Source organism: Aquibacillus halophilus, assembly GCF_009649745.1.
Lineage (GTDB): Bacteria > Bacillota > Bacilli > Bacillales > Amphibacillaceae > Aquibacillus > Aquibacillus halophilus.
In genome coordinates, this window is sequence record NZ_WJNG01000019.1 from 1 (window position 1) to 57160 (window position 57160).

Genomic DNA, 57160 nt, shown 5'->3' on the forward strand with positions numbered 1-57160 from the left:
TATATATCTTCATTTCTTTAGGTCTAGTGACAATAGCGGAGAGGTCACACCTGTTCCCATGCCGAACACAGTAGTTAAGCTCTCCAGCGCCCATGGTAGTTGGGGCTTTGCCCCTGCAAGAGTAGGACGTTGCTAGGCAATTGAAAGCCTCTAAAAGATTTATTCTTTTAGAGGCTTTTTTTTTGTTATAATTAATTTTAATACCTCTAATTTTTAAATGGTTTCATACATAGTTATAAAAGAACTAACTACATAGGGAGAGGAACAAAATGCAATTGGCTATGGATTACCTTTTCAAAAGTGAATTTATTCTAATGGCAATTCGAATTTTTATTGCACTACTATTATCTGGTCTTATTGGATTCGAAAGAGAATTAAAAAATCAATCTGCGGGATTTCGCACCCATATTCTCGTAGGGGTAAGTTCTTGTTTGATGATGTTATTATCATTATATGGTTTTGAAGATTATATAGAGAGGTACGAGAATGTAAGGTTTGATCCTGCTCGGATTCCCTCCTACGTAATTAGTGGTATAGGCTTTCTTGGAGCTGGGACCATCATTGTTAATGGGATGACAATAAGGGGACTAACTACTGCAGCATCTATCTGGGCAGTTGCTGGCATTGGTTTAGTTGTTGGCGCTGGTATGTATGGTGAAGCAATTCTTACTACAGTAGTTATCCTGTTAAGTTTAATGTTCCTAAGTAACTTCGAAAGATATTTTAGAAAAGATAGAAATAAACTCTCTCTTCAAATTGTGATTGGCTCAAAAATGAGTTTGGAAAACATACTAAAAGTATTTGAAGATTATAGCCTAAAGATTGATAATTTAAGAATTGAAAATGCAGTGGATATGGATAGAAGCGTGTTGATAGTAATAAATAGTATTAAAAAGTCTGATAAGTATCAACTATACGATCAGATATCAAGAATGGATTATGTCAAACAAGTGAATGAGCGTTAGTAAGTGTACACCTAATTTTCAATAAATTCAAAAATCCTTGTCTGAAATAGCAGGGATTTTTTTCATATTTATCGGCAAGAATAATAAATAAACATTTCATTTGCATCAAATAAAAAGAGGAGTATAATAATAATAAAGTCAAAGATAGTCAAAGTCAGAACTGAGGAGGGGAAAATGAGTAATATTTCAGATGTTATTGAAGCCTACCTAAAAAATATTATTCAAGGAAACAACAAAAACACGATTGAAATTAAGCGAAGTGAAGTAGCTGATCGATTTGAATGTGTTCCTTCTCAAATAAACTATGTGATAAATACCCGTTTCACCATCGAAAGAGGATATATCGTTGAAAGTAAACGTGGTGGCGGAGGTTATATTCGTATTATTAGAATTACCAATGAGGACAAAGCAAAGCTTATTGATGAAATTATTGAAATGATTCAACCAAGAGTAACTCAACAAGCTGCGATTGATATTTATGAAAGAATGCTGGAAGAAGAGTTAATAACAAAACGTGAGGCAAAAATTATGTTAAGTGCGGTTAGTAGAGCAACACTTGCATTTCAATTACCTCTTCGAGATGAAATAAGGTCCAGAATCATGACAGCAATGCTATCGTCACTTAAATACTAAGACTGTTTTGAAGGAGATGATGGTATGGAGTGCCAAGAATGCCATGAACGCCCAGCGACATTACATTTTACTAAAGTGATAAATGGGAGTAAGACAGAGAACCACGTCTGTGAACATTGTGCTAAAGAAAAAGGCTATGTTTCTTATGGGGAAGAAGCTTATTCGCTACATGATCTGCTTTCTGGTCTTTTTAACTTCGAACCCTCTTCTTTAAATGAACAAACATCTAAAGATATTACGAGTCAACATCATTTAAAATGTTTAAAATGTGGTATGACTTACCAAGAGTTTACTAAAGTTGGTAAGTTTGGATGTGCATCCTGTTACGATGCCTTTTCAGAGCGTCTAAATCCTATATTCCGTCGTGTGCATAGTGGCAATATAGTCCATGATGGTAAGATTCCCAAAAGAATAGGAAGTAACATCCATCAAAAGAAACAATTAAATGAACATAAAGAAAAACTTCAAGAATTAATTCAAAGTGAAGAATTTGAACAGGCAGCACAAGTACGGGATCAAATAAAAGAGATAGAAAAAGGCATTAAGCCTAATGGGGAAGGAGAGGTTTAATGTCACTACAGCAATTTATAAATGAAGCGATAAGTCCATGGATGAAAGAAGAAGGTCCAGATAGTGATATTGTTATGAGCACTAGGATTAGATTAGCTAGGAATTTTGATCAGACACCTTTCCCCATTATTGCTAAAAGTCAAAACTTGGAGAAAATTCTAGATTTTTTTCAACAAGAATATCACCATCAATCGTTTAATAATTACCATGATTTAGAATTTGTTAAAATGAGTGACCTGCAACCAATAGAAAAGCGTGTACTTGTTGAAAAACACTTAATAAGTCCCCACTTGGCTGAAAACGCGGAATTAGGGGGCGCTTTAATCTCAAAAAACGAACAGGTTTCGGTTATGGTTAATGAAGAAGATCATATACGTGTTCAATTGTATTTTCCGGGTTTTCAACTAGAGGAAGCACTTGATCAGGCATTTGAGTTAGATGATTGGCTAGAAGAAAAAATTAACTATGCATTTGATGAAAAAAAAGGCTATCTAACTAGCTGCCCAACTAATGTCGGAACAGGAATGCGCGCTTCAGTAATGATGCACTTACCCGCTTTAACCTTAACTCAGAAGGTCAATCGCATGATTCCTGCAATTAATCAATTGGGCCTTGTGGTAAGAGGTATTTACGGTGAGGGTAGTGAAGCGTTAGGAAATATTTTTCAAATATCGAATCAGATCACACTTGGTAGATCTGAAAGGGATATTGTTGAGGACTTGCAGAGTGTTGTTAACAAATTAGTTGAACAAGAACGAAAGGCACGTCATATTCTTGTTGAACAATCAGAACTCCAATTAGAGGATCGTATTTTTAGATCCTGTGGTGTATTACAGTATAGTCGTATCATAGAATCTAAAGAGACAGCAAAATGTTTATCTGATGTAAGGTTGGGTATTGATATTGGATATATTGAAAATATCCCTAAAACAATCCTAAATGAATTAATGGTATTAACCCAGCCGGGCTTTTTGCAACAATATGCAAAAAAAACACTGTCACCACATGAGAGAGACATATTAAGAGCCTCTTTAATTAGAGAAAGATTAAAATTAGAAAAATAAACGGCAGGAGGAATAATTTATGATGTTTGGACGTTTTACTGAAAGAGCACAAAAAGTGTTAGCACTCTCTCAAGAAGAGGCTGTAAGACTTGGTCATAATAATATAGGTACAGAACATATCTTACTAGGATTAGTGAGCGAAGGGGAAGGGATAGCTGCCAAATCACTTTCTTCATTAGGTCTTGAAACAGAAAAAATTCAAGAGGAAGTAGAAAAACTGATAGGCAGGGGACAAAAAGTATCCCAAACGATTCATTACACACCACGAGCTAAAAAGGTCATTGAGTTGTCGATGGATGAAGCTAGAAAGTTAGGTCACTCTTATGTCGGAACAGAACATATTTTACTTGGCTTGATCCGAGAGGGTGAAGGTGTAGCCGCTCGTGTACTTAATAATTTAGGTGTAAGCTTAAATAAGGCACGTCAACAAGTACTACAATTACTAGGGAGTAACGAATCAACATCTAGTCAACACGGCCGTGGGGGTCAGTTAGCTACAGCTAACACACCTACTTTAGATTCGCTAGCTAGAGATCTAACTTCTATTGCTAAAGAGGGAAATATAGACCCAGTTATAGGTCGTGAAAAGGAAATTGAACGAGTTATTCAAATATTAAGCCGTCGGACAAAAAACAACCCTGTATTAATAGGTGAGCCAGGTGTTGGTAAAACAGCAGTAGCTGAAGGCTTGGCACAACAAATTGTGAACAATGAAATTCCAGAAACACTCCGTGACAAACGGGTGATGACATTGGATATGGGTACGGTAGTTGCAGGTACAAAATACCGTGGTGAATTCGAAGATCGTCTAAAAAAGGTGATGGAAGAAATCCGTCAAGCAGGGAATATTATTTTATTTATAGATGAACTGCACACATTAATAGGTGCAGGTGGTGCTGAAGGTGCTATTGATGCTTCAAACATATTAAAGCCTTCCCTTGCACGTGGTGAATTACAGTGTATTGGTGCAACTACATTGGATGAATACCGTAAATATATAGAAAAAGATGCTGCACTTGAGCGACGTTTTCAACCTATCCGGGTTGAAGAACCAACTTTAGATGAATCTATTCTAATTTTAAAAGGGTTGCGTGATCGCTATGAAGCGCATCACCGTGTGACTATTACAGATGAGGCAATTGAAGCCTCTGTAAGATTTTCCGATAGATATATAACTGATCGTTTCTTGCCTGATAAAGCAATAGATCTAATTGATGAATCTGCTTCTAAAGTTCGTCTTCGCTCTTACACAGCTCCACCTAACTTAAAGGAGTTGGAACAAAATCTTGAAGAAGTTAGAAAAGAGAAGGATGCAGCTGTTCAAAGTCAGGAATTTGAGAAAGCTGCATCATTAAGAGATAATGAACAGCGGTTAAGAGAAGAATTAGATAAAACGAAAGAAGAATGGAAAGAAAAACAAGGTCAAGAAAGCTCAGAAGTAACTGTAGAAGACATAGCGGGCGTTGTTTCAACGTGGACTGGTGTGCCTGTATCTAAACTAACCAAAGATGAAACGGAACGACTATTAAATATGGAGTCTGTATTACACAATCGTTTAATTGGTCAAGAAGAGGCAGTTAAAGCGGTATCGAAGGCTATTCGACGTGCAAGAGCAGGACTTAAGGACCCGAAGCGGCCGATTGGCTCATTCATCTTTCTAGGGCCTACAGGTGTAGGTAAAACTGAGTTGGCACGTGCATTAGCAGATGTAATGTTTGGTGATGAAGAGTCCATGATTCGGATTGATATGTCAGAGTATATGGAGAAACACTCCACATCTCGGTTAGTTGGGTCACCTCCAGGATATGTAGGTTATGAAGAAGGTGGACAATTGACTGAAAAGGTGCGCAGAAAACCATACTCTGTTGTTCTACTGGATGAAGTAGAAAAGGCTCATCCAGAAGTGTTTAACATTCTGCTGCAGGTATTAGAGGATGGGCGTTTAACTGATTCTAAAGGCAGAGTAGTTGATTTTAGAAATACAGTATTAATCATGACTTCCAATGTAGGGGCAAGTGAACTTAAACGCAACAAATATGTTGGATTTAACTTTGGTGATGAGCAAGAGGACTACAAAGGTATGAAATCAAAAGTGGTAGAAGAATTGAAAAAAGCATTCCGTCCTGAATTTCTAAATAGAATCGACGAAACCATAGTTTTCCATTCTTTAGAAAGAAAGCATATGAAACACATTGTAACACTTATGGTAGAGCAACTTCAGAAACGTTTATTAGATCAGGATATAAACTTTGTCTTAACTGATGAGGCAATTGAAAAGATAGCAAAAGAAGGGTTTGATCCTGAGTATGGTGCGCGTCCTCTACGAAGATCAATTCAAAAAAATGTAGAAGACTTGCTATCAGAGGAATTACTAAAGGAAACAATCAAAAAAGGTCAAAAGATTCAAATTGATATAGATAAAGAAAATCAGTTTGTTGTTTCAACAGACTAACAATGTCTATAGTTAGGCATTGCTTGTGTAAGTCGGAAGGCCACCACCTTCCGACTTTTTATACTATCAGAATTTTTTCTTGATTACGCATAATGATGTTTATCGGAAATTAAACTTGTATGGGTGCTCTGTAAATTTTGAAAACTCTTAAATAAAGAGTCAATGGTCGAGTTTTTTTGATAGTTTCGATATGATAGTTATATAAACGTTACTAAATTGATAGAACAATGTAACTTGAAATCAACGTTACTCGTTTATAATTGATATAGGTATGAGGAGCGATTGCTTTGGCAAAAAGAAAAACAAAATATACTTGTCAAGAATGTGGATATGAATCAGCAAAATGGATGGGGAAATGCCCTGGCTGTAATAACTGGAATACATTAGTTGAAGAAGTGGTAGCAATACAAAATCCCTCAAGACATACAACAACAGCTCAAACTTCCAAAGCAAAAGCAGAAAGAATCACCGCAATTCAATCCCAAAAGGAACCAAGAATTACAACGGATATGGCCGAGTTCAATCGAGTATTAGGAGGAGGTATTGTCCTAGGCTCCCTGGTGCTTATTGGTGGAGACCCTGGGATAGGAAAATCAACGTTACTATTGCAAGTATCAGCTCAACTCGCCGACAAGGACATAAAGGTCTTGTATATTTCAGGGGAGGAATCGGCTCAGCAAACCAAACTTCGAGCCGACCGACTTGGAGTTAAGTCAGATCAACTTTATGTATTAGCAGAAACTAACCTCATAGATATTGCAAATCAAATTGAACAATTGGCACCCTCCTTTGTTGTTATCGATTCTATTCAGACTATCTTTCGCGAAGAAGTATCAAGTGCACCTGGTAGCGTTTCCCAAGTGCGTGAATGTACAAGTGAATTAATGCGAATAGCTAAGGGTAACAACATCCCAATCTTTATTGTAGGGCATGTCACTAAAGAAGGAGCAATTGCTGGCCCGCGACTCTTAGAGCATATGGTAGATGCGGTTTTATATTTTGAAGGAGAGCGGCATCATACTTTTCGAATTCTACGGGGAGTAAAAAATCGTTTTGGAAGTACAAATGAAATGGGAATTTTTGAAATGAAAGAAGAAGGTTTAAGAGAAGTACTGAACCCTTCTGAAATATTTCTGGAAGAAAGATCTCAGGGCGCAGCAGGTTCAACGGTTGTAGCATCAATGGAAGGAAGTAGACCGGTATTAGTTGAAATCCAATCCCTTATTTCCCCAACGAGTTTTGGTAATCCTAGAAGAATGGCAACTGGAATTGACCATAACCGAGTGCCATTACTAATGGCTGTATTAGAAAAAAGAGTTGGTTTAATGCTACAAAACCAGGATGCGTATGTAAAAGTAGCTGGTGGGGTAAAATTAGATGAACCTGCTATTGACTTGGCTATTGCTGTCAGTATAGCTTCTAGTTTTAAAGATCAACCCTCTAAACCGAATGATGTGTTAATAGGAGAGGTCGGCCTGACAGGAGAGATTCGAAGAGTGTCTAGAATTGAACAAAGAGTTCAAGAAGCGGCAAAGTTAGGATTCAAACGTGCAATTGTACCAAATAAAAATATGGATGGATGGACCCCACCATCAGATATTGAGGTTATAGGTGTTAATTCAGTTCATGAAGCATTGAAGGCTACATTAGGAGGAAGATAAATGGAATGGCAGGACAGGAAATATACTGCCATTGGTGAGATGTTAAAGTTAGTAGCACCAGGAACCCCCATACGAGCAGGGATTGAAAATGTATTGCGTGCTAAAACTGGCGGTCTTATCGTGGTAGGTTACAGTGACAAAATGAAGCGCATCGTTGATGGAGGATTTGCTATTCATACCCAGCTAACATCGGCAAACCTTTATGAATTAGCAAAAATGGATGGAGCAATAATTTTAAATGGTGAAGGAACTTCTATTTTATATGCAAACGTACAATTGATGCCGGAACCATCAATTATATCTAAGGAAACCGGTATGCGTCATCGAACAGCAGAGCGTGTAGCAAAACAAACAGAAAATCTAGTAATCGCTATTTCAGAGAGAAGAAATGTAATAACCCTTTATAAGGGAAACATCCGATATGCTCTGAAACAGATAGGGGTAATTTTAACAAAAGCAAATCAAGCCATGCAGACTTTGGAGAAATATAAAATAGTTTTGGATCAAGGGATTACAAACCTTGGTGCCCTTGAATTTGAAGATTTGGTCACTCTAACTGAAGTGGTTCAAGTTATCCATCGAATCGAAATGGTCTTAAGAATTAAGACTGAAATTTTGAACTATATTAATGAGCTAGGTACTGAAGGAAGACTGATTGAATTACAGCTCGATGAACTAGTTTCAAATATAGAGGATGAGGCTCTTCTCCTTATCAAAGACTATTGTATTAAAGGCGAGAATAGTCCTGAGTATATTTTAAATAAGATTCAAGAAGCATCGCGTACTGAATTAATGGAAGATATGCAGATTATTAAACTTTTAGGGTACCCTGCAAATGCGAAATCGGATGAGGTCATTTTTCCAAGAGGTTATCGAATACTAAACAGAATCCCTAGACTACCAATGATCATCATTGAATATCTAACAGATAACTTCAGTAATTTAAATGAAATTGTCATGGCCACAACCACTGAATTGGTAAGAGTGAATGGGGTTGGTGAGGTTAGAGCAGAAAAGATAAAAGAAGGCTTAAGTAGAATTCAAGAACAATTATTCATCGACAGACATATCTAAAACTCAACAAAAATTGACTTATGATATTGTGTGTGGTAGAATCTAATGTTTGGTGTTTGACTGTTTTTGTCAATTGTGTTATTTTATATGAATAGAATTTATAAACATATTAGATTATTTTTTATAATATTGGGGATACTGTTTAATAGGAGGTGATTATGGTGCTAAAAAGAATCGTACAGTTATTTATTATTGTTGCGGGTGGTACCATTGGCTATTTATACGTGCCGGATTTGATTGTCTTAATGGATTTATCTAGTAATAATTGGATAGAGTCTCCCTATGTAGGCTTAGTTCTAGGTGCTATTATTTTATTTTTATTAACGTTTTGGGCGGTCGATTATATTGTTGAATTTTTCCGTATAGTGGAAGAAACGTTGGTTAAAGCTCCGGTAGCAGACCTTTTATTTGGTAGTTTGGGAATAATTATCGGTTTGGTCATTGCATTTTTAATTAATATTCCAATTCAAGATATGGAAATTCAAGTAGTTTCGCAGGTCGTACCGATCTTTCTAACGGTACTCTTAGGTTACTTTGGCTTCCAGGTTGGTTTTAAACGAAGAGATGAGTTCCTAGGGTTGTTAACGTTGGCTAAGAAGGAAAAGAAAAAATCCGACGAAATTGATGAAAATGACAGTATTATACCTAAAGTGAAGATATTGGATACTAGCGTAATTATTGATGGAAGAATTGCTGATATTTGCCAAACTAGCTTTCTAGAAGGTACGATTATAATTCCACAATTCGTGTTAGAAGAGTTGCAGCATATTGCTGACTCATCTGATGTATTAAAAAGAAATCGTGGACGTCGTGGCCTGGACGTTTTAAATAGAATGCAAAAGGATTTGCAGGTGAACGTGGAAATCTATGAAGGTGACTTTGAGGAAATTCAAGAAGTAGATAGCAAGCTAGTTAAACTAGCAAAGGTAATAAACGGAATTGTAGTCACTAATGATTTTAATCTTAATAAAGTGTGTGAATTTCAGAATGTTCAAGTGCTTAATATTAATGACCTTGCAAATGCTGTTAAGCCAATCGTATTACCTGGTGAAGAGCTAACGGTACAGGTAATTAAAGACGGGAAAGAACAGAATCAAGGTGTAGCATATTTAGATGATGGAACAATGATTGTTGTGGAAGAGGGAAAAAATTATATTGGTAGGACGATAGAAGTCTTAATTACCAGTGTATTGCAAACCTCCGCAGGTCGTATGATATTTGCGAAACCAAAATTGCTTGAAAAAGCTCTCTGAAAAGGGTATAACATATAGTGGGAAAACAAAAGTGATAACTTATGTTATCGCTTTTGTTATACTATCAGAACTTTTATGTTAAATAGACCGAAGTATATAGTTAAAAAATTAGTGCTTTCAATCGATAATTGTAGTTAAGTCAGATTAATGGTGTTAACATTGCTTGTAGTTATCAGAGAAATTAGTACTAGATAACTAGTGGACAAGTCCCTTACTATATACAACTAATAAGGCGGATAAATATGATTGAATATTATGCAATAGTTCTAGCTGCTGGGGAAGGCAAGCGAATGAATGCTGGTAAAAATAAACAGTTTATTCAGGTCGGCAAGAAACCTTTAGTTATACATACCCTTAATGTGTTTGCTCAAGATGATTGGTGCAAATCCATTATATTAGTTATAAATAGTAATGAAAAAAAACGAATGAAAGAATTAATTGACAATCATCCTGTCGGAAAATCAGTTATACTGGTTGAAGGTGGAAAAGAACGTCAAGATAGTGTGTTTCATGGTTTGAATTGTATAGATGACCCAGAAGGAATTGTCTTTATACACGATGGTGCGAGACCATTTGTTAGTAGAGAGAATCTTCATCAGTTAGCTACGATAACGAAAGAAAAGAAGGCAGCTATATTGGCTGTCCCTGTAACGGATACAATCAAGCAGTTAAAAGGTGAAAACTTAACTACGTTAAAGAGAGAGACATTATGGGCGGCTCAAACTCCACAGGCTTTTCGTGTTGATGCTATTCGCGCGGCTCATGAAAAAGCGGCAATTGAAAACTATCTAGGGACTGATGATTCATCGTTAGTTGAACGGCTGGGTTATCCGGTAGAAATAGTTAAAGGCAGCTATGACAATATAAAATTAACAACCCCAGAGGATTTGCAACGTGCCCAGGCATTTCTAAAAGAAAAAAGTGATGAAAGGGAGAAAGCATAATGTTTCGTATAGGGCAAGGTTTTGATGTTCATGAATTTGCTGAAAACCGTCCTTGTATTATCGGCGGGATAACAATCCCGTACGAGAGAGGGTTGTTGGGGCACTCTGATGCCGATGTTTTATTACATACTATTGCTGATGCTTGTTTAGGTGCTATTGGTGAAGGTGATATTGGAAAGCATTTTCCTGATACTGATCCAGCGTTTAAAGATGCAGATTCCGAAAAATTACTCAACCATGTCTGGAAGATTGTCAATGGTAAAGGGTATCAGTTAGGAAATTTGGATTGTACCATTATTGCCCAAGCACCAAAAATGGCACCATATATTGATCAAATTAGAGGTAATATTGCTCGAATATTAGAAGTGGATGTCGAGCAAATTAATGTTAAAGCTACGACCACTGAAAAATTAGGATTTACCGGTCGTGGAGAAGGAATCGCTTCACAGGCTGTAGTCTTGTTAAGTTCTGGCCGAAAGTAACGATAGTACATATTACAATGAACATTGTATGAAGGGAGTACATTATTATGACAACTGAAGTAAGAGTACGATACGCACCTAGTCCAACAGGACATTTACATATTGGTAATGCGCGTACCGCATTATTTAATTACTTATATGCTCGCCACTTAGGTGGAAAGTTTATAATACGAACTGAAGATACAGATGAAAAAAGAAACGTTGAAGGTGGCGAAGAAAGTCAACTGAATTACTTGAAATGGTTAGGGATAGAATGGGATGAGGGTGCTGATATTGGAGGTAACTTTGGTCCGTATCGCCAAACAGAACGTTTAGATATTTATCAAAAATATGTAGACGATTTACTTGAAAGAGGTCTAGCTTATAAATGCTATATGACAGAAGATGAGTTGGATCAGGAGCGTGAAGAACAAAGAGCGAACGGACAAGTTCCTAAATATTCGGGTGCCCATCGCGACTTAAGCCAGGATCAAGTTAAGAGTTTTGAGGCGGAAGGGCGAAAACCAAGCATTCGGTTCCGCGTTCCAGAAAACAAGACATATTCATTTAATGATATTGTAAGAGACAATATTACATTTGAATCTAGTGATTTTGGTGATTGGGTGATTGTTAAGAAAAATGGAATTCCTACTTACAATTTCGCAGTTGCACTTGATGATCATTTAATGGAAATATCCCATGTTCTAAGAGGGGAAGAACACATTTCTAATACGCCAAAGCAAATGATGGTCTATGATGCATTTGATTGGACTCCTCCAAAGTTTGGTCATATGACATTAATTTTGAATGAGAACCGCAAGAAATTGAGTAAACGCGATGAACATATTTTACAGTTTATTGAACAATATAAAAATCTTGGTTATTTACCAGAAGCTTTATTAAACTTTATTTCACTATTAGGTTGGTCGCCAGTAGGAGAAGAAGAAATTTTTAGTAAGGAACAGTTTATTGAAATGTTCGATGCTGAACGTTTATCTACATCGCCGGCAATTTTCGATCCACAGAAATTAAAGTGGGTAAACAATCAATATATTAAAGCTGCAGACTTTGATCGTGTTGTTGAGTTAAGCTTACCTCACTTAATAGATGCAGGAAAGTTACCCGAGAACATGGATGAGGAACAACAAAAGTGGGCTCTGGAATTAATCGGTTTGTATAAAGATCAGCTTAGCTATGGAGCTGAGATTGTAGAATTAACAGACCTTTTCTTTAAAAAAGATATTGAGTTTACCGAAGATGCAATGGAGGTACTTCAAGGCGAACAGGTACCTGAAGTACTAGAAGTTTTTGCTCAGAAGATAAAAGAGCTTGAAAATTTCACACCAGAAGCAATCAAGGCAGAAATAAAAGCTACGCAAAAAGATACGAAACATAAGGGAAAGAAATTATTTATGCCAATCCGTGTAGCTACTACTGGTCAAGTACATGGACCGGAGCTTCCTGATGCGATTCATCTGTTAGGAAAAGACGTTATTGAAGCTAGACTATCATCAGCATTACAAAAAATTTAAGCGTGATGGTTCACATTTGCAGTGTAATATAATATAGTAATATACAAATATGAACGTTGATGAGGAGAAGTAAAAAGTTAGCGAGCTTAGTTAGAGAGAATCACCATTGGCTGAAAGTGATTTTAAGTTTGCTCTTTTGAAATGCACCTCTGAGTCCTTTATTGAAATTCAAGTAAATAAGGGCGGCTCTCTACCGTTACGAAGAGACTAAGTTGAGGGAATAACTTCCCTAAACAGAGTGGAACCGCGCATAAAAGCGTCTCTGTGTTTTGATAAAACACGGAGACGCTTTTTTATATTCAGGCGAGCCTAGGATGATCAAAATAAAGGAGTTGATTGGTGTGAGTTTTTTTAAAATGTTAAAACAGGATATCGAAGTGGTATTTGATCAGGACCCTGCAGCTCGCACCTATTTCGAAGTGTTACTTACTTATTCAGGGCTACATGCTATATGGGCTCATCGAATAGCCCATGCTTTTTATAATAAGAAATTTTTCTTTATTGCTCGTTTTATTTCACAGGTTAGTCGTTTCATCACTGGAATAGAGATTCACCCGGGCGCAAAAATTGGTAGACGCTTTTTTATCGACCACGGAATGGGAGTAGTTATTGGAGAAACGTGCGAAATAGGCGACAATGTTACTATTTTTCAAGGTGTAACATTGGGTGGGACTGGAAAAGAAAAGGGAAAGCGCCACCCTACAATTAAGGACAACGCTTTAATTGCAACGGGTGCAAAAGTATTAGGGTCTATTACTATCGGTGAAAGCTCTAAGGTTGGAGCGGGTTCGGTCGTATTGGATAATGTTCCTGATCACTCTACTGTTGTAGGTATTCCCGGACGTGTGGTCATTCAAAATGGTGAGAAGGTTAGAAAGGACCTTGATCATCATAAATTACCTGATCCAGTATCAGAAATGCTAAAGGATTTAAAAAGCGAAATAAAAAGTTTAAGGGAAGAATTAGATGAATTGAAAGGTGGGAAATAAAAAATGGCTATTCAAATTTATAATACCCTAACTAGGCAAAAGGAAGCATTTGAAACAATTGAAGAAGGTAAGGTTAGAATGTATGTCTGTGGTCCAACTGTATATAATTACATCCACATTGGAAATGCTAGACCTGCTATTGTCTTTGATACTGTAAGAAGATATTTGGAGTACCGAGGCTATGAAGTAAAATATGTATTAAATTTTACAGATGTAGATGACAAAATTATTAAAGCAGCTAGGGACCTTGGTGATGATGTCTCAGTTGTGACAGAACAATTTATCAATGCCTACATGGAAGATGTTAAAGCCTTGGGTGTAAAAGAGGCAGTTCATCATCCCCGCGTAACCGAAACAATGGATGATATAATCGAATTTATTACCAGTCTAATCGATAAAGGGTATGCCTATGAAGCCGAAGGAGACGTATATTTTAAAACACGCTCGTTTGATGGCTATGGAAAGCTTTCTCACCAATCGATTGATGAGTTGCGTTCTGGAGCCCGGATTCAAATCGGAGAAAAGAAGGAAGATCCATTGGATTTTGCTTTATGGAAGAATGTTAAATCAGGAGAGATTGCTTGGGAATCTCCTTGGGGATCTGGTAGACCAGGTTGGCATATCGAATGTTCAGCTATGGCTAATAAATACTTGGGAGAAACAATTGACATTCATGCTGGGGGGCAGGACTTAACTTTTCCTCACCATGAAAATGAAATAGCGCAGTCAGAGGCAGGTACTGGTCATACTTTTGCAAATTACTGGATGCACAATGGGTATATTAATATTGATAATGAAAAAATGTCTAAGTCCCTAGGGAATTTTGTCTTGGTTCATGATCTAATAAAACAGCATGATCCTCAAGTAGTACGCTTCTTCATGTTAAGTGTTCACTATCGTAATCCGATAAACTTTAGCGAGGCCCTACTAGAAGGTGCGAAAAATAGTTTAGATCGAATTAAAAATGCTTATCAAAATCTAGACCATCGGAAGAAATCAAGTACGAATTTAGCTAATGCAAGTGAGGAATGGAAAGAAAAAGTAGAAGCATATAAACAACGCTTCAAGGATGAAATGGATGACGATTTTAATACAGCAAATGCTATTTCGGTACTTTTTGATCTAACTAAAGACGCTAATCTTTATCTGCAGTCTAAGCAAACGTCAGAAGATGTAATTGATGCCTTCCAAGAGGCTTTGCTATACCTTTCAAATATATTGGGAATAAAATTAAAAGTAGAAGAAGAACTGTTGGATGAAGAAGTTGAACTGTTAATTCAGAAAAGAATAGAAGCAAGGAAAAATAGAGATTTCTCATTAGCTGATAAAATAAGAGATGACTTAAAGGGTAGTAACATTATCCTTGAGGATACCCCGCAAGGAACAAGATGGAAGCGGGGCTAACGATGAGAATAGATAATGTAAAGCTGATGAAAAGTTTAACTCTTGCATATATGGGAGATGCTGTTCACGAAATCTACGTTAGAGAGCACCTAATTAAACAAGGTAGTGTTAAACCAAATCAATTACACCAAGCAGCGATTAAGTTCGTTTCAGCGAGATCACAAGCAAAAGTGATTTTACATTGGTTAGATTTAGGGTTATTAAATGAAGATGAGCAAGGTGTTGTTCGTAGGGGCAGGAATGCTAAATCTGGTACTGTCCCTAAAAACACCGATGTGCTAACATACCGATATGGCACAGCATTTGAGGCTTTAATTGGATTTTTATACTTAGATGAACAAGAGGATAGGTTGAAGGAGTTAATAAATATGTCTATTCAATTCGTTGAAGGAAGGTGATGAGGTCATGGCAGAGGAATGGATTATTGGAAAAAACCCGGTGATAGAAGCACTAAGGTCAGGCCGATCGATTAATAAATTAATGGTATCTGATCATCTACACCCACAATCCTTTAAAAAGGTACAAGATCTTGCAAAAGAAACTGGTACTATTATTCAACGAGTACCAAGGAAGAAGATTGATCAGTTGGTTGAGGGTAATCATCAAGGTGTGATAGCATCCGTGGCTGCTTATGATTACAGCACATTAGATGATTTGTTTGCTGTTGCAGCAGCAAAAAATGAAGCGCCCTTTTTTATGATTTTGGATGAAATAGAGGATCCGCACAATTTAGGTTCAATCTTACGCACAGCCGATGCAACTGGGGTTCATGGGGTAATTATTCCGAAGCGTCGTTCAGTTGGACTAACTGCTGTTGTTGGTAAAACTTCTGCAGGTGCTATTGAATATGTACCTGTAGCGCGTGTTACGAACATAGTAAACACAATTGAAGAATTGAAGGAAAAGCATGTTTGGGTTGTAGGAACAGAAGCAGATGGATCAGAAGATTATCGGCAATTAGATGGAAATATTCCCATTGCTTTGGTTATAGGGAATGAAGGGAAAGGGATGAGTCGTCTCGTTAAGGAAAAATGCGACTGGACGGTAAAGTTAGCTATGCAAGGAAAGGTTACTTCATTAAACGCCTCTGTCGCAGCGAGTTTGCTTATGTATGAAGTATATCGAAAACGACATCCAATCGGTAAATAAGTCATGGTTGTATTAGTTGTTGATGGGTACAATATCATTGGTGCCTGGGAAGAATTAAAAGTATTGAAAGATCACGACTTAGCCCAAGCTAGAAAAATGCTAATAGAAAAAATGGCAGAGTACCAGGCATATAAAGGCGAACGAGTTATTATCGTCTTCGATGCCTATTACGTTCGGGGAGTCGAGACTAAACAGAAAAATTATAAAGTTGAAGTTATCTATACTAAGGAAAATGAAACTGCCGATGAGTGTATCGAACGGCTCGTAAAGCAAATTAAGAATGTAAAAACTCAAGTTTATGTTGCAACGTCAGATTATACTGAACAACGAACTATCTTTGCTCAAGGTGCTCTAAGGAAATCTGCGCGGGAGTTATTCATTGAAATGAAAAATATTCAGCAAGAAATTGAAGAGGAATTAGCTACGCACAAAAGATCGCAAATTTCCACGAAAATACCAATTGATAAAGATATACTGGAAGTTTTTGAAAAATGGCGTCGGGGTAAACACTGATGCCTTGTTGACGATTGGGAAGCGCTTCCTGTATAATATTGCTATATATTCACGACATTTAGTCGGGGGGAGTCCGGGTGAGCATCATGCACAAGGATACAGACAATCAGGATCTAGATTTAGCAATTCTTGAAGATGATGAGCTTATTGAATTAGTTCATTGTGGGCATAGTCAAGCATTGGACTACTTAATTACCAAGTATAGAAATTTTGTTCGTGCAAAAGCCAGAACATACTTCTTAATTGGCGCAGATCGTGAAGATATTGTACAAGAAGGTATGATTGGATTATATAAAGCGATTCGAGATTTCAAGGGAGACAAGCTATCCTCATTCAAGGCATTTGCGGAATTGTGTGTTACTAGGCAAATTATTACAGCAATTAAAACTGCTACAAGACAGAAGCACATTCCTTTAAATTCTTATGTATCACTGGACAAGCCTATTTATGATGAAGAATCTGATCGGACTTTATTGGATGTTATTGCCGGATCGAGAACAATAGACCCCCAAGAATTAATAGTCAACAGAGAAAAATTTGATGATATGGAAGGTAAAATGTCGGAATTATTAAGCGATTTAGAAAGACAGGTGCTTTCTTTATATTTAGATGGGCAATCCTATCAAGAGATTTCTGTAGAATTAAGAAGACATGTAAAATCAATTGATAATGCCCTGCAACGGGTAAAACGTAAATTAGAGCGCTACCTAGAGGTTAGTGAAATTAGCTTTTAAACAAGCGTTGACAGGTATTTACAACCATGCTACATTAATAGGAGTGAAAACCCTTATTTGGGGTGAAAAAATGTCAAAAAAAGTAGTACTAGCATGCACAGAATGTTTAAGTAGAAATTATACGACTAATAAGAATATAGCAGCATCTGAGAGGTTAGAGGCTCGGAAGTTTTGTAAAAGATGTGGAAAGCATACCATACATCGTGAGACAAAATAAGAAGTGGTCTTAGAAGTCAAAGTTTGGGGGTACAAGCATGAATCTTATTAAGTTCTTCAAAAATGTATCTAGAGAAATGAAAAAAGTTAGCTGGCCTAGAGGACGAGAATTAACTCGTTATACAATAATAGTTGTTAGTACTGTTGCGTTTGTGGCGGTTTATTTTGCGGTTGTTGATTTAGGAATTACTCAATTTCTTAACGTATTCTTTGAATAATAGTTTGGATTTTATGCTATAATGACTAATAATAATATTTTTCCGCAAAAAACCCGTTCTACGGGTTTTTTAAATTGGAATAAAATGGACAAGATCATTTGTCATCCATAAATTGGATTAGACATGATTACCAGTATTATAAGGGAGGGAAGGGCAAGATCGTTTGTCCTATATTATGGAAAAACAATGGTTTGTGGTTCACACCTATTCAGGGTATGAAAACAAAGTAAAAATGAACTTAGAGAAACGTTTAGAAACAATGGGTCTTCAAGACAAAATCTTTCGAGTACTAGTACCTGAAGACGAAGAAACAGAGATCAAAAATGGAAAGAAAAAGACTTCAAAAAAGAAGGTATTTCCAGGTTATGTATTAACAGAAATGATTATGACAGATGACTCATGGTATGTAGTTAGAAATACCCCAGGTGTAACGGGCTTTATCGGTTCAACTGGAGCCGGGTCAAAACCCATCCCTCTCTTAGACGAAGAAGTTGAAGTTATACTTAAACGGATGGGAATGCATGAGCCAACTACAGAGGTCGATTTCGAAATTAAAGAAAGTGTTCGAGTAACAGAAGGACCTTTTACTAACTTTACAGGCTCCATTGAACATATTGATATTGATAAGCAGAAAGTAAAAGTGCATGTAAATATGTTTGGAAGAGAAACACCAGTAGAATTAGAATTTTCTCAAATCGAGAAACTGTAAAGAATCCCGTCATAACCATCTATCAAGAAGATTCTGACCAGTACTTGCTTATGGGTTGCGCATAAGCAATAAGCGGTACTTAATTATTACCGTATGGAACATCTGTTAGATGGGGTACAGTTTCAAACTTTTGTTTTTGAAAAAACAAGCTCTTGCATTTTTTGTTTAAAGATGCTAGAATTTTTATGTTCTTTATGCCTCGAGTATAAGGTTTAATTTGCATATGAAATGAGTGGGAGGGTATAAACCCTATTACCACATCACGGACTTAAGGAGGTGTGTTTCGTGGCTAAAAAAGTTATAAAAGTAGTAAAACTTCAAATCCCAGCAGGGAAAGCAAATCCAGCACCGCCAGTTGGACCGGCGTTAGGTCAAGCAGGTGTGAATATCATGGGATTTTGTAAGGAATTTAATGCTCGTACCGCGGATGAAGCAGGTATGATTATTCCAGTAGAAATCACGGTGTTTGAAGACCGTTCATTTACATTTATTACCAAAACTCCGCCTGCAGCTGTTCTTTTAAAGAAAGCGGCTGGAATCGAGAGTGGATCAGGTGAACCAAACAGCAAAAAAGTTGCGACTCTAAAGCGTGACAAAGTAAAAGAGATTGCTGAAACAAAAATGCCTGATCTAAACGCTGCTAACGTTGAAGCGGCTATGCGTATGGTCGAAGGAACTGCGCGTAGTATGGGTATTGTTATCGAAGACTAATCCCACAGCAGTGCTCTTTTTAGAGTGGAAGGTTGCGATGATGGAATGAAAACCATTTCGCAACCTTTGTTGTTGGACAGTCTAGCTATGCGGGCTAGTCATTTGCTCATGCTATATGACTATCAAGTCCGTTCCGCTTTATTAAGTGGGAGGTATAACCGTTAAAACCACATTCTAGGAGGAATTTATAATGGCTAAAAAAACAAAAAAGCAACAAGAAGCACTTAAGCTTGTTGATCGTATGAAGACATATGAAGTGAAGGAAGCTTTGGAATTAGTTAAGCAATCAGCTAAAGCTAACTTTGATGAAACAGTTGAAGCGGCATTTCGTTTGGGGGTAGACCCTAAGAAAGCTGACCAACAAATCCGTGGAGCAATGGTTCTTCCACACGGTACTGGTAAAACTCAAACTGTATTAGTTTTTGCGAAAGGCGAAAAAGCAAAAGAAGCAGAAGCTGCTGGAGCAGATTTCGTTGGAGAAGCAGATCTTATCGCGAAAATCAACCAAGGTTGGTTTGATTTTGATGTTATTGTTGCTACACCAGATATGATGGCTGAGGTTGGTAAACTTGGTCGTGTGTTAGGACCTAAAGGCTTAATGCCGAATCCTAAAACTGGAACAGTAACTTTTGATGTTGAAAAAGCTGTTAATGAAATTAAAGCTGGTAAAGTTGAATACCGTGTAGATAGACAATCAAACATTCATGTCCCTATCGGAAAAGCATCTTTTGATATTGAAAAACTTGTTGAGAACTTTGAAGCACTTGTTGATACATTAGTTAAAGTGAAACCACAAGCTGCAAAAGGTACCTACATGCGTAACGTTGCTGTTACATCTACAATGGGACCTGGTGTTAAAGTTGATGTTTCAGGTATGATTAAATAACTATTGACTTAGTTGAGATAGTTAGATATAATAAGCGATGTTGTTAAAAGATTGTACTAAATAAATTAAATACGTTATACCGTAGACAGTAGGAGCTTAACTGCTTAATTACCTACCGAGGTGTGTGAATAAATAAGATATATCTATCTGTTAAGATTATTCTTTTTAAATTCTACAAGCCTCCACGTCTACATGACATGGGGGCTTTTTTTGAGGCACTCGAACCTGTCGGTATGATGATAAGTCAATAGGAGGTGGAACAATGTCAAAAATTATCGAGCGCAAAAAACAGATTGTAACAGAAATTACTGATAAATTCCGCGAAAGTAAATCTACAATAATTGTTGATTACCGTGGACTTGATGTTTCAGAAGTTACAGAACTACGCACGCAGTTACGTGAAGCTGGTATAGACTTTAAGGTTTATAAGAACACGATGACTCGTCGTGCTGTTGAGGCGGCAGAGCTAACTGAATTAAATGATTCTCTAGTAGGACCAACTGCAATTGCTTTTAGTAACGATGATGTAGTAGCTCCTGCAAAAATCCTTAACAAATTTGCTAAGGACCATGAAGCTTTAGAAATTAAGGGTGGAGTAATTGAAGGTAACGTTGCATCTCTTGAGCAAATTAAAGAGCTTGCAGACCTACCGAACTACGAAGGTCTACTTTCTATGCTACTAAGTGTTCTTCAAGCACCTGTTCGCAACTTTGCTTACGCAACAAAAGCTGTGGCAGAGCAAAAAGAAGAGCAAGGCGCATAATAGCGTAGCGTCACTAGGGTTGAATTTTCGATAGCAACTATAAGGTTAACTAACCTTTTATCCGGAAGATATAAAACTACTAACCATATAAAAAATTAGGAGGAAATAATAATGTCTAAAGAGCAAATTATTGAAGCGATTAAAGAAATGTCAGTTCTTGAACTAAACGATCTTGTAAAAGCAATTGAAGAAGAATTTGGTGTAACTGCTGCAGCACCTGTAGCTGCTGCTGGTGCAGGTGGCGGAGAAGTTGTTGAAGAACAGACTGAATTTGACGTATTCCTAGCAAGCGTTGGAGCTTCTAAAATTAAAGTTGTAAAAGCAGTACGTGAAATCACTGGTCTTGGACTTAAAGATGCAAAAGATCTTGTAGATAACGCACCTGGAGCAATCAAAGAAGGCGTTACTAAAGAAGAAGCTGAAGAAATGAAAGCTAAGCTTGAAGAAGCTGGAGCTTCTGTTGAATTGAAGTAAGATAATTGTAGAAGCTCGCCTAATTAGGCGAGCTTTGATTATGTTATAAATAAATGTAGAAATTTGGAATTAACCAGAATTGTTGTCGCAGAATAAAACTAATATTTTGATAAGTAACAACTGAAGTTCTATGTTATTAAGCAATCTATTAAAGTAGGTGCAACATGTCAGAACAATACTTTTCAAAGCAACCCCAATCAAAAAGTAATGAAAAAACGTGGACATTTGAGTTGAGAGAAAATAAGCTTTCGTTTACTAGTGACCACGGTGTTTTCTCGAAAAGTGAAGTTGATTTTGGTTCCAGATTATTAATCCAAGCCTTTTCGGCCCCTGAGATTAGTGGGGATATATTAGATCTTGGTTGTGGCTATGGTCCTATCGGTCTTTCTCTAGCTAAAGCATTTCCAGAGTCAAAATTAGTACTAACTGATATAAATGAGCGAGCTATCTCACTAGCAAAGAAGAATGCTGAAAACAATGATATTGTTAACGTTGAATTTGCTATAAGTGATCGTTTTGAGGCTTTGCAAAATCGCAGGTTCTCTGCAATTCTAACAAACCCACCAATACGAGCCGGGAAAAAAATAATCTTTCAAATGTTTGAGGAAAGTTATGATGCTTTGCTATCAAGAGGAGAACTTTGGGTAGTTATTCAAAAGAAGCAAGGGGCTCCATCGACTCAGAAAAAATTAGAAGAAATGTTTGATTCTGTAGAGGTAGTTGCCAAAGATAAAGGGTATTATATCCTTTGTGCAAAGAAAGAATAGTCGATTTAAGCTACACAAAATTAATTGACTCTAATTTTTGTTTATGGTAATATAGAAAAATGCCAATAGGCGACTTTCCTTGTCAAGAGGAATTTTTTGTTTATATGTATAATTATTTTTTTGTAGGAAACACTTCTAAAATCGGAAAGTCTTTTCTGTTTTACTAGTAATTTCCTTCTATAATTAATTGTATAGTGGTTATATCATAAGACATCTTTGCGATTACTTAGAAGATCCTGCTCAGGTAGGAAGTATAATATTTGAAACATTCGCTTAGAGCGAATGCCAATTATAAAAAAGCTTGTGAATAGAAAGTTTATGTTCGCAAGTTTGTTCGGCATGTTTACCGAACACTTTTTTCGCACTATTAAATTATACCTTTTCCGAAAGGAAAGTCAATAATTGTAGATTGATGTATTTTTTTTGGAAGGTATGGTTTGGTAGGATGGTAACATCATTTAAATTTAAATGATGAGGCTATTGTTTTTACTATCATAACTCATTTATTGAGTTGTTTGATAGTGCAATTGAAACTATTTTTTTGCGATTTGCATAAAGGGTTGCGAAAAAAATAAGTTTCTTCTATTATCTTTTATTCTTGATTTGAGGGGTGAATCAGTTGACAGGTCAACTAGTTCAATATGGACGACACCGCCAGCGCAGAAGCTATGCACGTATCAGTGAAGTACTAGAATTACCGAATTTAATCGAGATTCAAACCGCTTCCTATGAATGGTTTTTAGAAGAGGGTTTGAGAGAAATGTTTCAGGATATTTCTCCAATCGAGGATTTCACAGGGAATCTCTCCCTAGAGTTTGTAGATTACAGTCTAGGAGAGCCGAAGTACCCTGTAGATGAATCGAAAGAAAGAGATGTAACTTACAACGCTCCTCTTCGCGTAAAAGTCCGTCTATTAAATAATGAGACGGGTGAAGTGAAAGAGCAAGAAGTATTCATGGGTGACTTCCCATTAATGACTGACACAGGTACCTTTGTTATTAATGGTGCGGAGCGAGTAATTGTTTCTCAGCTTGTGCGTTCACCAAGTGTTTATTTCCACAAAAAAATCGATAAAAACGGAAAAAGAGGTTATGGTGCTACGGTGATACCGAATCGTGGTGCATGGCTTGAATTCGAAACGGATGCAAAAGATGTTGTTCACGTTCGTATCGATCGCACCCGTAAATTACCGATTACGGTGCTGTTAAGAGCACTTGGGTTTGGGAACGATCAAGAAATTATTGATTTAATAGGTGACAACGAATATTTAAAGAATACGCTTGAAAAAGACAATACTGAAACAAGCGAAAAGGCATTGCTAGAGATTTATGAGCGTCTACGTCCTGGTGAACCACCAACTGTAGAAAATGCTAAAAGTCTACTTGTTTCACGTTTTTTTGATCCTAAGCGATATGACCTAGCTCATGTAGGTCGATATAAAATGAATAAGAAGCTTCATATAAAAAACCGCTTGTTTAACCAAGTGCTTGCAGAGCCATTAGTTGACCAAGAAACTGGTGAAGTTGTTGCAAACAAAGGCGATAAGCTAGATCGTAGATTATTAGACAAAATTATGCCTTACTTAGATGCTGAAGAAGATAAGTTTGGTGAACAAATCTTAGAAGCCCACGAGGGTGTGTTAAAAGACCCAATCAAGGTCCAATCAATTAAGATTATGGATCCCACAGACCCTGAAGGGGAAAGAACTCTTAATGTTATAGGCAATGCAGGTGTTGATAAGAGTGTTAAAAATATTGCTCCAGCAGATATCCTATCAGCCATTAATTATTTCTTTAATATCTTGCATCAAGTCGGCGACACAGATGATATTGATCACCTTGGAAACAGAAGGTTACGTTCAGTAGGTGAATTGCTGCAAAACCAATTCCGTATTGGTTTATCAAGAATGGAACGTGTTGTACGTGAGCGTATGTCAATTCAAGATACGTCATCTATTACACCTCAACAGTTAATCAATATTCGTCCCGTAATTGCTTCTATCAAAGAGTTTTTCGGAAGCTCTCAATTATCTCAATTTATGGATCAAACAAATCCATTGGCAGAGCTAACGCATAAGCGTCGTTTATCTGCACTTGGACCTGGTGGACTGACTAGGGAACGAGCAGGATTTGAAGTTCGTGACGTACACTACTCTCACTATGGACGAATGTGTCCGATAGAGACGCCGGAGGGACCAAATATTGGTTTAATTAACTCGTTGTCTTCTTATGCAAAAGTTAACAAATTTGGTTTCATCGAGACACCATATCGTAGAGTTGATCCAGAATCAGGTAAAGTGACTAATCAAATGGATTACCTTACTGCAGATGAGGAAGACAATTATGTAGTTGCTCAAGCAAATGCAAGACTAGACGAGAATGGTGCATTTATTGATGATGAAGTAATTGCTCGTTTTAGAGGGGAAAACACTATCGTAAACAGAGAACGTCTTGATTACATGGATGTATCTCCGAAACAAGTGGTATCCGCTGCAACTGCGTGTATACCTTTCTTAGAAAATGATGACTCCAACCGTGCGCTAATGGGTGCAAACATGCAACGTCAAGCGGTGCCGTTATTGCAACCAAGATCTCCTATTGTCGGTACTGGGATGGAGTATGTATCTGGTAAAGATTCAGGTGCAGCTGTTATTTGTACAGCTGATGGTATTGTTGAACGCGTCGAAGCTAAAGAAGTACATGTTCGACTTGTTTCTGAAGTGGATGGTAATCAAGTGAAGGGTGATTTAGATCGATATCGCCTGCAAAAGTTCATCCGTTCTAATCAAGGGACGTGTTACAACCAACGACCGATCGTAAGTGTTGGTGACCATGTTGTTAAAGGTGAGATACTTGCAGATGGACCTTCTATGGAAGACGGTGAATTGGCTTTAGGACAAAACGTTCTTGTAGGTTTTATGACTTGGGAAGGTTATAACTACGAGGATGCAATTATCATGAGCGAGCGATTAGTAAAAGATGATGTCTACACTTCTATCCACATTGAAGAGTATGAGTCAGAAGCGCGTGATACAAAATTAGGACCTGAAGAAATCACTAGGGATATTCCAAACGTTGGAGAAGATGCACTTCGAAACCTTGATGAACGTGGGATCATCCGTGTCGGGGCTGAAGTTAGTGATGGTGATTTACTAGTAGGTAAAGTTACGCCTAAAGGTGTTACGGAGTTATCTGCTGAAGAACGCCTTCTACATGCAATCTTTGGTGAGAAAGCAAGAGAAGTAAGAGACACTTCCCTACGAGTACCACATGGTGCGGGCGGAATTGTTTTAGATGTTAAGATCTTTAATCGTGAAGATGGGGATGAACTCCCACCTGGTGTAAATCAGTTGGTTCGTGCTTATATTGTTCAGAAACGTAAGATATCTGAAGGCGACAAAATGGCTGGGCGTCATGGTAACAAAGGTGTTATATCTAAGATATTACCCGAGGAAGATATGCCGTACTTGCCAGATGGAACACCAATAGATATCATGCTTAACCCACTTGGAGTACCATCTCGTATGAATATCGGACAGGTGTTGGAATTACACCTAGGTATGGCAGCGAGACAACTAGGTATCCATGTAGCTTCTCCTGTATTTGACGGAGCTCGTGAAGAAGATGTTCTGGAAACGTTAGAAGAAGCAGGTATGGCCAGAGATGCGAAGACAGTGCTTTATGATGGTCGATCGGGTGAACCGTTTGATAACCGTGTATCTGTTGGGGTTATGTATATGATTAAGTTGGCGCACATGGTAGATGACAAGCTACATGCACGTTCAACTGGACCGTATTCTCTTGTAACTCAACAACCATTAGGTGGTAAAGCACAATTTGGTGGTCAGCGTTTCGGTGAGATGGAGGTATGGGCGCTTGAAGCATACGGTGCTGCATACACACTTCAAGAAATTCTTACTGTTAAGTCTGATGATGTTGTTGGTCGTGTTAAAACGTACGAAGCAATTGTAAAAGGTGATAATGTTCCAGAACCTGGAATCCCTGAATCCTTTAAAGTTCTAATTAAAGAATTACAGAGTCTTGGTATGGATGTTAAGATGCTATCAGCTGATGAACAAGAAATTGAACTTCGCGATATTGAAGAAGATGAAAATCAGTCGGCGGATAAATTCAACTTAGAAGTTGAAGAACGATAAAATCGATGTTACAAGTGCTCTAGGCTTAGGGTAAAACCTGGATACTAAAAAGGGAGGTAGGCCCCTTGTTAGATGTAAATAATTTTGAATTTATGAAAATTGGTTTAGCTTCTCCAGATAAAATTAGGTCATGGTCATTTGGTGAGGTAAAAAAACCAGAAACTATTAATTATCGTACACTCAAGCCTGAAAAAGATGGGTTGTTTTGTGAAAGAATATTCGGTCCACAAAAAGACTGGGAATGTCATTGTGGAAAATATAAGCGTGTCCGTTATAAGGGTGTCGTTTGTGACCGATGTGGTGTAGAAGTTACGAAATCAAAGGTTCGCCGTGAGCGTATGGGGCACATTGAATTAGCTGCCCCAGTTTCTCACATTTGGTACTTTAAAGGTATTCCAAGTCGTATGGGACTAGTGCTAGATATGTCTCCTAGAGCGCTTGAGGAAGTCATCTATTTTGCTGCATATATAGTGACGGACTCAGGTGATACGGCGCTAGAGAAAAAGCAATTGCTTTCTGAAAAAGAATACCGTGCTTATCGTGATAAGTATGGGCAGTCCTTCCAAGCACAAATGGGAGCTGAAGCAATCAGAAAGTTATTGCAAGATATTGACCTTGAAAAAGAGGTAGATCAATTAAGAGAAGAATTAAAAACTGCCCAAGGGCAACGTAGAACAAGAGCAATCAAACGTTTAGAAGTATTAGAAGCATTCCGTAATTCTGGTAATGCACCTTCGTGGATGGTTTTGGATGTCTTGCCTATTATCCCGCCTGAACTAAGACCGATGGTTCAGTTGGACGGTGGTCGATTTGCTACATCTGATTTAAATGATTTATATCGTCGAGTTATTAACCGTAACAACCGATTGAAACGTTTACTTGATCTTGGCGCTCCAAGCATCATTGTTCAGAATGAAAAACGTATGCTTCAGGAAGCTGTAGATGCATTAATAGATAATGGTCGCCGCGGGCGTCCTGTGACTGGACCTGGTAATCGTCCACTTAAGTCACTATCTCATATGCTTAAAGGAAAGCAAGGTCGTTTCCGTCAAAACTTACTTGGTAAACGTGTTGACTATTCTGGTCGTTCTGTAATCGTAGTGGGCCCGCATTTAAAAATGTATCAGTGTGGTCTGCCGAAAGAGATGGCTGTCGAATTATTCAAACCGTTTATTATGAAAGAGCTAGTGGAAAAAGGTCTTGCTCACAATATTAAATCTGCAAAACGCAAAATTGAACGTCTACATCCAGAAGTTTGGGATGTATTAGAAGAAGTAATTAGAGAACATCCGGTTCTACTGAATCGTGCTCCTACGTTACACCGTTTGGGAATTCAAGCGTTTGAACCTACTTTGGTTGAAGGACGCGCAATTCGTTTACATCCGTTAGTATGTACAGCATATAACGCTGACTTTGACGGTGACCAAATGGCTGTACACGTACCATTATCTGCTGAAGCGCAGGCAGAGGCGCGGATATTAATGCTAGCAGCTCAGAATATCTTAAACCCTAAAGACGGTAAGCCAGTTGTTACACCATCACAGGATATGGTACTAGGTAACTATTATGTGACAATGGAACGTGAAGGTGCTGTTGGTGAGGGTATGGTCTTTAAGGATCTTAATGAAGCGATAATTGCTTATCAAAGTGGTTATGTGCATCTACACACTAGAGTTGGTGTTCAAGCATCTTCATTAGGTAAAGAGACATTTAGTGATGAGCAGAAAAACCAATTGTTAATTACTACTGTTGGAAAACTAGTGTTTAATAATATGCTGCCGAGTTCATTCCCTTATATGAATGAACCAACACAAGAAAATCTTGAAATTCGCACACCTGAACAGTACTTCGTTGAAAAGGGAGCGAATATTAAAGAAATAATCGCAGGGCGAGAAATTATTTCGCCATTTAAAAAAGGTATTTTAGGTGACATTATTGCAGAAGTGTTCAAGCGCTTCAAAATAAGCGAAACATCTAAAATGCTAGATAGAATGAAGGAATTAGGGTTCAAGTACTCTACAAAAGCTGGTATCACAGTTGGTGTTTCTGACATTGTAGTACTTGCAGACAAACAAGAAATACTAGAAGAATCACAAATAAAAGTAGATAGAGTATTAAAGCAATTCCGCCGTGGTTTAATAACGGAGGAAGAGCGGTACGATCGAGTAATTTCTATTTGGTCCCAAGCTAAGGATGTTATTCAAGAGAAATTGATGAAAACATTGAACCCTAGAAACCCTATCTTTATGATGAGTGATTCAGGTGCTCGTGGTAATGCATCTAACTTCACTCAGCTTGCAGGTATGCGTGGATTGATGGCTAACCCTGCTGGTCGTATAATAGAATTGCCAATCAAATCAAGTTTCCGTGAAGGTTTAACAGTACTAGAGTACTTTATTTCAACACACGGTGCGCGTAAAGGTCTTGCCGATACTGCACTTAAGACAGCTGACTCAGGTTACTTAACTCGTCGTCTAGTTGATGTTGCGCAGGATGTTATTATTCGTGAAGATGATTGTGGCACAGATAGAGGGCTAACAGTTAAATCAATTAAAGAAGGCACCGAATTGATTGAACCATTAATTGATCGACTAATCGGCAGAACAGCTTTCCAATTGGTGCGTCATCCTGAATCTGATGAAATTATGATTAACAAGGATGAGGTAATCACAGAAGATATAGCTAAGCAGATTATTGATGCTGAGATTAAAGAAGTAATCATCCGTTCGGTATTCACTTGTAACACTAACCATGGTGCATGTAAGAAATGTTATGGTCGTAACCTAGCAACTGGTGAAGAGGTAGAAGTTGGTGAAGCGGTAGGTATAATCGCGGCTCAGTCTATCGGTGAACCAGGAACACAGCTTACTATGCGTACTTTCCACACTGGCGGGGTTGCTGGTAGTGATATCACACAAGGTTTACCTCGTATTCAAGAGATTTTTGAAGCGCGGAATCCTAAAGGTCAGGCTACTATTTCTGAAATTCATGGAACAGTCCAAGACATTAATGATATTAAAGACAAACAAGAAGTTGTTATCCAGGGTGATGTAGAGAGCCGCACTTATACTGCCTCTTATGGCGCTCGGATTAAAGTGAATATTGGGGATTCAGTATTTGCAGGTCAGGAACTAACAGAAGGTTCGATTGATCCTAAGGAACTACTTAAAATTCGAGGCGTTGAAGGTGTTCAGGAATACTTGCTAAAAGAAGTACAGAAAGTATACCGTATGCAAGGGGTAGAAATCGGAGACAAACACGTCGAGGTTATGGTTCGCCAAATGCTTCGTAAAGTACGCGTTGCCGATGCTGGAGATACAGATGTATTACCAGGCTCGTTGTTAGAAATTCATCAATTCAGAGACGCAAATAAAAAGGTACTTAAAAATGGGAACCAACCTGCAGTTGGTAGACCCGTACTACTTGGTATCACAAAAGCATCACTTGAAACGGATTCCTTCTTATCAGCTGCATCTTTCCAAGAGACAACTCGTGTCTTAACTGATGCTGCAATTAAAGGGAAACGTGATGAGTTACTAGGACTTAAAGAAAATGTAATAATAGGTAAACTAGTTCCAGCGGGTACAGGAATGCAGAGATATCGCAAAATAACTGCAGAAACAGAAGAAGTAGTTGAAGAAGTAACTGAAGAGCATTTAACAGAAGAAATAACGCACTAAGATTCACCTGATACTAATAAAACAAGGTGTAATAAAAGAAGCATTACTTGAATAAAAAAATCATTTTAAATGAGTAAATTGAGTTGACATTGAAAATATAGAATGATAATATATTCAAGGTGCTTCTGTTTATCCTTGTTGCTTTGGAGGATATGTTCAAAATGTCTTATGAAAAAGTAGCACAGGTAAAGAATGGTTTAATTATTGGAACCAAACAGACTGTAAAAGCTATGAAAAATGGCGAAGTTAGTGAAGTTATTATTGCTGAAGATGCTGATCAGCAAATAACCAGTAAAGTGTCGCGTCTTGCAAAAGAACTAAAAATCCCGTGCGTAAGAGTGGAATCGATGAAGAAACTCGGTAATGCATGTGGAATAGATGTAGGTACAGCGACGGTGGCGATAAAGCAATAAAGTTTTGGCGAGAATAATTTCGCGAAGGCTTTGTTTTTTGCTTAGTTATGAACCACCTGGATATGTGGTATTACATTATTAAGATTGAAAGGAGGAAAAAACATGCCTACAATTAATCAATTGGTACGTAAGGGTCGTGTAAGTAAAGGTAAGAAAACTGACTCTCCAGCTTTAAACAAAGGCTACAATAGTTTCAAGAAAAAGTTGACAAACCAATCTTCACCTCAAAAAAGAGGTGTATGTACTCGTGTTGGTACTTTGACTCCGAAGAAGCCGAACTCAGCTTTACGTAAATATGCTCGTGTTCGCTTAACTAATGGAATCGAGGTTACAGCGTACATCCCTGGAATTGGCCACAACCTACAAGAACACAGTGTTGTATTAATCCGTGGTGGACGAGTGAAAGATTTACCTGGTGTTCGTTACCATATCGTTCGTGGTGCACTTGATACAGCTGGTGTTGAAGGACGTTCTCAAGGACGTTCGAAATACGGAACGAAGAGACCTAAAAAATAAGTCAGTCATACTGACAATTATCAATTATAGAAGTGAAAGGAGGGGGACATATGCCACGTAAAGGCCCAGTAGTAAAACGTGATGTCTTGCCAGATCCGTTACACAAATCAAAGCTTGTAACTCGCTTAATCAACCAAATTATGGTTGATGGACAGAGAGGGAAAGCACAAAAAATACTTTACAGAGCTTTTGAACTTGTTCAAGAACGTAGTGGTCAAGATTCCATGGAAGTATTCGAACAAGCAATGAAAAACGTAATGCCAGTATTAGAAGTACGTGCTCGTCGTGTTGGTGGTTCAAACTACCAAGTACCAGTTGAAGTACGCCCAGAGCGTCGTCAAGCACTAGGACTTCGTTACATTGTTAACTATTCACGTCTACGCGGAGAGAAAACAATGGAAGAGCGTCTAGCGAATGAAATCGTAGATGCTTCAAATAATACAGGTGCAGCAGTTAAGAAAAGAGAAGATATGCACAAAATGGCAGAAGCTAACAAAGCGTTTGCTCATTATCGTTGGTAATAACAAATCAATTTTCATATTAGGAAGGAGAAATATTCATGCCTAGAGAGTTCTCCTTGGAAAAGACTCGTAATATCGGTATAATGGCTCACATTGATGCTGGTAAAACTACAGCGACCGAGCGTATTCTTTTCTACACAGGACGTATCCATAAAATTGGAGAAACACACGAAGGTGCTTCTCAAATGGACTGGATGGAGCAGGAACAAGAGCGTGGTATTACAATTACCTCTGCTGCGACTACTGCTCAATGGAATGGTCACCGTATCAATATTATTGATACACCCGGACACGTGGACTTCACCGTAGAGGTTGAACGTTCTTTGCGTGTACTTGATGGTTCAGTAGCACTACTTGACGCTCAGTCAGGTGTGGAGCCACAAACAGAAACTGTTTGGCGCCAAGCTACTACTTATGGAGTACCTCGTATCGTGTTTGTTAACAAAATGGATAAAATAGGAGCAGACTTCATCTACTCCGTTGGAACTTTAGAAGATCGTCTAGGTGCAAATGCGCATCCAGTTCAGCTGCCAATCGGTGCTGAAGATGATTTCGAAGGTATTATTGATTTAATAGCAATGGAAGCATTCTACTATCTTGATGATTTAGGTACACGTGCGGAAGCCCGTCCTATTCCAGATGAATACAAAGAACAAGCTGCTGAGTACCGTGCTAAATTAATAGAAGCAGTCGCTGAACTTGACGAAGATTTGATGATGAGATACCTAGAAGGAGAAGAAATTTCTAACGAAGAACTTAAAGCTGCTGTACGACAAGCGACTTTAAGCGTGGAATTCTATCCTGTCTTTTGTGGATCTGCTTTCAAAAACAAAGGAGTTCAACTACTAATTGATGGAGTTATTGATTACTTACCATCCCCAGTAGATGTAACTGCTATTGAAGGTATTATTCCAGGAACTGAAGAAAAAGTAGTTCGTAAAGCGGACGACAGCGCTCCTTTCTCTGCTTTAGCATTTAAAGTTGCTACTGATCCGTTTGTTGGTAAATTAACATTCTTCCGTGTTTACTCTGGTACTTTAAAATCAGGATCGTATGTTAAGAACTCAACGAAAGATAAGCGTGAACGTGTAGGTCGTATCCTGCAAATGCACGCGAATTCTCGTCAAGAAATTGACGCAGTTTATGCTGGTGATATCGCTGGTGCTGTTGGATTGAAAGACACAAGTACAGGGGACACTTTATGTGATGAGAAGGAACTAGTTATCCTTGAATCTATGGTATTCCCAGATCCTGTTATTTCTGTTGCCATTGAACCTAAATCAAAAGCAGACCAAGATAAAATGTCTATTGCTTTAGGTAAATTAGCAGAAGAAGATCCAACATTTAAAACTGAAACAAATCCTGAAACTGGTCAAACAATCATCGCTGGTATGGGTGAGCTTCACCTAGACATTATCGTTGATCGTATGAGACGCGAATTTAAAGTGGAAGCAAACGTAGGTGCTCCTCAAGTATCTTACCGCGAAACTTTCCGTTCTTCTGCAAATGTAGAAGGTAAATTCGTTCGTCAATCAGGTGGTCGTGGACAATACGGTCACGTTTGGATCACTTTTGAACCAAACGAAGAAGGTGCTGGTTTTGAGTTTGTAAACAAAACTGTTGGTGGATCCGTTCCGCGTGAGTACATTTCTTCTGTAGAAGCTGGTGTTAAAGAAGCTATGGGAAATGGTGTAATTGCCGGATATCCACTAATTGATTTAAAAGCAACACTAATTGATGGAAGTTATCACGATGTCGACTCTAACGAGATGGCATTTAAAGTTGCCGCTTCTATGGCACTTAAAGCAGCTAAAAACAAGTGTGATCCAGCTCTACTTGAGCCATTAATGAGAGTCGAAGTTGTTATCCCTGAAGAATATATGGGGGATATCATGGGCGACGTTACATCTCGTCGTGGTCGTGTAGAAGGTATGGAAGCACGTGGAACTGCACAGGTTGTTAAAGCTTTTGTACCACTTGCTGAAATGTTTGGATATGCTACTGCTCTACGTTCTAACACACAAGGACGTGGAACATATACAATGCACTTTGATCATTATGAGGAAACTCCGAAGAGCATTACAGAAGAAATCATTAAGAAAAATGCTGGTGGATAATTGATTTTTTGACATTCATCAAGTATAAATTGTATTGTAAGCTTAGAAATAACAACAGTTTATTTCTAGGCTGAAGGTACATTTAATATAAAAAAACACTTTTATTTATTTAAAGGAGGAACTATACATGGGTAAAGCAAAATTTGATCGTTCTAAAGACCACGTAAATATCGGTACAATTGGACACGTTGACCATGGTAAAACAACATTAACAGCTGCAATCACTACTGTACTTTTTAACCGTTCAGGTTCAGGTACTGCAATGGCTTATGACCAAATCGATGGTGCTCCAGAAGAGCGCGAGCGTGGAATCACAATTTCTACTGCACACGTAGAGTATGAAACAGAAAACCGTCACTATGCACACGTTGACTGTCCAGGTCACGCTGACTATGTTAAAAACATGATCACTGGTGCTGCACAAATGGACGGAGCTATCCTAGTAGTATCTGCTGCAGATGGCCCAATGCCACAAACTCGTGAGCACATCTTACTATCTCGTCAAGTTGGTGTACCTGCAATCGTGGTATTCCTTAACAAATGTGACATGGTAGACGATGAAGAGCTTTTAGAATTAGTAGAAATGGAAGTTCGTGACCTTCTTTCTGATTACGATTTCCCTGGAGATGACGTACCAGTTATCAAAGGATCTGCTCTTAAAGCACTTGAAGGCGAAGAGCAATATGTAAATGCTATCTATGAACTAATGGATGCTGTTGATGAGTATATTCCTAGACCAGATCGTGACACTGAAAAGCCGTTCATGATGCCAGTTGAGGATGTTTTCTCTATCACTGGTCGTGGAACAGTTGCTACTGGACGTGTTGAGCGTGGAATAGTGAAAGTCGGAGACGAAATCGACATCATTGGTTTCACTGAAGCACCTAAGAAAACAGTTGTAACAGGTGTTGAAATGTTCCGTAAACTTCTTGACTATGCTGAAGCTGGTGATAACATCGGCGCACTACTACGTGGTGTAGCTCGTGAAGATATCAACCGTGGACAGGTACTAGCTAAGCCGGGTACAATTACTCCACACACTAAGTTTAAAGCTGAAGTTTATGTTCTTTCTAAAGAAGAGGGTGGACGTCACACTCCATTTTTCGGTAACTACCGTCCACAGTTCTACTTCCGTACTACGGATGTAACTGGTGTAGTTAATTTGCCTGAAGGCGTAGAAATGGTTATGCCTGGTGACAACGTTGAAATGTCTGTTGATCTTATTTCTCCAATCGCAATTGAAGATGGAACTAAGTTCTCAATTCGTGAAGGTGGCCGTACAGTTGGCGCCGGCGTTGTTGCTTCAATCCAAGAATAATTTACTTTAATAGAAACATCGTAAATAGGCAGCGTGAATTCGCTGCCTGTTTATTTTTTTGCTTCTCGTTTAACTATGAATTAGAACAATAATAATCAGTAAAAACATTAAGACAGAGTTAAAAAAGCCATTGATAATGGGCATCCAGTATTTTACTTATACTATTTTCATTGATTACTTGCTTATGGGATATTCGTCCTGTATAATACTTGAAGTGCTCGTAATTAATTTATTTTTAATTACTGGTTGCAATGCCGACAATTATTCTTTATAATTAGTAATGTTGGTCATAAAAGACGATGATGCGGAAGGTTGTTGGTACACCCGGCCCCTTTGCCATGGCGGGGTATCGAGGAATTTTCGCGGAGAAAGTCTGTTATAAAATGGACGAAAAGGAGGGAAAATTATGGCAAAAGAGAAGATTAGAATTCGATTAAAAGCGTACGATCACCGTATATTAGATCAGTCTGCTGAGAAAATTGTAGATACTGCTAAGCGTTCAGGTGCTAGTGTTTCTGGACCAATACCATTGCCTACAGAAAAATCAATCTACACTGTATTGCGTGCGGTACACAAATACAAAGATTCACGTGAGCAATTTGAAATGCGCACTCACAAACGTCTTATCGATATCATTAGTCCTACACCACAAACGGTTGACTCGTTAATGAGACTTGACTTACCGTCAGGTGTGGATATTGAAATTAAACTATAATAGAAATTATTGAAAATAGGAGGTGTGACGGATGACGAAAGGAATCTTAGGCCGCAAGATCGGCATGACTCAGGTTTTTACTGAGAACGGAGAATTAACACCGGTAACTGTAATTCAAGCAGAACCGAACGTTATTCTTCAAAAGAAGACGATAGAAAACGATGGTTATGAAGCTATTCAGATGGGATTTGCTGATACAAAAGAATCTCGTACTAATAAGCCAGCAAAAGGTCATGCTGAAAAAGCAAACACTGTCCCTAAGCGCTACATTCGTGAAATCCGTAACGCAAATCTTGATGATTATCAATTAGGTCAAGAGATTAGTGTTGAGATTTTTCAAGCAGGAGATGCAATTGATGTAACTGGTATCTCGAAGGGTAAAGGTTTCCAAGGCTCTATCAAGCGTCATAATCAATCACGCGGACCAATGAGTCACGGTTCTCGTTACCATAGAAGACCAGGTTCAATGGGTGTAATTGATCCAATGCGCGTATTTAAAGGTAAAAACCTTCCAGGACAAATGGGTGGAGAGCAAGTAACTATCCAAAACCTTGAAGTTGTAAAAGTAGATGTTGAACGTAACCTTCTACTAGTAAAAGGTAATGTACCTGGTCCAAGAAAATCATTCGTTAAAATTACGAGTGCAATAAAGGCTAACTAATTATAAGTTGAAGGGAGGATATGTCATGCCTAAAGTAGCACTATATAATCAAAGCGGATCGCAAGTCGGCGATTTAGAATTAAATGATGCTGTTTTCGGAATTGAACCTAACGAACACGTATTGCATGATGCTGTTGTAATGCAACGCGCTTCACTACGTCAAGGTACGCATTCTGTTAAAAACCGTTCAGATGTACGCGGTGGTGGTCGTAAACCGTGGCGTCAAAAAGGAACAGGACGTGCGCGTCAAGGTACGATTCGTGCACCACAATGGGTTGGCGGTGGAACTGTATTCGGTCCTACACCACGCAGCTATAGCTACAAACTTCCTAAAAAAGTTCATAGATTAGCGCTTAAATCGGCACTATCATCTAAAGTGAAAGAAGATAGTTTGGTAGTACTAGAAGGTCTTGTAATAGATGCTCCGAAAACGAAAGAAGTAATTAAACTTCTTGCTGCATTAAAAGTTGAGGAAAAAGCATTAATCGTTACAGCTGATAGAGATGAAGCTGTAGAACGTTCTGCTAACAACCTTCAAAATGTAAAAGTTTTAACTGTAAGTGAAGTGAATGTACTAGACTTGCTTACGCATGACAAGCTGATCTTGACAAAAGAAGCAGCTGAAAAAGCAGGGGAGGTGCTTGCATAATGAAAGATCCACGTGATATTATTAAGCGCCCAATCATCACTGAACATTCTTCAGACCTTATGGCTGAAAAGAAATATACGTTTGAAGTGAGTACAAAAGCTAACAGAACTGAAATTAAAGATGCTATTGAATTGATCTTTGGTGTTAAAGTTGAGCAAGTAAACACAATGAACCTAAAAGGTAAATTCAAACGCATGGGTCGTCATGGCGGTTTCCGTCCAGACCGTAAAAAAGCAATAGTTAAATTGTCTGAAGACAGTAAAGAACTAGAATTCTTTGAGAGTGTATAACAAAAAAATAATTGTGAAGGAGGGAAATTAAGATGGCGATTAAGAAGTATAAACCAACCACAAACGGTAGACGTGGTATGTCGGTATCTGATTTCGCTGAAATCACTACTGATCAACCAGAAAAATCCCTATTAAGTCCATTGCACAAGCGTGGCGGTCGTAATAACCAGGGTAAATTAACGGTTCGTCATCAAGGTGGCGGTCATAAGCGTCAGTATCGTATTATTGATTTTAAGCGTGAAAAAGATGGTATACCAGGACGCGTTGCTACAATCGAATACGATCCAAACCGCACAGCCAACATTGCATTAATTAATTATGTAGATGGTGAGAAACGTTATATTCTAGCACCTAAAGGATTACAAGTAGGAATGGAAATTATATCAGGTGAAAATGCTGATATTAAAGTAGGTAACGCACTTCCACTTGCGAGTATTCCGGTAGGTACAATCGTACACAGCGTAGAGTTAAAGCCAGGACGCGGAGGTCAGCTAGCACGTTCAGCTGGTTCGCAAGCACAAATCCTTGGTCGTGAAGATAAATACGTTCTTGTACGTTTGACATCTGGAGAAGTGCGATTAGTACTTGGTACATGTCGCGCTACAATTGGTCAAGTAGGAAATCTAGAGCATGAACTTATTAATGTTGGTAAAGCAGGACGTTCTCGTTGGAAAGGTAAACGCCCGACAGTACGTGGTTCTGTTATGAACCCTAATGATCACCCACACGGTGGTGGTGAAGGACGTGCGCCAATCGGACGTAAATCACCAATGTCACCATGGGGTAAACCTACACTTGGTTACAAAACACGTAAACGTAATAAAACAACAGATAAGTTTATTGTACGTAAACGCAAAAAATAACGGGATTGTAAGGCGGGAAGAAACACCCGTCTGCCAATCGCGAAGGGAGGCTTATGTATGGGTCGTAGTTTAAAAAAAGGACCTTTCGCAGATGACCATTTGTTGAAGAAAGTTGAAAAACTGAACGAAGATGATAAAAAACAGGTAGTAAAAACTTGGTCACGTCGTTCTACTATATTCCCTAATTTTGTTGGGCATACCATCGCAGTATATGACGGACGTAAACACGTACCGGTTTTTGTAACTGAAGATATGGTTGGACATAAATTAGGTGAATTCGCGCCATCCCGCACGTTTAGGGGACACTCGGGCGATGACAGAAAAACAAAACGCTAAATGAGAGGAGGCACTCTTGATGCAAGCTAAAGCTGTTGCAAAATCTGTTCGTATTGCTCCTCGTAAAGTTCGTTTGGTAGTAGATTTAATTCGAGGAAAAAATGTTGGAGAAGCAGTTTCTATATTAAAGCACACACAACGCGGCGCATCGCCAGTTGTCGAAAAAGTATTAAACTCTGCTGTTGCAAATGCAGAGCATAACTATGAAATGAGTCCAGATAATCTGTACGTATCTGAAGTATTTGTAGACGAAGGCGCGACATTGAAACGTTTCCGTCCACGTGCTATGGGACGTGCTAGCCAAATCAATAAAAGAACTAGCCACATTACCGTGGTTGTTTCAGAAAAGAAGGAGGGATAATCTGTGGGTCAAAAAATTAATCCGATAGGACTTCGTGTCGGCGTTATCCGTGATTGGGAATCAAAATGGTACGCTGGCAAAGACTATGCAGACTTATTGCATGAAGATATTAAAATTCGTGAATACATTGAGCAACGTCTTAAAGATGCAGCTCTTTCAAAAATTGAAATTGAACGTGCAGCAAACCGAGTGAATATCTCTATTTCTACTGCTAAACCGGGTATGGTGATTGGTAAAGGTGGTTCTGAAGTTGAAGCGCTACGTAAATCACTAAACGCGTTAACAGGAAAAAGAGTTCACATTAACATTGTTGAAGTGAAAAAAGCTGACATCGATGCGAAATTGGTTGCAGAAAATATCGCTCGTCAATTAGAAAGTCGTATTTCATTCCGTCGCGCACAAAAACAAACAATTCAACGTGCTATGCGCGCTGGAGCAAAAGGTATTCGTACTCAAGTTTCAGGACGTCTTGGCGGGGCTGACATTGCTCGTGCGGAACATTACAGTGAAGGAACTGTACCACTACACACACTACGTGCAGATATCGACTACGGAACTGCTGAAGCAGATACTACGTACGGTAAGCTTGGTATTAAAGTGTGGATTTATCGTGGTGAAGTCCTTCCAACTAAAAATAAAAAGTAAGGAAGGGGGCAAGCATTATGTTAATGCCTAAACGCGTAAAATATCGTAGACAACATCGTGGTAAAATGAACGGAAAAGCAAAAGGTGGAACAACAGTTGCTTTTGGTGAATACGGACTACAAGCTGTAGAAGCTTCTTGGATTACAAGCCGTCAAATTGAGGCTGCTCGTATTGCAATGACTCGTTATATGAAACGTGGCGGTAAAGTTTGGATTAAGATTTTCCCAGACAAACCATATACTGCTAAACCTCTAGAAGTTCGAATGGGTTCCGGTAAAGGTGCTCCTGAAGGATGGGTTGCAGTAGTTAAGCCAGGAAAAATTATGTTTGAAATTGCAGGTGTTTCTGAAGAAGTAGCTCGTGAGGCACTACGTCTTGCTTCTCACAAACTACCGATCAAAACTAAATTTGTAAAACGCGAAGAAATTGGTGGTGAAATCAATGAAGGCTAATGAAATCAGAGAACTAACCACTGCCGAAATTGAACAAAAAGTTAAATCTTTAAAAGAAGAACTTTTCAACTTGCGTTTCCAGTTAGCAACTGGCCAACTTGAGAACACAGCACGTCTTCGTGAAGTGCGTAAATCGATTGCACGAATGAAAACTGTTGTTCGTGAAAGAGAGCTAAGCGTAAATAACTGATAACCGAGAGGAGGTTAACCTCAAATGAGTGAACGTAACAATCGTAAGGTTTATACTGGTCGTGTAGTATCAGATAAAATGGATAAGACCATTACTGTATTAGTTGAAACTTACAAGTTCCATAAGCTTTATGGAAAACGTGTTAAATATTCTAAGAAGTTTAAAACCCATGATGAAAATAACCAAGCAAAAACTGGTGATGTAGTACGCATAATGGAAACTCGTCCATTGTCAGCTACCAAGCGTTTTCGTTTGTTAGAAGTTGTGGAAGAAGCGGTAATTATTTAATAAAGTTCGCTCGGAATGATTCCGAAGGGAGGTTACAGCGGTATGATTCAACAAGAAACTCGTTTAAAAGTAGCAGATAACTCAGGTGCGCGTGAAGTACTTACTATTAAAGTACTAGGCGGGTCTGGTCGTAAAACGGCTAATATTGGCGATGTGATCGTCTGTACAGTGAAACAAGCAACACCTGGTGGCGTTGTCAAAAAAGGTGAAGTTGTTAGAGCTGTTATCGTTCGCACTAAGAGCGGTGTTCGTCGTAAAGATGGTTCATATATTCGATTCGATGAAAACGCAGCAGTAATTGTACGAGATGATAAAAGTCCAAGAGGTACTCGTATTTTCGGACCAGTTGCTCGCGAATTACGTGATGCAAAGTTCATGAAAATCGTGTCTCTAGCTCCAGAAGTACTATAAAAGCTCTTATCGAAATGCCTTGTTAAGGAGGTGCGTCAAGCATGCATGTAAAAAAAGGTGATAAAATTCAGGTAATCTCTGGTAAGGATAAAGGCAAGCAAGGTGAAATCCTTGAAGCTTATCCAAAGAAAGAACGTGTTCTAGTTGAAGGAATCAACATAATTAAAAAACACGCTAAACCATCACAAGATAATCCACAAGGTGGAATTCTTAACCGAGAAGCATCAATACATGTTTCTAATGTAATGCCGATAGATCCAAAATCCGGCGAACCAACTCGTGTTGGATTTGAAGTACGTGACGGAAAGAAAGTTCGTATCGCTAAAAAATCCGGTGAAGCGTTAGATAAATAAATTAGCGACGAAAGGAGGGCTACTCGATGAACGAACTGAAGCAAAAGTATCAAAGCGAGATCGTTCCATCATTGGTTGAAAAATTCAACTATGATTCAGTAATGCAAGTACCAAAAGTAGATAAAATCGTCATTAACATGGGTGTTGGTGATGCTGTACAAAATACAAAAGCTCTAGACAGCGCTGTTGAGGAGTTAGCATTGATTTCAGGTCAACGACCAATGGTAACTAAAGCAAAAAAATCAATTGCAGGATTCCGTTTACGTGAGGGAATGCCTATCGGGGCAAAAGTAACCCTTCGCGGAGAGCGTATGTACGAATTCCTTCAAAAGCTTGTTGATGTATCATTACCACGTGTTCGTGACTTCCGTGGAATATCTAAAAAAGCATTTGATGGTCGTGGAAATTATACGTTAGGTGTAAAAGAACAATTGATTTTCCCAGAAATTAATTATGACCAAGTGAGCAAAGTACGTGGTATGGATATTGTTATCGTAACAACTTCTAATACAGACGAAGAAGCTCGTGAACTTTTAGGTCAACTTGGCATGCCTTTCCAAAAATAAGCGATAGAGCTAAATGAAGGAGGGAAAATTATGGCTAAAAAATCTATGATTGCGAAACAAAAGCGCACGCAAAAGTTTAAAGTGCAAGAATACACTCGCTGTGAACGTTGTGGACGTCCTCATTCTGTATTGCGTAAATTTAAACTTTGCCGTATTTGTTTCCGTGAACTTGCCCATAAAGGTCAAATTCCGGGTGTCAAAAAAGCAAGCTGGTAATCCCCGATTAGGGAAGGAGGTAATGAATAATGGTTATGACTGATCCAATCGCAGACATGCTTACTCGTATTCGTAACGCTAACATGGTGCGTCATGAGAAGCTTGAACTTCCTGCATCAAACGTTAAAAAAGAAATCGCTGAAATTCTTAAGCGCGAAGGTTTTGTTCGTGATTATGAGTTCATTGAAGATAATAAGCAAGGAGTATTACGTATATTCCTAAAATATGGTGTTAATGAAGAACGAGTAATTACTGGTTTGAAACGTATAAGTAAGCCAGGACTACGTGTATATGCTAAAGCTGATGAAATTCCTAAAGTATTAAATGGCCTTGGTATTGCAATTGTTTCTACATCAAAAGGTTTATTATCTGACAAAGAAGCACGCGAGCAGGCTATGGGCGGCGAAGTGCTAGCATACGTCTGGTAATAATATTTTTAAGATAGGAGGTGCTCTGAATGTCTCGTATAGGATTAAAGATACTTGAAATCCCTGAAGGTGTTGAAGTTAAAATTGATGGAAACACTGTTACTGTAAAAGGTCCTAAAGGGGAATTAACTCGTAGTTTCCATGAAGATATGCACATTAAAATCGAAGACAATGTTCTATCTGTAGAACGTCCAAGTGATAATAAAGTACACCGTGCTTTGCATGGTACAACTAGAAGTTTAATTGGGAACATGGTTGAAGGTGTTCACCAAGGATATGAAAAGACACTTGAAATTCAAGGTGTAGGTTATCGTGCTCTAAAACAAGGTGATAAGGTTGTTATTAACGCAGGCTATTCTCACCCAGTAGAAATTGAACACCGTGACGGAATCGAAATCGAAGTTCCCGCTAATACAAAATTAATTGTAAGAGGAATCGATAAAGAGTTGGTTGGTGCGGTTGCTGCAAACATTAGAGCCATACGTCCACCAGAGCCGTATAAAGGCAAAGGTATTCGCTACGCTGGCGAACATGTACGTCGTAAAGAAGGTAAAACAGCTAAGTAAGGTTAGTTAGGTAACAGAAAGGAGTGACCTAGATGATCACAAAGCCCAACAAAAATTCGGTGCGTAAGAAAAGACATATGCGAGTTCGTAAAAACATGTTTGGAACAGCAGAACGTCCACGTCTTAACGTATTCCGTTCGAATAAACACATCTATGCACAACTGATTGATGATTTAAATAGCAAAACACTAGCTAGCGCTTCTACTGTAGATAAGGAATTTAATCTTGATTCTACAGGGAATCTAGAAGCTGCAGCAAAAGTTGGCCAATTATTGGCAACTCGCGCACAGGAAAATGGACACACGAACATAGTGTTTGACCGTGGAGGCTATTTATACCACGGACGTGTCAAAGCGTTAGCAGATGCTGCCCGCGAGGCAGGTCTTGAATTTTAATAGTTAAAGGAGGGACATATCTTGCAAAAACATGTTGACCCGAATAAATTAGATCTAGAAGAACGCGTTGTAACAATTAATCGTGTAGCTAAAGTTGTAAAAGGTGGACGTCGTTTCCGCTTTGCTGCATTAGTAGTTGTTGGTGATAAAAATGGTCACGTTGGTTTTGGTACTGGTAAAGCACAAGAAGTACCAGAGGCAATCAGAAAAGCAATTGATGATGCGAAGAAAAATCTAATAACGGTACCAATCGTTGGTACGACTATTCCACATGAGATTATTGGTGAATTTGGTGCAGGTAATATCTTAATGAAACCAGCTTCAGAAGGTACTGGAGTAATTGCTGGCGGACCTGTCCGTGCAGTACTAGAGCTTGCTGGTGTAGGTGATATTCTTTCTAAGTCATTAGGATCAAACACTCCAATTAACATGGTTCGTGCTACAGTTAGCGGACTTAGTAAATTGAAGCGTGCCGAAGAAATAGCTAAACTACGTGGAAAGTCTGTAGAAGAACTGTTAGGATAAGGAGGGAAATAATATGGCTAAACAGTTAGAAATTACCCTCACGCGCAGTGTTATCGGTAGATCGGAAATTCAAAAAGCTACTGTTAAGACTCTTGGATTAAGAAAAATCCGTCAAACAGTAGTCCGTGAAGATACTCCTGTCGTTCGTGGCATGGTTAATAAAGTATCACACTTAGTAACGGTTAAAGAAGTATAAAAACGAAAGCGCAAAAGAGGAGGTGCTCGCATGAAACTTCATGAATTGAAGCCATCACAAGCTCGTAAAGAGCGCAATCGTGTAGGTCGAGGAATGTCTTCTGGTAACGGTAAAACTTCAGGACGTGGACATAAAGGTCAAAATTCACGTTCTGGTGGAGGAACTCGTCCAGGATTCGAAGGTGGACAAATGCCATTATTTCAGCGTCTACCTAAGCGTGGATTTACTAATATCCACCGCAGAGAATTCGCGATTGTAAATTTAGATGCTTTAAATCGATTTGAAGAAGGTACAGAAGTAACACCTGAACTTCTAATTGAAACAGGTGTAGTAAGTAAATTAAAAGCTGGCATTAAAGTTCTTGGAAATGGCAATGTTGAAAAGAAACTTACCGTAAAAGCTCACAAGTTCTCTGCTTCAGCTAAAGAGGCTATTGAAGCAGCGGGCGGTCAAACTGAGGTGATTTAATGTTTCGAACAATCTCCAATTTCATGCGTATAGGTGATATAAGACGAAAAATTATTTTTACTTTATTAATGTTAATTGTATTTAGAATAGGTACTTTTATTCCAGTACCTTTCTCTAATAGAGAAGCAATTGATTTTATGAATGATCAAAGTGTATTTGGTTTCCTAAACACATTTGGGGGCGGAGCCCTTCAAAACTTCTCTATCTTTGCGATGGGTATCATGCCTTATATCACTGCATCTATTATTATGCAATTATTACAAATGGATGTAGTAGAAAAATTTGCAGAGTGGAAAAGAGAAGGGGAAGTTGGGCGTCGTAAATTAGCTCAGTTTACCCGTTATTTCACAGTTATTCTTGCTTTTATTCAAGCAATTGGTATGTCGATTGGCTTTAATGCCATTACTGGCGGACAATTAATTACTGACCCTGGTGTTGGAAAATTCTTTGTTATTGCGATCGTATTAACAAGTGGAACTGCATTCTTGATGTGGTTAGGTGAACAAATAACAGGCAATGGTGTAGGAAATGGTATCTCAATCTTGATTTTTGCTGGTATCGTTGCTGCAATACCAAATGGTGTTAATCAGTTATATGAACAATATTTCGGTGGTAATGTTGGTGACGAATTGTTTATCAATATCGTTATTGTTGCACTTATTATATTGGTTGTTCTTGCAGTTGTTGTTGGTGTTATATTCATCCAACAAGCATTGCGTAAGATTCCAATTCAATATGCAAAAAGATTAGTCAACCGTTCACCAGTTGGTGGTCACTCTACTCATTTACCATTAAAGGTAAACGCTGCTGGGGTAATCCCGGTAATCTTTGCAATTTCTTTCATTATCGCACCTAGAACAATTGCTGGATTTTTTGAAGGCAATAATATTGCAGGTGTAATATCTAATGTTTTTGATTATACACAGCCTATAGGAATGGTAATCTATGTGGCATTAATTATTGCCTTTACCTATTTCTATACATTCATTCAAGTAAATCCTGAACAAATGGCTGAAAACCTGAAAAAACAAGGTGGATATATCCCGGGTATTCGTCCAGGGAAAAATACTGAAACGTATCTTACTCGTGTTATGTACCGTTTAACCTTTGTTGGATCGATCTTTCTAGCTGCTGTATCTGTTTTACCTCTAATCCTAGGAAGCTTGGCAAACTTACCTCAAGCTGTACAAATTGGTGGTACTAGTTTGTTAATCGTTGTAGGGGTGGCATTACAGACAATGAAGCAACTTGAAAGTCAGCTGGTTAAACGACATTATAAAGGTTTTATTAAGTAGTAGTAGCTACTTTTAAGGTGATTGATGAACAAATGAGAGCGAGGGGAAATTCATTGAATTTAATCCTTATGGGTCTCCCTGGTGCTGGAAAAGGCACACAGGCAGAAAGGATAGTAGAAAAATATCAGATCCCTCACATCTCGACAGGGGATATGTTCCGTTTAGCTATCAAAGAAGGAACGGAACTCGGTAAAAAAGCAAAAGCTTTTATGGATCAAGGTGAACTTGTTCCTGATGAGGTAACTATAGGAATTGTTAAAGAGCGTCTGAGCATGGATGATTGTCAAAAGGGTTTTCTACTTGATGGTTTTCCAAGAACCGTTGCACAAGCAGAAGCTTTAGAAAATCTATTGACTGAGATGAATGAATCATTAGATTATGTTCTTCATGTCAACGTGCCTCAAGAACAGCTTGTCGAGAGATTAACAGGGCGTCGTATTTGTCCTAAGTGTGGATCTACGTATCATGTACTGTATAATCCTCCTAAAGAAGAGGGTCTATGCGATAAAGATGGTGCGGAATTGATTCAAAGAAAAGATGATACACCTGAAACAGTACAAAAGCGTTTAGAAGTTAACCTTGAGCAATCACAACCAATGTTATACTTCTATCGCGATAAAGGGTATCTGTTCACTATTAATGGTGATCAAGATATCGACCAAGTATTCCAGGATATAGATAGTAAGCTTGGCGAATTATCTAAATGATTATATCTAAGACACCACGAAAAATTTAAATTATGAGTGTAGCTGGCAAAAAACTTGCGATGACACATCAAAAGCTTAAGCCATACATTCATCCAGATATAACTAAAGAAGAATTGGATAACATTGCTGCGAAATTCATTCGCAGTATGGATGCAATTCCTTCGTTTAAAGGTTATAATGGATTCCGTGGTAGTATTTGCACCTCTGTTAATGAAGAACTTGTACATGGTATTCCGAGTAATCACCGGCTAAATAGCCGTGACATTATTAGTATTGATATCGGAGCTAAGTACAATTCCTATCATGGTGATTTTGCTTGGATATATCCAGTAGGAACGAATGATAGAATTACAGAGGAATTATTAGAAGTAACAAAGACTTCTTTATATAAAGGTCTTGAACAAGCAAAACCAGGTTTCCGCCTTTCGAATATATCACATGCCATTCAGTGCTATCTGGAAGATAAGGGGTTTAGCATAGTAAGAGAATATGCAGTTCACGGAGCACTGAGCTCCATGAAAATCCTACTATTCCTCACTATGGTCCTCCTGATAAGGGGCCATTGAACCAATGGTTAACGCAGGAGAACGGTATGTAAAGACTGTTTCGGATGATTGGACGGTTGTTACCCAAGATGGCAAGGTGTGTGCTCATTATGAACATACAATAGCCATTACAGAAGAAGGTTATAAAATCTTAACAATAGCCTAAGTGAAGGTGATCGTGGTTGAATGATACGGAGTCGAGTCCGCGAATAGGTCAAGTTGTTCAAATCTTACAGGGACGAGAAGCAGGTCAATTTGCTATTGTCATCCAAATTGTTGATGATCGATTTGTCTTGCTAGCCGATGGAGAAAAAAGAAAATATGATCGACCGAAGAAAAAAAACAGGCATCATATTGAATTGCTAAATTACATTTCTCCAGAAGTCCAAAACAGCCTTCTAGAAACTGGTCGCGTAACAAATGGTAAGTTGCGTTTTGCTATATCAAAATTTGTCAATGAAGTAGTGACTGATTTGAAGAAGGGAGATCAACTCGATGGCGAAAGACGATGCAATTGAAGTAGAAGGTACCGTCACTGACACGCTACCTAATGCAATGTTTAAAGTTGAATTAGAGAATGGTCATACCGTTTTAGCTCATGTTTCTGGTAAAATCCGTATGCATTTTATTCGAATTTTACCTGGAGATAAGGTGACGGTTGAACTTTCCCCTTATGATTTAACAAGAGGTCGTATAACGTACCGATACAAATAATTGAAAGCTCCGATACAAAAGGAGGTATGGATGATGAAGGTAAGACCATCTGTAAAACCAATATGTGAAAAATGTAAAGTAATCCGCCGTAAAGGCAAAGTAATGGTAATCTGTGAAAACCCTAAGCACAAACAAAAACAAGGATAATTATCAAGGAGGTGCAAGAACTTAATGGCACGTATTTCAGGTATAGATATTCCTCGTGATAAGCGTGTGGTTATTTCCCTTACTTATGTTTTTGGTATTGGAAAATCAACTGCACAAGAAGTATTAAAAGAAGCTGGTGTTTCTGAGGATACTCGTGTTCGTGATTTAACAGAAGACGAATTAGCAAATATTCGTCAAGCAATCGAGAAGCATGAGGTCGAAGGTGACCTTCGCCGTGAAGTATCTCTTAACATTAAACGTCTAATCGAGATCGGCTCATATCGTGGAGTTCGACACCGTAGAGGTTTACCAGTTCGTGGTCAAAAAACTAAAAACAACTCTCGTACTCGTAAAGGTCCACGTAAAACAATGGCTAACAAGAAAAAATAAGTTAAAAGGAGGTTAGTTAATTAATGGCTCGTAAAACAAATACACGTAAACGTCGTGTGAAAAAGAATATTGACATTGGTATAGCGCATATTCGTTCAACTTTCAACAACACTATTGTTACTGTAACTGATGTTCAAGGTAACGTAATAGCTTGGAGCAGTGCTGGAGCTCTAGGTTTTAGAGGATCTCGTAAGTCTACTCCTTTCGCTGCACAAATGGCAGCTGAATCAGCTGCAAAATCAGCTATGGAGCATGGTTTGAAAACTCTAGAAGTAACTGTTAAAGGCCCTGGTGCCGGACGTGAAGCAGCTATTCGTTCTCTTCAAGCAGCAGGTTTGGAAGTTACAGCGATTGTTGACGTAACTCCAGTTCCTCACAATGGTTGCCGCCCGCCAAAACGTCGCCGAGTTTAATTTGTCCGTATATAATTTGTCACCCTGTCTATAATGGGTTATGATAGCTAAAAGTATTGGGGAACAAAACGCAATCAATAGATTAAAGTTTTGAACACCACAGTCAGCATCGCATATGACAGAAGAATACGAATGCATAGTGCAGAAACGGGAACTGCCTACCTGAGGGATTTCGGTTAGACAAGAGTCTAACCGGGGTTTCGACGTTTTGAAGGAGGGTTTTAATTAATGATTGAAATTGAAAAACCAAAGATTGAAACGGTTGAGGTTAGCGATGATGGAACTTTTGGTAAATTCGTCGTAGAACCGCTAGAACGTGGATATGGTACTACACTAGGTAACTCCTTGCGTCGTATCCTTCTATCCTCACTTCCAGGAGCTGCAGTAACATCAGTACAAATTGATGGAGCGCTTCATGAGTTTTCAACGATTGAAGGAGTAGTAGAAGATGTTACAACTATTATTCTTAATCTTAAAAAACTAGCTCTGAAGATTTATTCTGAAGAAGAGAAGACTCTGGAGATAGATGTTCAGGGAGAAGGAAAAGTTACGGCCGCTGACATTACGTATGATAGTGATGTAGAGATTTTAAATCCAGATCTTCACATTGCCACTTTAGGTAGCAATGCTAATTTACACATGAAGATTACTGCAGAACGTGGTCGAGGATACCGACCTGCCGAATCAAACAACCATGATGATCAGCCAATCGGTGTTATTCCTGTTGATTCTATCTTCACTCCAGTATCTAGAGTTACTTATCAAGTAGAGAATACCCGTGTGGGTCAAGTCGCTAATTTTGATAAATTAACCTTTGATGTATGGACAGATGGAAGCATAAGACCTGAAGAAGCTATTTCATTAGGAGCAAAAATTTATACTGAGCATTTAAACATTTTCGTTGGATTAACAGACGAGGCTCAACATGCTGAAATTATGATTGAAAAAGAAGAAGACCAAAAAGAAAAAGTTCTTGAAATGACAATTGAAGAACTTGACTTATCGGTTCGTTCTTACAACTGTCTAAAACGTGCTGGAATCAACACTGTTCAAGAGCTTGCTCATAAGTCTGAAGAAGATATGATGAAAGTACGTAACCTTGGCCGAAAATCTCTTGAGGAAGTTAAACACAAACTCGAGGATCTTGGATTAGGTTTACGAAAAGACGATTGATAGAATAGACACCTTAAGATATTCCGAAAAAGGGAGGGATAATCCATGGCTAGAAAACTAGGTCGTACAACAGACCAACGTATGGCGTTACTCCGTAGCCTTGCCACTGACTTGATTATTCATGAACGACTTGAAACAACAGAAGCAAAGGCTAAAGAGCTTCGTTCTGTTGTCGAGAAAATGATCACACTTGGTAAGCGCGGTGATCTTCATGCGCGTCGTCAAGCAGCATCATTTCTATATAATGCTGAAGCTAATGAAAATGAAGATGTAATACAAAAATTATTCACTGACATAGCTGCTCGCTATGATGAGCGCCAAGGCGGTTATACTCGCGTTCTTAAATTAGGACCGCGTCGTGGTGACGGAGCGGATATGGCGATTATTGAGCTAGTTTAATTACGGTTTGATAGCTTGAAGGGCAGGACAGAATCTCTTCCGTGAGGTGAATCCCAGCCCTTTTTTGTTCTATCATTAAAATAGCGACTATAATATGAACATTAACAAAGAGAAACTTGCCAGAGGGCAAGTTTCTCTTTTCAAATTTATTAGAGTTGTTATTATATGATTTATAATAGGAAAAAGATTTTGAAAAGAATTGGATTATTGTTTTCATTTCTTAATCAAACAAGTTGTGCATTCTGTATTTTATTATTTGAAAATAAGTAGTAAAGGTATTAGTTATCTTATTTTTATACCCCAATGTTAATTCCTCTAAGAACTGTGATAAAATTAAGTCTCGATTATAATGATAAACCGTTAAATGATAGAGATAAGGTTTAAATCCTTTCAAGAATAGTATAGTATGTATTTTATTGAGGGAAAACACTTTATGATCGATCGGTGCTACGACCTTATTTCTAAATTTATTTCTTCTGATTAGTAAATTTATAATCTTACGTATTTCAAAAAGCACACTTATGATATAGTGGTGCTTTTATGATAAAATGAACTATTTTTATTAAAGAGAGTTAGATATTTGAGTTAATATATTATTGCCGGGGAAATATTTTTACTAGTAGAGTTGAGCTGAGGGGGAGACAGATGAGAGAAAGTTTTATTGAATTTCGTAATGTATCATTTCGTTATGGAGAAGAGCAGCCCTGGGTTCTAAAGGATGTAAGTTTTGTTATTTATCCCGATGAATGGGTTGCAATCATAGGACACAATGGTTCAGGTAAATCGACAATTGCCAAGTTAATCAATGGTTTGCTATTCCCGCAAGAAGGTGAAATATTTGTTGATGGTGTTCATGTTAATCAAGATTCTATTTGGGATGTAAGAAAGAATGTTGGCATGGTTTTTCAAAACCCTGATAATCAGTTTGTGGGTACTACTGTTAGAGACGATGTTGCATTTGGATTAGAAAATAGAGGGATTCCGAGACAAGAGATGATCGACCGAATTAATACAAGTTTAACTGCTGTAGCAATGAATGACTATTTCCTTCACGAACCTCATCGTCTATCTGGGGGGCAAAAACAAAGGGTTGCAATAGCAAGTATTCTGGCTATATCACCAAAGGTTGTTATTCTAGATGAGGCCACCGCAATGCTAGATCCTAAAGGTAAATTAGAAATTATGAGAACAATAACTGAAGTACAAGATAAACTTGACCTAGCCCTTGTAACCATTACTCACGATTTAAACGAAATTACTTTAGCTGATCGTGTAATAGTAATGAATGAAGGTCAAGTATGGCTAGAAGCAACACCTAGAGAAGTCTTTACAAAAAAAGAAGAGCTGCGTAGAATCGGCCTAGACACGCCATTTATTTCTAAGTTAGCAGATGAACTAATTTCAATAGGCTTAGTATTTAACAATCACCCGTTAAGTCATGAGGAACTTTTGGAGGAACTATGGACATATCATTCAAAAATGTAAGTTATACCTATCAACCAAATACGCCCTTCGAACATAGAGCTATTCATGGTCTATCCTTTAAAATTTCTTCGGGATCATTTGTTGCAATCGTTGGTCATACTGGATCAGGGAAATCAACATTAATTCAACATCTAAACGGCTTGCTTCGTCCAACAATTGGACAGGTAACAATAGGTGGATTCCAACTTTCATCAGAAAAGAAGCTAAAACAAATGAAGGAATTAAGACGTCGGGTGGGAGTAGTTTTTCAATATCCAGAGCATCAATTATTTGAGGAAACTGTCGCAAAAGATATTGCGTTTGGTCCTTCTAATTTCGGGGTGGATTCAGAAGAGATTTCGAGGCGTACGCTTGAGGCTATTAAAGCAGTCGGGCTCCCAGAGCCTCTATTAGAACGATCACCGTTTGATCTTAGTGGTGGTCAGATGAGAAGAGTTGCAATTGCAGGAGTATTAGCAATGAATCCTGAGGTTTTAGTGTTAGATGAACCTACTGCTGGATTAGATCCTCGGGGCCAAACAGAAGTAATGGATATGTTTTATCAATTGCACCAACAAAAGCAACTAACTACAATTTTAGTTACTCATAGTATGGAGGACGCACTTCATTATGCCGATCACGTTATTATATTGGACCATGGCACCAAATACATGGAGGGCAAACCTGAAGAAGTGTTTGTTAAGAAAAAGGAGCTAAACAAAGTACAGTTAGACGTTCCTGAGGTAATCCAGTTTCTATTTAAAGTGGAAAAAAAGTTTGGGGTGCGCTTGACTTATCATGGTCAGGGTCTAAATGAAATAGCAAATGAATTACATTCAATAATAAAGGGGGCTGATAGCATTGAATAATGCTTTTATTATTGGTCAGTACGTCCCCGGTGAATCTTTAATACACCGCTTAGATCCGCGAACAAAAATTATGATTATTTTCTTTTTTGTTATTTTTGTATTCTTTGCTAATTCGGCAGCTAGTTATGGCCTTTTAACGGCGTTTTCAATTATAAGTGCAATAGTAACTAGAATTAAGCTATCTTATATATTTAAAGGATTAACCCCCGTTTGGTTCCTAATTGTATTTACGTTTTTTCTTCATCTAATTGTGACGAGGGAAGGCGAGGTCTTGTTTGAGGTTTTATCTTTCCCAATATACTCTGGAGCAGTTATTCAAGGTTCGGAAATTTCTTTGCGTTTTTTTCTGTTGATCTTAGTTACCTCGTTACTTACGTTAACAACAAGTCCAATAGAAATTACAGATGCAATTGAAAGTTTGCTACACCCTTTAAAACGGATAAAATTTCCAGTTCATGAATTAGCATTAATGATGTCAATATCGTTACGTTTCATTCCGACACTGATGCAGGAAACGGAAAAGATCTCAAAAGCACAGGCATCACGAGGGGTTGATTTTAAAACGGGCCCGATTAAAGATAGAGTCCAAGCGATTGTTCCATTATTAGTTCCTTTGTTTGTTAGTGCTTTTAAACGTGCTGAGGAGCTTGCAATGGCGATGGAAGCCCGTGGGTACCAAGGTGGAGAGGGAAGAACTAAACTTAGAGAATTAAGGATAGTAAATAGAGATAGATATACCGCACTCCTATTTATTTTAATCATTATAGGATTATTTCTTACTCGATCATAAGAAGAGGTGAACGTCCTGTGAATCGTATCAAATGTACAATTAGTTATGATGGCACGCATTTTTCAGGATATCAGGTGCAACCAAATGGCAGAACAGTCCAACAAGAGTTTGAAAAAGCTTTATCAAAATTACACAAGGATGAAGTTATTCGAATTATTGCTTCTGGTAGAACAGATGCAGGCGTACACGCTAAGGGACAGGTTATCCATTTTGACACATGGCTGAATATCCCAATCAAAAACTGGCCAAGAGCTTTAAATGCAGTACTTCCTGATGATATACGAGTGATTGATTCAGAAGAAGTAGCCCAGGAATTTCACGCACGTTATAACGTACGTGAAAAAGAATATCGTTACTTTATCTTAAACAAAAGAGAACACGATGTTTTTACTAGGAACTATACCTGTCATGTTATTAAACAGTTGGATGTAGAGGCGATGATAAGAGCGTGTGAGTCAATGAAAGGTGAACATGACTTTACTTCTTTTTGTGCAGCAAACTCAGGTGTTAAGGGAGATAAAATTCGAACTATTTATCACGCTACTTGTTATCAGGAAGGAAATAGAATTGTATTTATAGTAAAAGGAAATGGTTTTTTATATAATATGGTGCGTATTCTGGCAGGCACTCTAATAGAGATTGGCAAGCATGATAGACCGATAACTGATATAAAACGCATACTTGATGCAAAAAATCGCGGAGATGCTGGTAGGACAGCACCTGCACAAGGTTTATTTTTGTGGGATGTAGTCTATAATAACTAGAGTAATAAAATGGTTATCATCTATTTTCATATGACAATGTAACCCTTTAGGTATTATATTTCAAAATACAACGCATCCTGGTGTAACATTTCTATTGACAAGTTGCACCTATTTGTTATAAGATGGTCTATGGCAATTTATTTCTATACCACGATTGGCCCCGGAAAGTTAATTCGTGTTAGAATATAGTCAGAATAGGCTTTTGTGAGCTTTGTACTCGCATGGTTTAGTTAAATTGAATTTGTTGTTGATGAAGAAAATGAATTATTGATATACAGGAGGTTAACAGATATGCACACAACTTTCATGGCGAATGAAAATAATATTGAGCGCAAGTGGCTTGTTGTTGATGCTGAAGGTCAAACACTAGGTCGTTTGTCTAGTGAGATTGCTTCAATCCTTCGCGGAAAGCATAAACCAACATATACACCACATGTAGACACTGGTGATCACGTAATCATCATTAATGCTGAAAAAATTGAACTAACTGGAAACAAACTAAATGACAAAATGTACTATCGTCATTCAGGTCACCCAGGTGGACTTAAATCACGTAATGCTTTAGAAATGCGTACAAAATATCCTGAACAAATGATGGAGCTTACAGTAAAAGGTATGCTTCCAAAGGGAAGTCTTGGACGCCAAATGGCTAAGAAATTACATGTATTTAGAGGACCAGAACATACACACCAAGCACAAAAACCAGAAGTATATGAACTTCGCGGTTAATTAAAAGGAGGTAACGAATAGTGGCACAAGTACAATACTACGGTACCGGACGCCGTAAAAGTTCAACTGCACGTGTACGTTTAGTTCCAGGTACAGGTCAAATTACTGTAAACAAACGTGACGCGGAAAGCTATTTCCCATATGAAACACTACGTATGATTATTAAGCAACCTCTTGTTGCAACAGAGACAGAAGGAAGCTATGATTTACTAGTAACTGTAGAAGGTGGAGGATTCACTGGTCAAGCAGGTGCAATCCGCCACGGAGTTGCTCGTGCATTGCTAGAAGCGGATCCTGAATACCGTGCTACATTGAAGCGCGCTGGATACCTAACTCGTGATTCACGTATGAAAGAGCGTAAGAAATACGGTCTTAAAGGCGCTCGTCGTGCACCACAGTTCTCAAAACGTTAATATGTTTATATTTAAAGACTCTCAACCAATTGGTTGAGAGTCTTTTCTGTTAAAAAAACCACGATGAATCAAACCTTGATTATCTAAGTTACTTTTTGTTTTGTTGTTTAAGAGATTGCCGTTGGCGATTTAATATTTGACCTCTAATATTAAAAACTTGTCCTATTTTAGTTATACAGCGAGGATTACTTACATACATGTAACTATAGGAAAACTATTAAAGGGGAGATATTAAATGTATTGTACACAATGTGGTTCTACTATTGATAAAAATGCTAGATTTTGTGGTGAATGTGGTGCGAAATTAGGTTCTATTGAGGCTAAAGATGATAGTCGGATGCAGGCGCAAAATGATCAGGAATCCTCTGTTCAAGCTGAGATGGTGGTGACTGACGGGGGAATTGAAAATAATGAGTTTCTCGAAAAAGGAAACACAGTTATGCAGAAATTTTTTGGGTTCGTCTCAAAAAGTGTTAAGGGCCCGATGAAAGCAAGTAGAAAGGTAACTGAGGCTGATTTAATTAGTGTGATTATAATTCATATCCTTTTTGCTTTAACTCTATCTTTATTTATATACTTTATGTCCAAAAGTTTTTCTAATACGTTCTTCTTTGGACTTGGAGAGATACCATTTATCTTCGTTGTTGTGACGTTGTTCTTTTTTATAATTCTGTATCTTGCAGTGTACACAGGGGTTATCTATGGGATAGCAAAAATAATGCGAGTAAAAACAAATTATATACAAGTGATGGTTCGGTTAGGAGTATTTATTGTTATTCCGGTAGTGTTGATTTTACTTGCTATTCTATTTTATTTTATTTCTGCTACAACGTTCAGTTTTATTCTGTTTGGAATTGCGGTTTGCTTGTTCTTTGTTTCCAGTTTTTTAACCATTTTTTCTGTAATGGAAGACTCTTCGGTTGGCTTGGATGTCTATTATGGTGTAATTCTTACCATTATAGCCGTCTCTCTCATTGTATTTATAATAGGTGATAGCATTATGGGTAGTTTTTTTGATCAAATGCTTTTTCAACTACTTTAGTTTCCATATAACTTAGATTGTTAGTAGATTTCGACAAATACATTTTTACTATTAGTTTCACTGTTATAGATAAAGGTTGTATCCTGAAACTCTAATTGGTAATCCCAAACTTTTGTTCAATTAAAGTATATAGCAATTTATAAAATTGTACCTTTCGTCAATTTGAAAGGATGGCTGATTGTAAAATCTCAATAGTTCAAGTGATTCCATTTCATTTATGAGCACAACAAACTAGTCATAAATCAATTACTTGTCCCATATAGTTAAAACAGGAATGTGCATGGGGGGAGACGTAGATGAGTCAGTCTTTTAAAATAGCCAGTTGGATTATTGGTGCCGTCCTTCTAGTGGTCCTTATTCAATATCCTATTCAAAAAACTGCAGATTCATGGGAGACATGGTCCTTACCTTTATCAGGTAAGGTAATTGTATTAGATCCAGGACATGGCGCACCTGATGGTGGAGCGGTTGGTGCTGATGGGACTTTAGAAAAAGATATAGCTCTTGATGTATCTAAGCAACTAAGAGATTACCTACAACAAGCAGGTGCCTTGGTCTATTTAACAAGAGAAACTGATCAAGATTTAGCCGCGGAAGATACGAAGGGATTGTCTCGAAGAAAATCAGAAGATATTCGTAAGCGAGTTGAATTTATTAAAGCAAAAGAAGCTGATTTTTTTGTGAGTGTTCATCTTAACGCTTTATCCTCAACTCAGTGGCACGGTGCACAAACTTTTTACTATCCGTCTTTAGCAGAGAGTAAGAGCTTGGCAAAATTTATACAAGCAGAAATTATAAGGAACCTAGAAAACACTACTAGGGAAGCGTTAGCTTTAAATGGGATGTATATTTTAAAACATGCGGAATCT

The 57160-nt window shown here is 38.1% G+C and carries 70 protein-coding genes, 1 rRNA gene, 1 pseudogene and 2 other annotated features (1 of these 74 cut by a window edge); all 72 genes and pseudogenes read left to right on the forward strand.

The genetic code is table 11. The features are described from left to right. Positions 1-22 precede the first annotated feature (22 nt). A 5S ribosomal RNA gene (gene rrf, locus GH741_RS19300) occupies positions 23-138 on the forward strand. 131 nt (positions 139-269) lie between these two features. Next, on the forward strand, positions 270-965 hold the full coding sequence (locus GH741_RS19305) for an MgtC/SapB family protein (RefSeq protein ID WP_153738408.1): 696 nt from the start codon (positions 270-272) through the stop codon (positions 963-965). Positions 966-1139: 174 nt separating this feature from the next. Continuing rightward, positions 1140-1598: a CtsR family transcriptional regulator gene (locus GH741_RS19310; RefSeq protein WP_153738409.1), complete on the forward strand. Its 459-nt coding sequence runs from the start codon at positions 1140-1142 to the stop codon at positions 1596-1598. A gap of 24 nt (positions 1599-1622) precedes the next feature. Beyond that, positions 1623-2168 carry a protein-arginine kinase activator protein McsA gene (locus tag GH741_RS19315; RefSeq protein ID WP_153738410.1) on the forward strand — a complete coding sequence of 182 codons (546 nt, stop codon included), beginning with the start codon at positions 1623-1625 and terminating at the stop codon, positions 2166-2168. Then, positions 2168-3232: a protein-arginine kinase McsB gene (locus GH741_RS19320; RefSeq protein ID WP_153738411.1), complete on the forward strand. Its 1065-nt coding sequence runs from the start codon at positions 2168-2170 to the stop codon at positions 3230-3232. Before GH741_RS19315 ends, GH741_RS19320 begins: the two co-directional genes overlap by 1 nt. 19 nt (positions 3233-3251) lie before the next feature. Continuing rightward, entirely contained in the window at positions 3252-5684 is a 2433-nt protein-coding gene (gene clpC / locus GH741_RS19325; RefSeq protein WP_153738412.1) for an ATP-dependent protease ATP-binding subunit ClpC, read from the forward strand. Positions 5685-5971: 287 nt separating this feature from the next. Beyond that, positions 5972-7345 (forward strand): DNA repair protein RadA, encoded by a 1374-nt coding sequence (gene radA / locus GH741_RS19330; protein ID WP_153738413.1) that lies wholly within the window; start codon positions 5972-5974, stop codon positions 7343-7345. Further along, positions 7346-8419, forward strand: coding sequence for a DNA integrity scanning diadenylate cyclase DisA (gene disA, locus GH741_RS19335; protein WP_153738414.1), 1074 nt, complete (start codon positions 7346-7348; stop codon positions 8417-8419). A 161-nt stretch (positions 8420-8580) separates the two neighbouring features. Further along, positions 8581-9672 carry a PIN/TRAM domain-containing protein gene (locus GH741_RS19340; protein WP_338079575.1) on the forward strand — a complete coding sequence of 364 codons (1092 nt, stop codon included), beginning with the start codon at positions 8581-8583 and terminating at the stop codon, positions 9670-9672. Positions 9673-9917: 245 nt separating this feature from the next. Continuing rightward, the gene (ispD, locus tag GH741_RS19345; RefSeq protein ID WP_420809418.1) at positions 9918-10616 is read left to right on the forward strand and encodes a 2-C-methyl-D-erythritol 4-phosphate cytidylyltransferase; all 699 of its coding nucleotides are present in this window, start codon (positions 9918-9920) and stop codon (positions 10614-10616) included. Beyond that, complete coding sequence (ispF, locus tag GH741_RS19350) at positions 10616-11098, forward strand: 2-C-methyl-D-erythritol 2,4-cyclodiphosphate synthase (RefSeq protein WP_153738417.1); 483 nt, start codon at positions 10616-10618, stop codon at positions 11096-11098. Before ispD ends, ispF begins: the two co-directional genes overlap by 1 nt. Before the next feature lie 47 nt (positions 11099-11145). Further along, positions 11146-12609, forward strand: coding sequence for a glutamate--tRNA ligase (gene gltX / locus GH741_RS19355; RefSeq protein ID WP_153738418.1), 1464 nt, complete (start codon positions 11146-11148; stop codon positions 12607-12609). Between the two features lie 47 nt (positions 12610-12656). Continuing rightward, positions 12657-12876 (forward strand) — a binding site (T-box leader). 89 nt (positions 12877-12965) lie between these two features. Next, entirely contained in the window at positions 12966-13598 is a 633-nt protein-coding gene (gene cysE / locus GH741_RS19360; protein ID WP_420809419.1) for a serine O-acetyltransferase, read from the forward strand. Between the two features lie 3 nt (positions 13599-13601). Continuing rightward, on the forward strand, positions 13602-15002 hold the full coding sequence (cysS, locus tag GH741_RS19365; RefSeq protein ID WP_153738420.1) for a cysteine--tRNA ligase: 1401 nt from the start codon (positions 13602-13604) through the stop codon (positions 15000-15002). A gap of 2 nt (positions 15003-15004) precedes the next feature. After that, positions 15005-15400 (forward strand): Mini-ribonuclease 3, encoded by a 396-nt coding sequence (locus tag GH741_RS19370; protein WP_153738421.1) that lies wholly within the window; start codon positions 15005-15007, stop codon positions 15398-15400. 7 nt (positions 15401-15407) lie between these two features. Beyond that, positions 15408-16151, forward strand: coding sequence for a 23S rRNA (guanosine(2251)-2'-O)-methyltransferase RlmB (rlmB, locus tag GH741_RS19375; protein ID WP_153738422.1), 744 nt, complete (start codon positions 15408-15410; stop codon positions 16149-16151). A 3-nt stretch (positions 16152-16154) separates the two neighbouring features. Then, positions 16155-16664 carry an NYN domain-containing protein gene (locus tag GH741_RS19380; protein WP_153738423.1) on the forward strand — a complete coding sequence of 170 codons (510 nt, stop codon included), beginning with the start codon at positions 16155-16157 and terminating at the stop codon, positions 16662-16664. An 86-nt stretch (positions 16665-16750) separates the two neighbouring features. Further along, positions 16751-17398: an RNA polymerase sporulation sigma factor SigH gene (gene sigH, locus GH741_RS19385; RefSeq protein WP_153738473.1), complete on the forward strand. Its 648-nt coding sequence runs from the start codon at positions 16751-16753 to the stop codon at positions 17396-17398. Positions 17399-17468: 70 nt separating this feature from the next. Beyond that, positions 17469-17615, forward strand: a complete 147-nt coding sequence (gene rpmG / locus GH741_RS19390; RefSeq protein ID WP_153738424.1) for a 50S ribosomal protein L33 — start codon at positions 17469-17471, stop codon at positions 17613-17615. A 37-nt stretch (positions 17616-17652) separates the two neighbouring features. Continuing rightward, positions 17653-17832, forward strand: a complete 180-nt coding sequence (gene secE, locus GH741_RS19395) for a preprotein translocase subunit SecE (RefSeq protein ID WP_153738425.1) — start codon at positions 17653-17655, stop codon at positions 17830-17832. 175 nt (positions 17833-18007) lie between these two features. After that, positions 18008-18541, forward strand: coding sequence for a transcription termination/antitermination protein NusG (gene nusG, locus GH741_RS19400; RefSeq protein ID WP_153738426.1), 534 nt, complete (start codon positions 18008-18010; stop codon positions 18539-18541). A gap of 285 nt (positions 18542-18826) precedes the next feature. Beyond that, positions 18827-19252, forward strand: coding sequence for a 50S ribosomal protein L11 (gene rplK / locus GH741_RS19405; RefSeq protein ID WP_338079576.1), 426 nt, complete (start codon positions 18827-18829; stop codon positions 19250-19252). Between the two features lie 190 nt (positions 19253-19442). Continuing rightward, complete coding sequence (rplA, locus tag GH741_RS19410) at positions 19443-20138, forward strand: 50S ribosomal protein L1 (RefSeq protein ID WP_153738427.1); 696 nt, start codon at positions 19443-19445, stop codon at positions 20136-20138. A 61-nt stretch (positions 20139-20199) separates the two neighbouring features. Beyond that, positions 20200-20358 (forward strand) — a sequence feature (ribosomal protein L10 leader region). Positions 20359-20400: 42 nt separating this feature from the next. Then, entirely contained in the window at positions 20401-20901 is a 501-nt protein-coding gene (gene rplJ, locus GH741_RS19415) for a 50S ribosomal protein L10 (RefSeq protein WP_153738428.1), read from the forward strand. Positions 20902-21012: 111 nt separating this feature from the next. Then, on the forward strand, positions 21013-21375 hold the full coding sequence (gene rplL / locus GH741_RS19420) for a 50S ribosomal protein L7/L12 (protein WP_153738429.1): 363 nt from the start codon (positions 21013-21015) through the stop codon (positions 21373-21375). A gap of 164 nt (positions 21376-21539) precedes the next feature. Further along, positions 21540-22142, forward strand: a complete 603-nt coding sequence (locus GH741_RS19425; RefSeq protein WP_153738430.1) for a class I SAM-dependent methyltransferase — start codon at positions 21540-21542, stop codon at positions 22140-22142. 619 nt (positions 22143-22761) lie between these two features. Beyond that, the gene (rpoB, locus tag GH741_RS19430) at positions 22762-26298 is read left to right on the forward strand and encodes a DNA-directed RNA polymerase subunit beta (protein WP_153738431.1); all 3537 of its coding nucleotides are present in this window, start codon (positions 22762-22764) and stop codon (positions 26296-26298) included. A 65-nt stretch (positions 26299-26363) separates the two neighbouring features. Continuing rightward, entirely contained in the window at positions 26364-29978 is a 3615-nt protein-coding gene (gene rpoC, locus GH741_RS19435) for a DNA-directed RNA polymerase subunit beta' (protein WP_153738432.1), read from the forward strand. Positions 29979-30139: 161 nt separating this feature from the next. Beyond that, the gene (locus tag GH741_RS19440) at positions 30140-30391 is read left to right on the forward strand and encodes a 50S ribosomal protein L7ae-like protein (RefSeq protein ID WP_153738433.1); all 252 of its coding nucleotides are present in this window, start codon (positions 30140-30142) and stop codon (positions 30389-30391) included. 102 nt (positions 30392-30493) lie between these two features. Continuing rightward, complete coding sequence (gene rpsL / locus GH741_RS19445; RefSeq protein WP_153738434.1) at positions 30494-30907, forward strand: 30S ribosomal protein S12; 414 nt, start codon at positions 30494-30496, stop codon at positions 30905-30907. Between the two features lie 50 nt (positions 30908-30957). After that, a complete protein-coding gene (rpsG, locus tag GH741_RS19450) occupies positions 30958-31428 on the forward strand; it encodes a 30S ribosomal protein S7 (protein WP_153738435.1) in 471 nt (156 codons plus the stop codon). Between the two features lie 38 nt (positions 31429-31466). Then, the gene (gene fusA, locus GH741_RS19455) at positions 31467-33545 is read left to right on the forward strand and encodes an elongation factor G (RefSeq protein ID WP_153738436.1); all 2079 of its coding nucleotides are present in this window, start codon (positions 31467-31469) and stop codon (positions 33543-33545) included. Between the two features lie 127 nt (positions 33546-33672). Next, positions 33673-34863, forward strand: coding sequence for an elongation factor Tu (tuf, locus tag GH741_RS19460; protein WP_153738437.1), 1191 nt, complete (start codon positions 33673-33675; stop codon positions 34861-34863). Positions 34864-35269: 406 nt separating this feature from the next. Continuing rightward, positions 35270-35578, forward strand: coding sequence for a 30S ribosomal protein S10 (rpsJ, locus tag GH741_RS19465; RefSeq protein WP_153738438.1), 309 nt, complete (start codon positions 35270-35272; stop codon positions 35576-35578). Positions 35579-35609: 31 nt separating this feature from the next. Further along, positions 35610-36239: a 50S ribosomal protein L3 gene (rplC, locus tag GH741_RS19470; protein ID WP_153738439.1), complete on the forward strand. Its 630-nt coding sequence runs from the start codon at positions 35610-35612 to the stop codon at positions 36237-36239. A 25-nt stretch (positions 36240-36264) separates the two neighbouring features. Beyond that, positions 36265-36888: a 50S ribosomal protein L4 gene (rplD, locus tag GH741_RS19475; RefSeq protein ID WP_153738440.1), complete on the forward strand. Its 624-nt coding sequence runs from the start codon at positions 36265-36267 to the stop codon at positions 36886-36888. Beyond that, positions 36888-37178, forward strand: coding sequence for a 50S ribosomal protein L23 (gene rplW / locus GH741_RS19480; RefSeq protein ID WP_153738441.1), 291 nt, complete (start codon positions 36888-36890; stop codon positions 37176-37178). The genes rplD and rplW overlap by 1 nt, the downstream gene beginning before the upstream one ends. A 32-nt stretch (positions 37179-37210) precedes the next feature. Next, on the forward strand, positions 37211-38041 hold the full coding sequence (gene rplB / locus GH741_RS19485) for a 50S ribosomal protein L2 (RefSeq protein ID WP_153738442.1): 831 nt from the start codon (positions 37211-37213) through the stop codon (positions 38039-38041). A 57-nt stretch (positions 38042-38098) separates the two neighbouring features. Further along, positions 38099-38377 carry a 30S ribosomal protein S19 gene (rpsS, locus tag GH741_RS19490; protein WP_153738443.1) on the forward strand — a complete coding sequence of 93 codons (279 nt, stop codon included), beginning with the start codon at positions 38099-38101 and terminating at the stop codon, positions 38375-38377. 19 nt (positions 38378-38396) lie between these two features. Beyond that, positions 38397-38738 carry a 50S ribosomal protein L22 gene (rplV, locus tag GH741_RS19495; protein WP_153738444.1) on the forward strand — a complete coding sequence of 114 codons (342 nt, stop codon included), beginning with the start codon at positions 38397-38399 and terminating at the stop codon, positions 38736-38738. 3 nt (positions 38739-38741) lie between these two features. Further along, positions 38742-39383, forward strand: coding sequence for a 30S ribosomal protein S3 (rpsC, locus tag GH741_RS19500; RefSeq protein ID WP_338079577.1), 642 nt, complete (start codon positions 38742-38744; stop codon positions 39381-39383). Positions 39384-39400: 17 nt separating this feature from the next. Next, entirely contained in the window at positions 39401-39835 is a 435-nt protein-coding gene (gene rplP, locus GH741_RS19505; RefSeq protein WP_153738445.1) for a 50S ribosomal protein L16, read from the forward strand. Next, positions 39825-40025 carry a 50S ribosomal protein L29 gene (gene rpmC, locus GH741_RS19510; protein WP_017473656.1) on the forward strand — a complete coding sequence of 67 codons (201 nt, stop codon included), beginning with the start codon at positions 39825-39827 and terminating at the stop codon, positions 40023-40025. The genes rplP and rpmC overlap by 11 nt, the downstream gene beginning before the upstream one ends. A gap of 24 nt (positions 40026-40049) precedes the next feature. Continuing rightward, a complete protein-coding gene (rpsQ, locus tag GH741_RS19515; protein ID WP_153738446.1) occupies positions 40050-40313 on the forward strand; it encodes a 30S ribosomal protein S17 in 264 nt (87 codons plus the stop codon). 42 nt (positions 40314-40355) lie between these two features. Further along, complete coding sequence (rplN, locus tag GH741_RS19520) at positions 40356-40724, forward strand: 50S ribosomal protein L14 (RefSeq protein ID WP_153738447.1); 369 nt, start codon at positions 40356-40358, stop codon at positions 40722-40724. Between the two features lie 41 nt (positions 40725-40765). Continuing rightward, the gene (gene rplX / locus GH741_RS19525; RefSeq protein WP_153738448.1) at positions 40766-41077 is read left to right on the forward strand and encodes a 50S ribosomal protein L24; all 312 of its coding nucleotides are present in this window, start codon (positions 40766-40768) and stop codon (positions 41075-41077) included. A gap of 26 nt (positions 41078-41103) precedes the next feature. Then, entirely contained in the window at positions 41104-41643 is a 540-nt protein-coding gene (gene rplE, locus GH741_RS19530) for a 50S ribosomal protein L5 (RefSeq protein WP_153738449.1), read from the forward strand. Between the two features lie 30 nt (positions 41644-41673). Next, entirely contained in the window at positions 41674-41859 is a 186-nt protein-coding gene (locus GH741_RS19535) for a type Z 30S ribosomal protein S14 (protein WP_153738450.1), read from the forward strand. Positions 41860-41888: 29 nt separating this feature from the next. Next, complete coding sequence (rpsH, locus tag GH741_RS19540) at positions 41889-42287, forward strand: 30S ribosomal protein S8 (protein WP_153738451.1); 399 nt, start codon at positions 41889-41891, stop codon at positions 42285-42287. 29 nt (positions 42288-42316) lie between these two features. After that, positions 42317-42853 (forward strand): 50S ribosomal protein L6, encoded by a 537-nt coding sequence (gene rplF, locus GH741_RS19545; protein ID WP_153738452.1) that lies wholly within the window; start codon positions 42317-42319, stop codon positions 42851-42853. Positions 42854-42885: 32 nt separating this feature from the next. Next, the gene (gene rplR, locus GH741_RS19550; RefSeq protein WP_153738453.1) at positions 42886-43248 is read left to right on the forward strand and encodes a 50S ribosomal protein L18; all 363 of its coding nucleotides are present in this window, start codon (positions 42886-42888) and stop codon (positions 43246-43248) included. A gap of 21 nt (positions 43249-43269) precedes the next feature. Next, complete coding sequence (rpsE, locus tag GH741_RS19555) at positions 43270-43773, forward strand: 30S ribosomal protein S5 (protein WP_153738454.1); 504 nt, start codon at positions 43270-43272, stop codon at positions 43771-43773. Between the two features lie 13 nt (positions 43774-43786). Further along, positions 43787-43969, forward strand: coding sequence for a 50S ribosomal protein L30 (gene rpmD, locus GH741_RS19560; RefSeq protein ID WP_153738455.1), 183 nt, complete (start codon positions 43787-43789; stop codon positions 43967-43969). Between the two features lie 30 nt (positions 43970-43999). After that, positions 44000-44437 carry a 50S ribosomal protein L15 gene (gene rplO, locus GH741_RS19565; RefSeq protein WP_153738456.1) on the forward strand — a complete coding sequence of 146 codons (438 nt, stop codon included), beginning with the start codon at positions 44000-44002 and terminating at the stop codon, positions 44435-44437. Further along, positions 44437-45732, forward strand: a complete 1296-nt coding sequence (gene secY, locus GH741_RS19570; protein ID WP_153738457.1) for a preprotein translocase subunit SecY — start codon at positions 44437-44439, stop codon at positions 45730-45732. The genes rplO and secY overlap by 1 nt, the downstream gene beginning before the upstream one ends. Positions 45733-45785: 53 nt before the next feature. Next, entirely contained in the window at positions 45786-46439 is a 654-nt protein-coding gene (locus tag GH741_RS19575) for an adenylate kinase (protein ID WP_153738458.1), read from the forward strand. A gap of 32 nt (positions 46440-46471) precedes the next feature. After that, positions 46472-47150 (forward strand): annotated as a pseudogene (gene map / locus GH741_RS19580) (type I methionyl aminopeptidase). Positions 47151-47166: 16 nt separating this feature from the next. Continuing rightward, positions 47167-47502, forward strand: a complete 336-nt coding sequence (locus GH741_RS21700) for a KOW domain-containing RNA-binding protein (RefSeq protein ID WP_170287671.1) — start codon at positions 47167-47169, stop codon at positions 47500-47502. Continuing rightward, positions 47480-47698, forward strand: a complete 219-nt coding sequence (infA, locus tag GH741_RS19590; protein WP_003464670.1) for a translation initiation factor IF-1 — start codon at positions 47480-47482, stop codon at positions 47696-47698. Before GH741_RS21700 ends, infA begins: the two co-directional genes overlap by 23 nt. Positions 47699-47731: 33 nt before the next feature. Next, positions 47732-47845 carry a 50S ribosomal protein L36 gene (rpmJ, locus tag GH741_RS19595; RefSeq protein ID WP_003156543.1) on the forward strand — a complete coding sequence of 38 codons (114 nt, stop codon included), beginning with the start codon at positions 47732-47734 and terminating at the stop codon, positions 47843-47845. Between the two features lie 24 nt (positions 47846-47869). Then, complete coding sequence (gene rpsM / locus GH741_RS19600; protein ID WP_153738459.1) at positions 47870-48235, forward strand: 30S ribosomal protein S13; 366 nt, start codon at positions 47870-47872, stop codon at positions 48233-48235. A gap of 23 nt (positions 48236-48258) precedes the next feature. Continuing rightward, on the forward strand, positions 48259-48648 hold the full coding sequence (gene rpsK / locus GH741_RS19605) for a 30S ribosomal protein S11 (RefSeq protein WP_153738460.1): 390 nt from the start codon (positions 48259-48261) through the stop codon (positions 48646-48648). A 228-nt stretch (positions 48649-48876) separates the two neighbouring features. Further along, complete coding sequence (locus GH741_RS19610; RefSeq protein ID WP_153738461.1) at positions 48877-49821, forward strand: DNA-directed RNA polymerase subunit alpha; 945 nt, start codon at positions 48877-48879, stop codon at positions 49819-49821. Between the two features lie 45 nt (positions 49822-49866). Further along, positions 49867-50220 (forward strand): 50S ribosomal protein L17, encoded by a 354-nt coding sequence (gene rplQ, locus GH741_RS19615; protein WP_153738462.1) that lies wholly within the window; start codon positions 49867-49869, stop codon positions 50218-50220. 645 nt (positions 50221-50865) lie between these two features. Next, positions 50866-51705: an energy-coupling factor ABC transporter ATP-binding protein gene (locus tag GH741_RS19620; protein WP_153738463.1), complete on the forward strand. Its 840-nt coding sequence runs from the start codon at positions 50866-50868 to the stop codon at positions 51703-51705. Then, positions 51681-52553 (forward strand): energy-coupling factor ABC transporter ATP-binding protein, encoded by an 873-nt coding sequence (locus GH741_RS19625; RefSeq protein ID WP_153738464.1) that lies wholly within the window; start codon positions 51681-51683, stop codon positions 52551-52553. The genes GH741_RS19620 and GH741_RS19625 overlap by 25 nt, the downstream gene beginning before the upstream one ends. Further along, on the forward strand, positions 52546-53343 hold the full coding sequence (locus tag GH741_RS19630) for an energy-coupling factor transporter transmembrane component T family protein (protein WP_153738465.1): 798 nt from the start codon (positions 52546-52548) through the stop codon (positions 53341-53343). The genes GH741_RS19625 and GH741_RS19630 overlap by 8 nt, the downstream gene beginning before the upstream one ends. Positions 53344-53360: 17 nt before the next feature. Further along, positions 53361-54107, forward strand: a complete 747-nt coding sequence (gene truA / locus GH741_RS19635; RefSeq protein ID WP_338079578.1) for a tRNA pseudouridine(38-40) synthase TruA — start codon at positions 53361-53363, stop codon at positions 54105-54107. A gap of 291 nt (positions 54108-54398) precedes the next feature. Continuing rightward, positions 54399-54836 carry a 50S ribosomal protein L13 gene (gene rplM / locus GH741_RS19640; RefSeq protein WP_153738466.1) on the forward strand — a complete coding sequence of 146 codons (438 nt, stop codon included), beginning with the start codon at positions 54399-54401 and terminating at the stop codon, positions 54834-54836. A 20-nt stretch (positions 54837-54856) separates the two neighbouring features. Next, a complete protein-coding gene (rpsI, locus tag GH741_RS19645) occupies positions 54857-55249 on the forward strand; it encodes a 30S ribosomal protein S9 (RefSeq protein WP_338079579.1) in 393 nt (130 codons plus the stop codon). Between the two features lie 235 nt (positions 55250-55484). Continuing rightward, the gene (locus GH741_RS19650) at positions 55485-56291 is read left to right on the forward strand and encodes a zinc ribbon domain-containing protein (RefSeq protein WP_153738467.1); all 807 of its coding nucleotides are present in this window, start codon (positions 55485-55487) and stop codon (positions 56289-56291) included. Positions 56292-56587: 296 nt separating this feature from the next. Continuing rightward, positions 56588-57160 carry the 5' portion of an N-acetylmuramoyl-L-alanine amidase CwlD gene (cwlD, locus tag GH741_RS19655; protein ID WP_153738468.1) on the forward strand. It continues 141 nt past the right edge of the window, so 573 of the gene's 714 nt are visible here — the first part of the coding sequence; it begins with the start codon at positions 56588-56590; its stop codon lies beyond the right edge, outside the window.

Coding starts and splice junctions, on each gene's coding strand:
- rpmJ (WP_003156543.1), top strand. CDS start 47,732: ATGAAGGTAAGACCATCTGTAAAACCAATATGTGAAAAATGTAAAGTA.
- infA (WP_003464670.1), top strand. CDS start 47,480: ATGGCGAAAGACGATGCAATTGAAGTAGAAGGTACCGTCACTGACACG.
- clpC (WP_153738412.1), top strand. CDS start 3,252: ATGATGTTTGGACGTTTTACTGAAAGAGCACAAAAAGTGTTAGCACTC.
- rplP (WP_153738445.1), top strand. CDS start 39,401: ATGTTAATGCCTAAACGCGTAAAATATCGTAGACAACATCGTGGTAAA.
- rplF (WP_153738452.1), top strand. CDS start 42,317: ATGTCTCGTATAGGATTAAAGATACTTGAAATCCCTGAAGGTGTTGAA.
- GH741_RS19650 (WP_153738467.1), top strand. CDS start 55,485: ATGTATTGTACACAATGTGGTTCTACTATTGATAAAAATGCTAGATTT.
- GH741_RS19380 (WP_153738423.1), top strand. CDS start 16,155: ATGGTTGTATTAGTTGTTGATGGGTACAATATCATTGGTGCCTGGGAA.
- rlmB (WP_153738422.1), top strand. CDS start 15,408: ATGGCAGAGGAATGGATTATTGGAAAAAACCCGGTGATAGAAGCACTA.
- rplQ (WP_153738462.1), top strand. CDS start 49,867: ATGGCTAGAAAACTAGGTCGTACAACAGACCAACGTATGGCGTTACTC.
- GH741_RS19425 (WP_153738430.1), top strand. CDS start 21,540: ATGTCAGAACAATACTTTTCAAAGCAACCCCAATCAAAAAGTAATGAA.
- GH741_RS19320 (WP_153738411.1), top strand. CDS start 2,168: ATGTCACTACAGCAATTTATAAATGAAGCGATAAGTCCATGGATGAAA.
- nusG (WP_153738426.1), top strand. CDS start 18,008: ATGGAAAAACAATGGTTTGTGGTTCACACCTATTCAGGGTATGAAAAC.
- rpsQ (WP_153738446.1), top strand. CDS start 40,050: ATGAGTGAACGTAACAATCGTAAGGTTTATACTGGTCGTGTAGTATCA.
- rplB (WP_153738442.1), top strand. CDS start 37,211: ATGGCGATTAAGAAGTATAAACCAACCACAAACGGTAGACGTGGTATG.
- GH741_RS19535 (WP_153738450.1), top strand. CDS start 41,674: ATGGCTAAAAAATCTATGATTGCGAAACAAAAGCGCACGCAAAAGTTT.
- rplA (WP_153738427.1), top strand. CDS start 19,443: ATGGCTAAAAAAACAAAAAAGCAACAAGAAGCACTTAAGCTTGTTGAT.
- rpmD (WP_153738455.1), top strand. CDS start 43,787: ATGGCTAAACAGTTAGAAATTACCCTCACGCGCAGTGTTATCGGTAGA.
- rplJ (WP_153738428.1), top strand. CDS start 20,401: ATGTCAAAAATTATCGAGCGCAAAAAACAGATTGTAACAGAAATTACT.
- rpsM (WP_153738459.1), top strand. CDS start 47,870: ATGGCACGTATTTCAGGTATAGATATTCCTCGTGATAAGCGTGTGGTT.
- cysE (WP_420809419.1), top strand. CDS start 12,966: ATGTTAAAACAGGATATCGAAGTGGTATTTGATCAGGACCCTGCAGCT.
- rpsG (WP_153738435.1), top strand. CDS start 30,958: ATGCCACGTAAAGGCCCAGTAGTAAAACGTGATGTCTTGCCAGATCCG.
- rpmC (WP_017473656.1), top strand. CDS start 39,825: ATGAAGGCTAATGAAATCAGAGAACTAACCACTGCCGAAATTGAACAA.
- GH741_RS19370 (WP_153738421.1), top strand. CDS start 15,005: ATGAGAATAGATAATGTAAAGCTGATGAAAAGTTTAACTCTTGCATAT.
- rpsH (WP_153738451.1), top strand. CDS start 41,889: ATGGTTATGACTGATCCAATCGCAGACATGCTTACTCGTATTCGTAAC.
- rplD (WP_153738440.1), top strand. CDS start 36,265: ATGCCTAAAGTAGCACTATATAATCAAAGCGGATCGCAAGTCGGCGAT.
- rplX (WP_153738448.1), top strand. CDS start 40,766: ATGCATGTAAAAAAAGGTGATAAAATTCAGGTAATCTCTGGTAAGGAT.
- fusA (WP_153738436.1), top strand. CDS start 31,467: ATGCCTAGAGAGTTCTCCTTGGAAAAGACTCGTAATATCGGTATAATG.
- rpsS (WP_153738443.1), top strand. CDS start 38,099: ATGGGTCGTAGTTTAAAAAAAGGACCTTTCGCAGATGACCATTTGTTG.
- rplE (WP_153738449.1), top strand. CDS start 41,104: ATGAACGAACTGAAGCAAAAGTATCAAAGCGAGATCGTTCCATCATTG.
- secY (WP_153738457.1), top strand. CDS start 44,437: ATGTTTCGAACAATCTCCAATTTCATGCGTATAGGTGATATAAGACGA.
- GH741_RS19305 (WP_153738408.1), top strand. CDS start 270: ATGCAATTGGCTATGGATTACCTTTTCAAAAGTGAATTTATTCTAATG.
- GH741_RS19610 (WP_153738461.1), top strand. CDS start 48,877: ATGATTGAAATTGAAAAACCAAAGATTGAAACGGTTGAGGTTAGCGAT.
- rpsJ (WP_153738438.1), top strand. CDS start 35,270: ATGGCAAAAGAGAAGATTAGAATTCGATTAAAAGCGTACGATCACCGT.
- rplV (WP_153738444.1), top strand. CDS start 38,397: ATGCAAGCTAAAGCTGTTGCAAAATCTGTTCGTATTGCTCCTCGTAAA.
- rplR (WP_153738453.1), top strand. CDS start 42,886: ATGATCACAAAGCCCAACAAAAATTCGGTGCGTAAGAAAAGACATATG.
- rplM (WP_153738466.1), top strand. CDS start 54,399: ATGCACACAACTTTCATGGCGAATGAAAATAATATTGAGCGCAAGTGG.
- disA (WP_153738414.1), top strand. CDS start 7,346: ATGGAATGGCAGGACAGGAAATATACTGCCATTGGTGAGATGTTAAAG.
- rplC (WP_153738439.1), top strand. CDS start 35,610: ATGACGAAAGGAATCTTAGGCCGCAAGATCGGCATGACTCAGGTTTTT.
- sigH (WP_153738473.1), top strand. CDS start 16,751: ATGCACAAGGATACAGACAATCAGGATCTAGATTTAGCAATTCTTGAA.
- GH741_RS19440 (WP_153738433.1), top strand. CDS start 30,140: ATGTCTTATGAAAAAGTAGCACAGGTAAAGAATGGTTTAATTATTGGA.
- GH741_RS19620 (WP_153738463.1), top strand. CDS start 50,866: ATGAGAGAAAGTTTTATTGAATTTCGTAATGTATCATTTCGTTATGGA.
- ispF (WP_153738417.1), top strand. CDS start 10,616: ATGTTTCGTATAGGGCAAGGTTTTGATGTTCATGAATTTGCTGAAAAC.
- rpmG (WP_153738424.1), top strand. CDS start 17,469: ATGTCAAAAAAAGTAGTACTAGCATGCACAGAATGTTTAAGTAGAAAT.
- rplO (WP_153738456.1), top strand. CDS start 44,000: ATGAAACTTCATGAATTGAAGCCATCACAAGCTCGTAAAGAGCGCAAT.
- gltX (WP_153738418.1), top strand. CDS start 11,146: ATGACAACTGAAGTAAGAGTACGATACGCACCTAGTCCAACAGGACAT.
- GH741_RS19315 (WP_153738410.1), top strand. CDS start 1,623: ATGGAGTGCCAAGAATGCCATGAACGCCCAGCGACATTACATTTTACT.
- rpsL (WP_153738434.1), top strand. CDS start 30,494: ATGCCTACAATTAATCAATTGGTACGTAAGGGTCGTGTAAGTAAAGGT.
- cysS (WP_153738420.1), top strand. CDS start 13,602: ATGGCTATTCAAATTTATAATACCCTAACTAGGCAAAAGGAAGCATTT.
- tuf (WP_153738437.1), top strand. CDS start 33,673: ATGGGTAAAGCAAAATTTGATCGTTCTAAAGACCACGTAAATATCGGT.
- GH741_RS19310 (WP_153738409.1), top strand. CDS start 1,140: ATGAGTAATATTTCAGATGTTATTGAAGCCTACCTAAAAAATATTATT.
- rplN (WP_153738447.1), top strand. CDS start 40,356: ATGATTCAACAAGAAACTCGTTTAAAAGTAGCAGATAACTCAGGTGCG.
- GH741_RS19625 (WP_153738464.1), top strand. CDS start 51,681: ATGGACATATCATTCAAAAATGTAAGTTATACCTATCAACCAAATACG.
- rplW (WP_153738441.1), top strand. CDS start 36,888: ATGAAAGATCCACGTGATATTATTAAGCGCCCAATCATCACTGAACAT.
- rpsK (WP_153738460.1), top strand. CDS start 48,259: ATGGCTCGTAAAACAAATACACGTAAACGTCGTGTGAAAAAGAATATT.
- rplL (WP_153738429.1), top strand. CDS start 21,013: ATGTCTAAAGAGCAAATTATTGAAGCGATTAAAGAAATGTCAGTTCTT.
- secE (WP_153738425.1), top strand. CDS start 17,653: ATGAATCTTATTAAGTTCTTCAAAAATGTATCTAGAGAAATGAAAAAA.